General features: G+C 36.9%; 55 protein-coding genes (1 of these 55 running past the window's edge). 29 read left to right on the forward strand and 26 right to left on the reverse strand.

Going from position 1 to position 57,671, the window contains the following annotated elements; genetic code table 11:
• Positions 1-17: 17 nt before the first annotated feature.
• The 3 genes from HMPREF9075_RS00020 to HMPREF9075_RS00030 form a co-directional block, all read right to left on the reverse strand.
• Positions 18-197, reverse strand: a complete 180-nt coding sequence (locus HMPREF9075_RS00020; protein WP_009414523.1) for a hypothetical protein — start codon at positions 195-197, stop codon at positions 18-20.
• Between the two features lie 146 nt (positions 198-343).
• Positions 344-823: an Lrp/AsnC family transcriptional regulator gene (locus HMPREF9075_RS00025; protein ID WP_009414524.1), complete on the reverse strand. Its 480-nt coding sequence runs from the start codon at positions 821-823 to the stop codon at positions 344-346.
• A 98-nt stretch (positions 824-921) separates the two neighbouring features.
• A complete protein-coding gene (locus HMPREF9075_RS00030) occupies positions 922-1,989 on the reverse strand; it encodes a M14 family zinc carboxypeptidase (RefSeq protein WP_009414525.1) in 1,068 nt (355 codons plus the stop codon).
• Positions 1,990-2,535: 546 nt separating this feature from the next.
• Between HMPREF9075_RS00030 and HMPREF9075_RS00035 the strand changes: the two genes are divergently transcribed.
• From HMPREF9075_RS00035 to HMPREF9075_RS00110, 16 genes are all read left to right on the forward strand, one after another.
• Positions 2,536-3,027: a helix-turn-helix transcriptional regulator gene (locus tag HMPREF9075_RS00035; protein ID WP_009414526.1), complete on the forward strand. Its 492-nt coding sequence runs from the start codon at positions 2,536-2,538 to the stop codon at positions 3,025-3,027.
• Between the two features lie 86 nt (positions 3,028-3,113).
• Positions 3,114-5,456, forward strand: coding sequence for an ATP-dependent helicase (locus HMPREF9075_RS00040; RefSeq protein WP_009414527.1), 2,343 nt, complete (start codon positions 3,114-3,116; stop codon positions 5,454-5,456).
• A gap of 50 nt (positions 5,457-5,506) precedes the next feature.
• Complete coding sequence (locus tag HMPREF9075_RS00045; RefSeq protein ID WP_009414528.1) at positions 5,507-6,856, forward strand: lipopolysaccharide assembly protein LapB; 1,350 nt, start codon at positions 5,507-5,509, stop codon at positions 6,854-6,856.
• Between the two features lie 75 nt (positions 6,857-6,931).
• The gene (locus tag HMPREF9075_RS00050; protein ID WP_009414529.1) at positions 6,932-7,621 is read left to right on the forward strand and encodes an SMI1/KNR4 family protein; all 690 of its coding nucleotides are present in this window, start codon (positions 6,932-6,934) and stop codon (positions 7,619-7,621) included.
• Positions 7,622-7,657: 36 nt separating this feature from the next.
• Positions 7,658-8,146: a winged helix-turn-helix domain-containing protein gene (locus tag HMPREF9075_RS00055; protein WP_009414530.1), complete on the forward strand. Its 489-nt coding sequence runs from the start codon at positions 7,658-7,660 to the stop codon at positions 8,144-8,146.
• A 175-nt stretch (positions 8,147-8,321) separates the two neighbouring features.
• Positions 8,322-9,782 carry a lipopolysaccharide biosynthesis protein gene (locus HMPREF9075_RS00060; protein WP_009414531.1) on the forward strand — a complete coding sequence of 487 codons (1,461 nt, stop codon included), beginning with the start codon at positions 8,322-8,324 and terminating at the stop codon, positions 9,780-9,782.
• 139 nt (positions 9,783-9,921) lie between these two features.
• Complete coding sequence (locus HMPREF9075_RS00065; protein ID WP_009414532.1) at positions 9,922-10,443, forward strand: hypothetical protein; 522 nt, start codon at positions 9,922-9,924, stop codon at positions 10,441-10,443.
• Between the two features lie 70 nt (positions 10,444-10,513).
• The gene (locus HMPREF9075_RS00070) at positions 10,514-10,792 is read left to right on the forward strand and encodes a SemiSWEET family transporter (protein ID WP_009414533.1); all 279 of its coding nucleotides are present in this window, start codon (positions 10,514-10,516) and stop codon (positions 10,790-10,792) included.
• A 313-nt stretch (positions 10,793-11,105) separates the two neighbouring features.
• Entirely contained in the window at positions 11,106-11,786 is a 681-nt protein-coding gene (locus tag HMPREF9075_RS00075) for an SDR family oxidoreductase (RefSeq protein WP_009414535.1), read from the forward strand.
• 16 nt (positions 11,787-11,802) lie between these two features.
• Positions 11,803-12,090: a YciI family protein gene (locus HMPREF9075_RS00080; RefSeq protein WP_009414536.1), complete on the forward strand. Its 288-nt coding sequence runs from the start codon at positions 11,803-11,805 to the stop codon at positions 12,088-12,090.
• Positions 12,091-12,351: 261 nt separating this feature from the next.
• Complete coding sequence (gene corA / locus HMPREF9075_RS00085; protein WP_009414537.1) at positions 12,352-13,440, forward strand: magnesium/cobalt transporter CorA; 1,089 nt, start codon at positions 12,352-12,354, stop codon at positions 13,438-13,440.
• Positions 13,441-13,474: 34 nt separating this feature from the next.
• Positions 13,475-14,629 carry a class I SAM-dependent methyltransferase gene (locus tag HMPREF9075_RS00090; protein WP_009414538.1) on the forward strand — a complete coding sequence of 385 codons (1,155 nt, stop codon included), beginning with the start codon at positions 13,475-13,477 and terminating at the stop codon, positions 14,627-14,629.
• A gap of 16 nt (positions 14,630-14,645) precedes the next feature.
• Positions 14,646-15,266 (forward strand): 16S rRNA (guanine(527)-N(7))-methyltransferase RsmG, encoded by a 621-nt coding sequence (gene rsmG / locus HMPREF9075_RS00095; RefSeq protein ID WP_009414539.1) that lies wholly within the window; start codon positions 14,646-14,648, stop codon positions 15,264-15,266.
• A gap of 155 nt (positions 15,267-15,421) precedes the next feature.
• Positions 15,422-15,769, forward strand: coding sequence for a 50S ribosomal protein L19 (gene rplS, locus HMPREF9075_RS00100; RefSeq protein WP_034556431.1), 348 nt, complete (start codon positions 15,422-15,424; stop codon positions 15,767-15,769).
• Between the two features lie 76 nt (positions 15,770-15,845).
• Positions 15,846-16,967 carry an exonuclease domain-containing protein gene (locus HMPREF9075_RS00105; protein WP_009414541.1) on the forward strand — a complete coding sequence of 374 codons (1,122 nt, stop codon included), beginning with the start codon at positions 15,846-15,848 and terminating at the stop codon, positions 16,965-16,967.
• Positions 16,960-17,421 (forward strand): hypothetical protein, encoded by a 462-nt coding sequence (locus tag HMPREF9075_RS00110; protein ID WP_034556434.1) that lies wholly within the window; start codon positions 16,960-16,962, stop codon positions 17,419-17,421. Before HMPREF9075_RS00105 ends, HMPREF9075_RS00110 begins: the two co-directional genes overlap by 8 nt.
• On the opposite strand, the gene hemW is transcribed toward HMPREF9075_RS00110, so the two are convergent.
• From hemW to pdxA, 6 genes are all read right to left on the reverse strand, one after another.
• A complete protein-coding gene (hemW, locus tag HMPREF9075_RS00115; protein WP_232305023.1) occupies positions 17,395-18,546 on the reverse strand; it encodes a radical SAM family heme chaperone HemW in 1,152 nt (383 codons plus the stop codon). The two genes, HMPREF9075_RS00110 and hemW, sit on opposite strands and share 27 nt — an antisense overlap.
• Before the next feature lie 4 nt (positions 18,547-18,550).
• Positions 18,551-19,096 (reverse strand): crossover junction endodeoxyribonuclease RuvC, encoded by a 546-nt coding sequence (ruvC, locus tag HMPREF9075_RS00120; protein WP_009414544.1) that lies wholly within the window; start codon positions 19,094-19,096, stop codon positions 18,551-18,553.
• Positions 19,097-19,104: 8 nt separating this feature from the next.
• The gene (locus tag HMPREF9075_RS00125; protein ID WP_034556437.1) at positions 19,105-19,638 is read right to left on the reverse strand and encodes a hypothetical protein; all 534 of its coding nucleotides are present in this window, start codon (positions 19,636-19,638) and stop codon (positions 19,105-19,107) included.
• A gap of 181 nt (positions 19,639-19,819) precedes the next feature.
• Complete coding sequence (locus HMPREF9075_RS00130; protein ID WP_009414546.1) at positions 19,820-20,782, reverse strand: SIS domain-containing protein; 963 nt, start codon at positions 20,780-20,782, stop codon at positions 19,820-19,822.
• Between the two features lie 30 nt (positions 20,783-20,812).
• Positions 20,813-21,700: a Ppx/GppA phosphatase family protein gene (locus HMPREF9075_RS00135; RefSeq protein ID WP_009414547.1), complete on the reverse strand. Its 888-nt coding sequence runs from the start codon at positions 21,698-21,700 to the stop codon at positions 20,813-20,815.
• A 6-nt stretch (positions 21,701-21,706) separates the two neighbouring features.
• Positions 21,707-22,765, reverse strand: coding sequence for a 4-hydroxythreonine-4-phosphate dehydrogenase PdxA (pdxA, locus tag HMPREF9075_RS00140; RefSeq protein ID WP_009414548.1), 1,059 nt, complete (start codon positions 22,763-22,765; stop codon positions 21,707-21,709).
• A gap of 68 nt (positions 22,766-22,833) precedes the next feature.
• Between pdxA and HMPREF9075_RS00145 the strand changes: the two genes are divergently transcribed.
• A complete protein-coding gene (locus HMPREF9075_RS00145) occupies positions 22,834-23,748 on the forward strand; it encodes a GYDIA family GHMP kinase (protein WP_009414549.1) in 915 nt (304 codons plus the stop codon).
• A 6-nt stretch (positions 23,749-23,754) separates the two neighbouring features.
• Here the strand turns inward: HMPREF9075_RS00145 and HMPREF9075_RS00150 are convergent, their stop codons facing one another.
• Genes HMPREF9075_RS00150 through HMPREF9075_RS00205 form a run of 12 tightly spaced genes read right to left on the reverse strand, consistent with a single transcriptional unit; the run spans position 23,755 to position 33,520 of the window.
• Positions 23,755-24,606 (reverse strand): glycosyltransferase family 2 protein, encoded by an 852-nt coding sequence (locus tag HMPREF9075_RS00150; protein ID WP_009414550.1) that lies wholly within the window; start codon positions 24,604-24,606, stop codon positions 23,755-23,757.
• Positions 24,603-25,283 carry an ABC transporter ATP-binding protein gene (locus tag HMPREF9075_RS00155; RefSeq protein WP_009414551.1) on the reverse strand — a complete coding sequence of 227 codons (681 nt, stop codon included), beginning with the start codon at positions 25,281-25,283 and terminating at the stop codon, positions 24,603-24,605. Before HMPREF9075_RS00155 ends, HMPREF9075_RS00150 begins: the two co-directional genes overlap by 4 nt.
• An 8-nt stretch (positions 25,284-25,291) precedes the next feature.
• On the reverse strand, positions 25,292-25,867 hold the full coding sequence (locus tag HMPREF9075_RS00160; RefSeq protein ID WP_009414552.1) for a non-canonical purine NTP diphosphatase: 576 nt from the start codon (positions 25,865-25,867) through the stop codon (positions 25,292-25,294).
• Positions 25,864-26,418, reverse strand: coding sequence for a molybdenum cofactor guanylyltransferase (locus HMPREF9075_RS00165; protein WP_034556404.1), 555 nt, complete (start codon positions 26,416-26,418; stop codon positions 25,864-25,866). The genes HMPREF9075_RS00160 and HMPREF9075_RS00165 overlap by 4 nt, the downstream gene beginning before the upstream one ends.
• Entirely contained in the window at positions 26,384-26,731 is a 348-nt protein-coding gene (locus HMPREF9075_RS00170) for a winged helix-turn-helix domain-containing protein (protein ID WP_009414554.1), read from the reverse strand. Before HMPREF9075_RS00170 ends, HMPREF9075_RS00165 begins: the two co-directional genes overlap by 35 nt.
• The gene (gene glp / locus HMPREF9075_RS00175; protein ID WP_009414555.1) at positions 26,719-27,903 is read right to left on the reverse strand and encodes a gephyrin-like molybdotransferase Glp; all 1,185 of its coding nucleotides are present in this window, start codon (positions 27,901-27,903) and stop codon (positions 26,719-26,721) included. Before glp ends, HMPREF9075_RS00170 begins: the two co-directional genes overlap by 13 nt.
• A gap of 59 nt (positions 27,904-27,962) precedes the next feature.
• Positions 27,963-28,601, reverse strand: coding sequence for an SCO family protein (locus HMPREF9075_RS00180; protein WP_009414556.1), 639 nt, complete (start codon positions 28,599-28,601; stop codon positions 27,963-27,965).
• Positions 28,602-28,617: 16 nt separating this feature from the next.
• Positions 28,618-29,397 carry a diadenylate cyclase CdaA gene (gene cdaA, locus HMPREF9075_RS00185; RefSeq protein ID WP_009414557.1) on the reverse strand — a complete coding sequence of 260 codons (780 nt, stop codon included), beginning with the start codon at positions 29,395-29,397 and terminating at the stop codon, positions 28,618-28,620.
• A complete protein-coding gene (gene folP, locus HMPREF9075_RS00190) occupies positions 29,394-30,215 on the reverse strand; it encodes a dihydropteroate synthase (RefSeq protein ID WP_009414558.1) in 822 nt (273 codons plus the stop codon). Before folP ends, cdaA begins: the two co-directional genes overlap by 4 nt.
• A gap of 52 nt (positions 30,216-30,267) precedes the next feature.
• Positions 30,268-32,160 carry an ATP-dependent DNA helicase RecQ gene (locus HMPREF9075_RS00195; protein WP_009414559.1) on the reverse strand — a complete coding sequence of 631 codons (1,893 nt, stop codon included), beginning with the start codon at positions 32,158-32,160 and terminating at the stop codon, positions 30,268-30,270.
• Positions 32,161-32,166: 6 nt separating this feature from the next.
• Positions 32,167-32,901, reverse strand: a complete 735-nt coding sequence (locus HMPREF9075_RS00200; RefSeq protein WP_009414560.1) for an endonuclease I family protein — start codon at positions 32,899-32,901, stop codon at positions 32,167-32,169.
• A 7-nt stretch (positions 32,902-32,908) separates the two neighbouring features.
• Entirely contained in the window at positions 32,909-33,520 is a 612-nt protein-coding gene (locus tag HMPREF9075_RS00205; RefSeq protein WP_009414561.1) for a fumarylacetoacetate hydrolase family protein, read from the reverse strand.
• A 339-nt stretch (positions 33,521-33,859) separates the two neighbouring features.
• On the opposite strand from HMPREF9075_RS00205, the gene HMPREF9075_RS00210 reads away from it, so the two are divergent.
• Positions 33,860-36,232 carry a thiamine pyrophosphate-dependent enzyme gene (locus HMPREF9075_RS00210; RefSeq protein ID WP_009414563.1) on the forward strand — a complete coding sequence of 791 codons (2,373 nt, stop codon included), beginning with the start codon at positions 33,860-33,862 and terminating at the stop codon, positions 36,230-36,232.
• 15 nt (positions 36,233-36,247) lie between these two features.
• On the opposite strand, the gene HMPREF9075_RS00215 is transcribed toward HMPREF9075_RS00210, so the two are convergent.
• The gene (locus tag HMPREF9075_RS00215) at positions 36,248-36,649 is read right to left on the reverse strand and encodes an RNA-binding S4 domain-containing protein (RefSeq protein WP_009414564.1); all 402 of its coding nucleotides are present in this window, start codon (positions 36,647-36,649) and stop codon (positions 36,248-36,250) included.
• An 89-nt stretch (positions 36,650-36,738) separates the two neighbouring features.
• On the opposite strand from HMPREF9075_RS00215, the gene HMPREF9075_RS00220 reads away from it, so the two are divergent.
• Positions 36,739-37,584, forward strand: a complete 846-nt coding sequence (locus tag HMPREF9075_RS00220) for an FKBP-type peptidyl-prolyl cis-trans isomerase (protein WP_009414565.1) — start codon at positions 36,739-36,741, stop codon at positions 37,582-37,584.
• Entirely contained in the window at positions 37,584-38,288 is a 705-nt protein-coding gene (locus tag HMPREF9075_RS00225) for a phosphatidylcholine/phosphatidylserine synthase (RefSeq protein ID WP_009414566.1), read from the forward strand. Before HMPREF9075_RS00220 ends, HMPREF9075_RS00225 begins: the two co-directional genes overlap by 1 nt.
• Here the strand turns inward: HMPREF9075_RS00225 and HMPREF9075_RS00230 are convergent.
• The 4 genes from HMPREF9075_RS00230 to HMPREF9075_RS00245 form a co-directional block, all read right to left on the reverse strand.
• A complete protein-coding gene (locus HMPREF9075_RS00230) occupies positions 38,271-40,184 on the reverse strand; it encodes a ComEC/Rec2 family competence protein (RefSeq protein ID WP_009414567.1) in 1,914 nt (637 codons plus the stop codon). The two genes, HMPREF9075_RS00225 and HMPREF9075_RS00230, sit on opposite strands and share 18 nt — an antisense overlap.
• Positions 40,181-40,936, reverse strand: a complete 756-nt coding sequence (locus HMPREF9075_RS00235) for a C40 family peptidase (RefSeq protein WP_009414568.1) — start codon at positions 40,934-40,936, stop codon at positions 40,181-40,183. The genes HMPREF9075_RS00230 and HMPREF9075_RS00235 overlap by 4 nt, the downstream gene beginning before the upstream one ends.
• A gap of 12 nt (positions 40,937-40,948) precedes the next feature.
• Positions 40,949-43,498, reverse strand: a complete 2,550-nt coding sequence (locus HMPREF9075_RS00240) for an ATP-dependent Clp protease ATP-binding subunit (RefSeq protein ID WP_009414569.1) — start codon at positions 43,496-43,498, stop codon at positions 40,949-40,951.
• Positions 43,499-43,699: 201 nt separating this feature from the next.
• Complete coding sequence (locus tag HMPREF9075_RS00245) at positions 43,700-45,121, reverse strand: L-serine ammonia-lyase (protein WP_009414570.1); 1,422 nt, start codon at positions 45,119-45,121, stop codon at positions 43,700-43,702.
• Positions 45,122-45,629: 508 nt separating this feature from the next.
• Here HMPREF9075_RS00245 and HMPREF9075_RS00250 point away from each other — a divergent pair.
• The 9 genes in view from HMPREF9075_RS00250 to HMPREF9075_RS00290 are tightly spaced (at most 24 nt apart) and all read left to right on the forward strand, a layout consistent with a single transcriptional unit that may run on beyond the window.
• Positions 45,630-46,418, forward strand: a complete 789-nt coding sequence (locus HMPREF9075_RS00250) for a tetratricopeptide repeat protein (RefSeq protein ID WP_009414571.1) — start codon at positions 45,630-45,632, stop codon at positions 46,416-46,418.
• A gap of 15 nt (positions 46,419-46,433) precedes the next feature.
• Complete coding sequence (locus HMPREF9075_RS12480; protein ID WP_009414572.1) at positions 46,434-47,405, forward strand: DUF805 domain-containing protein; 972 nt, start codon at positions 46,434-46,436, stop codon at positions 47,403-47,405.
• A 22-nt stretch (positions 47,406-47,427) separates the two neighbouring features.
• Positions 47,428-50,460 (forward strand): virulence factor SrfB, encoded by a 3,033-nt coding sequence (locus tag HMPREF9075_RS00260; RefSeq protein WP_009414573.1) that lies wholly within the window; start codon positions 47,428-47,430, stop codon positions 50,458-50,460.
• Between the two features lie 2 nt (positions 50,461-50,462).
• Positions 50,463-53,234: a virulence factor SrfC family protein gene (locus HMPREF9075_RS00265; RefSeq protein ID WP_009414574.1), complete on the forward strand. Its 2,772-nt coding sequence runs from the start codon at positions 50,463-50,465 to the stop codon at positions 53,232-53,234.
• Between the two features lies 1 nt (position 53,235).
• Entirely contained in the window at positions 53,236-53,943 is a 708-nt protein-coding gene (locus HMPREF9075_RS00270) for a hypothetical protein (protein WP_009414575.1), read from the forward strand.
• 2 nt (positions 53,944-53,945) lie between these two features.
• The gene (locus tag HMPREF9075_RS00275; protein WP_009414576.1) at positions 53,946-54,437 is read left to right on the forward strand and encodes a hypothetical protein; all 492 of its coding nucleotides are present in this window, start codon (positions 53,946-53,948) and stop codon (positions 54,435-54,437) included.
• 12 nt (positions 54,438-54,449) lie between these two features.
• Positions 54,450-55,766: a S8/S53 family peptidase gene (locus HMPREF9075_RS00280; protein WP_009414577.1), complete on the forward strand. Its 1,317-nt coding sequence runs from the start codon at positions 54,450-54,452 to the stop codon at positions 55,764-55,766.
• 4 nt (positions 55,767-55,770) lie between these two features.
• Positions 55,771-56,757, forward strand: coding sequence for a hypothetical protein (locus HMPREF9075_RS00285; protein ID WP_009414578.1), 987 nt, complete (start codon positions 55,771-55,773; stop codon positions 56,755-56,757).
• Between the two features lie 24 nt (positions 56,758-56,781).
• Positions 56,782-57,671, forward strand: the 5' portion of a protein-coding gene (locus HMPREF9075_RS00290) for a hypothetical protein (protein ID WP_009414579.1). The gene runs 514 nt beyond the window's last position; the window shows 890 of its 1,404 coding nt (coding positions 1-890); the start codon lies at positions 56,782-56,784; the stop codon falls past the right edge of the window.

Here is a 57,671-nt window from a genome sequence, read left to right on the forward strand (position 1 = left end):
TTTAGTGTAAACCTATTTCAGGATATGACAAACGCTTCTACCACTGTTATTCTATCGTCATAATTCTCTAAATTACCTAATTTGTCCCATTTCAAAGCTATTATACCTTCTTTATAGAATTCCTCCCATTTGGAAGCTTGTTCGCCAGGAGAATATAGCCAATAGTGTTGGATAAGATTGCTTATTTTTTCGTTCATAGTATTTGGTTTGATACAGCAAAGGTAGTAATTTGTATTGAAATAAACAAATTAATGGCTAAATAATGCTTTGAAAAAATGCCAAAAGTCGTTGGACGATAGTCTTACAACTTTTGGCAAAGTATTGAATTGTTATGTATGAAAAATTATAGTTCGCGGAAGGCTTTATGTAATAAACGGCGCTTATCGTTGATAGCTTCTTCCATAGAGATCATTGTTTCGGAACGCGATACGCCTTGTATCTCATCTATCATATAAATAACCTCCTTGGCGTGTTTGGTGTCTTTAGCACGTATTTTACAAAATATATTGTATTTGCCTGAAGTGATATGTGCTACTGTTACAAAAGGTATTTCTTCTAATCGTTCCAACACAAATTGCGCCTGATGATTACGTTCTAAAAATATACCTACATAGGCTATAAATGTATAACCTAAGCGGTCATAATCTACGGTGAGGGTAGAGCCTTTAATGATACCTATTTCTTCCATTTTTCGTACACGTACGTGTACAGTTCCGGCTGAGATATCAAGCTGCTTAGCAATGTCGGTGAAAGGGGTACGGGTGTTATCAATCAGTAAATCTAAGATTTGGTGGTCGATTTCGTCTAACTTATATTTTGCCATAATGGTATTGTTTTTATTATTTGGGTGGCAAAGTAACTATTTTTTTTTGAATATTCCAAATAAAATGGATAAATCTTTAAAAATATTTTATCAATATTTTATATATGCTTCATTTTATTTAAATCTAAGGTACTTTCTATTAAGTCCTTGCTATAGGGTGGGGTAAGAAAATGAGACAATTTATCTTCTTGGTGTCCGAATTTGTGTGACAAATCACCTATTTCGGCTATATAGGGCTGGAAATTGATATGATTGTGTTGCAATACTTCTTGGTATAAAATACCTACATCGTTGCCGCTGTGCGTATCATCACGCAAGAGGATATCATAAAAGAGTTTGTCGTTTTCGGGAATATTGAAATAATCTTTATAATTTACACCTGTAACCTCTCCTAAAGCAATGTATTCTAAAGCTGTACTTATAGCTGTAGCAATACAATTTCGCGTCTGTTCACGATTGTAATCTTTAGGAAAATGCCCTGCTTCAAACAAAATTGTAGGTGTACCAGCTGCAGTATAATAGTCGCCTGTGCAATTGATATTAAAACTATCATCAAAACGAGCTATTTGGTTAGGTGTATACAATTGTAACTTCTGATACATTACAACGATAACTTCCATAGCACGCTTACGAACCTCATTGATAGTACGTTCTTCGTTATAAGAAGGAGCTAAAAATGATACAGTAGCTGGGTGAGGTGCTTTTCCTGCACTAAAAATAGAACGCTGATCGTGTAAATTGAAGCAATAATCAGGATTTACGAGTTCGTAGGCTTTACGCAAACAGAGGCTTTCGGGTTGTGTGAGTTGAAAAGCATCACGATTAAGGTCGGTTTGGTTGTGATTTACACGTGTAAACACATTGGCACCATCGGGGTTGAGCATAGGAATGCAATAAAGAGAGAGTTTGCTAAGTAAGGGGCTATCTTTTAATGAGTTTAGCACATCAAAGAGAGCCTTGGTAGTAGTAGATTCATTGCCGTGCATTTGCGACCATAGGAGTATTTTTTTTGTGCCTTTTCCTATTCTGTAAAGATTGATAGGTGTTTGTAATACAGAATGCCCTAATGGTATTATTTCATCAAAATAATAAGTAGTTAATAGGGGTGCTATCATATCGTAATTGATATAACGCCCGCTTAATGTAGGTTCTTTTATTATTGTCATATTTGTTATTATTTATCCTTCGGTACGAGCCGTACAGGCTTTTTATCCTTCGTCACATACTCGGCTGCGGCAACTCGCCGACTTTCCTTCGCTTATCCTTCGCTTATCCTTCGCTTATCCTTCGCCACATACTCGGCTGCGCCAGCTCGCCGACTTTCCTTCGCTCAAGGTATACAATAGACTGATGGTGCAAAGATAATAAAATATATGATAAACGACAAGGTATAAATGATAATAGTCATTAATATTTTACAAAAATAACGTCTAAATTTATTGAGGTTACAAAAGTAAATTAACACAAATAGGATTTTCGTGTTGTTACAAATGTTTTTGTATGTATTTACTATTTTCATTTGTAACAATACTGAATTTTTATTGGTATAATCAAAATTTATAATGAATTATATACAATTGATTTTCATATGATTGTAATTATAATATTCAATATAAACTTTATTACTTATAAAAATAGTTGTGTTTAGAGTTGTGTATATAAAAAATAATGATTACATTTGTGCTGTATTAACAATTTAATTAGGAGTTACAATGTTAAACACATCTGATTTTACACAACGCCTGCAACAGGTGATGGATTATTACGATATGAATGCTACGGCTTTTGCTGATGCTTTAGAAATTCAGCGTTCGGGGATTTCACATTTGTTATCGGAACGCAATAAACCAAGTTTGGATTTTATACTGAAACTGATTGAAAAATTTCCAGAAGTGGATATGTATTGGATTACGCAAGGCAAGGGTAGTTTTCCTAAAAAGGATGAAAAAACACCCAAAGCAAGAGTACAGCCTGATTTATTCAGTGAAGTGCCTGAAATTGATATTACGCCTGCTGTAGCACCACAAAAAACTGTGAACACAACAGCAACAGCGGCTGATATGGCTGTACTGACAGCTACAACCATTGCTGAAACGACAAAGGCTGCGGAAAGAACTGTAACAGGGAATACCGAACGAAAAATTAGGCGTATTATCTTTTTTTATGAAGATAATCATTTTGAGGTTTTTGACAATGACAAATAATGGTTTGGCTAAAGAATTTGTAGGAGTATGGTTGTTAATTATGGTGAGTTTTGTATCTTTGTACCCTTAAAAAAGATAGCTACATAATGGATATATTTTTACAAGATCTTGCCAAACTTAATGAACCACAGCGTGCTGCAGTGCTTCAGAAGGAGGGTCCTATCATCGTAATAGCTGGGGCTGGCTCGGGAAAAACGCGTGTGCTAACTTATCGTATTGCTAACCTTATGCGTGAGGGGGTAGATGCGTTTCATATTTTGGCACTTACCTTTACCAATAAGGCGGCTAATGAGATGAAAAAACGTATTACGGAACTTGTGGGCAATGAGGGTAAAAATTTGTGGATGGGTACTTTTCATTCGGTTTTTGCTAAATTGTTGCGTGTAGAAGCTGATAAATTAGGCTATCCGCAAAATTTTACGATTTACGATACACAGGATTCGCAACGGCTGGTGAGTGCTATTATCAAAGAAAAGGATTTGGACAAAGATGTGTATAAATACAAGCAAATACACCAACGCATTTCATCTCTAAAAAATAACCTTATAACAGTAAGGGCATACTTTAGCAATCCTGAATTGATAGAGATAGATGCTGTACGCCGACAGCCTCGTTTTGGAGAAATTTATCAGGAGTACGTAGACCGTTGTTTTAAAGCAGGAGCCATGGATTTTGACGATTTATTGCTTCGCACCAACGAGTTGCTAAATGTATACCCTGATGTACTGGCTAAATACCAAAATAGATTTCAGTATATATTGGTAGATGAGTATCAGGATACAAACCACTCTCAGTATCTGATAGTTAAGGCTTTGGCAGACCGCTTTCAGAATATATGCGTAGTGGGAGATGATGCACAAAGTATCTATGCTTTTAGAGGAGCTAATATCAATAATATACTAAATTTCAGGAGTGATTATCCTAATGCCAAAGAATATAAGCTGGAGCAAAATTACCGTTCTACCAAAAACATAGTAGAGGCAGCAAATAGTGTGATTGAACACAATAAGGTGCGCTTAGACAAGGTAGTTTTTACTGAAAATGAGTTGGGAGAACCTATAAAAGTGCATAGAAGTGCTACCGATGCTGATGAAGGGCGCTTTGTGGCAGGGTCTATTTTTGAAAATAAGATGCAACACCAATTGCCTAATGGAGATTTTGCGGTACTGTATCGTACTAACTCACAATCGCGTGCTATAGAAGATGCTTTGCGCAAGCGGGACATTACATATCGCATTTATGGAGGACTTTCGTTCTACCAACGTAAGGAGGTAAAAGATATGCTTGCTTATCTCAGGTTATTGGTAAACCCTAACGATGAAGAAGCTTTGATGCGCGTGATAAACTTTCCTGCACGCGGCATTGGTGATACTACAATCGAAAAACTTACTCTGGCAGCTAACCAATATAAAAAATCGGTATTTGAGGTGATGTATAACCTGAACAACTTACCCGATTTGCACATCAATAAGACTACCAAGCAAAAACTCTCAGATTTTGTATTGATGATTTTGAACTTACAGGTATTGAGCAAGGAACTTGATGCTTATGAAATAGCAGAAAGGGTGGTGAAACGCACTGGCTTACTACAAGAATACAAGAAAGATGCAACCCCTGAAGGAATTGCAAAAATAGAAAATATAGAAGAGTTGCTAAACGGTATGAAGGATTTTGTGAAGGGGCAAGAAGATGTAGCTGATAGCAAGGGTAGCCTAACAGAGTATTTGGAAGATGTATCGCTGGCTACAGATATGGATAAAGACATAGGCGATGATGATCGTGTAGCACTGATGACGATTCACCTATCAAAAGGATTGGAATTTCCTTATGTGTATATAGTGGGTATGGAGGAAGACCTTTTCCCTTCGGCAAAGAGTATACAAACACGAGAAGAACTTGAGGAAGAACGCCGCTTGTTTTACGTAGCACTTACCCGTGCTGAAAAACAGGCATACCTAACTTATGCTGAACAGCGTTATCGTTTTGGTAGTTCGCAAGATACTGAACCGAGTAGATTTATAGAAGAGATAAAAGAAGCACACTTAAAGTATCTTACCCCTATACAATCACAGCTTAACTATCGTTATAAGCCTTTGATAGATAGAGATATATTTGGTGAAGTGGACAAAAGCAAACTGCGATTACAAAAGCCTATTAGCGGTACGCCGCCAGCTAAGAATGCGCCTACGGCAGATGAGTTGCCAAAATTGCGCAAACTGAAGCCTATAAATACAATGCCTGCTGCTAATGATAAAAGTTTGTATAACGAACTGAGAGTGGGAGCGAGGGTGCAACACGAGCGTTTTGGGCAAGGAGTGGTAATAGCCTTAGAAGGCGCGGGGAATGACAAAAAGGCGCAGGTAAACTTTGATACAGGGGGCTTGAAGAATATATTATTGCGTTTTGCAAAGCTGACTTTAATAGATTGATATTCAATAGTTTATATTTTAGAAATTAAAGAACAAGATATAAAAATACGATGTTTTTAGAAGATAACGAAGAGAACTATGCTGTAAGCAAATTTGAACTGATGCTGCGGGAGAATAATACACTTTTTTTTGATGTAGATGAATTTGAAGATATAGTAGAATATTATATAGAGAACGGGCGTACGCATAAGGCAAAACGAGCTTTAGAGCTGGGACTATCACAGCACCCTACAGCAGTTTCGCTTAAATTACTTTATGCAGAACAGTTAGTTTTTGAAGACCAGCTGAATGAGGCTACTCAACTACTAGAGGAGCTCACTCATACAGAGCCTCTGAATGCAGAAGTATATGTACAAAAAGCAAACTTGTATTCAAAACTCAACAAACACCGCCGCGCTATTGAATTATTAGAATATGCCATAACACTCACAGATGATGTACCGAGTATTTTTGCACTTATAGGTATGGAGTACTTGCTCATAGATGAGTATGCCAACGCACGTACTTATTTTAGAAAAAGTGTGGAAAAAGACCCGCAAGACTATACTTCACTACAACAATTGTTGTATTGCTATGAGGTTTTGGACGAAACGCAAGAAGCTATGAGCTTTTTGAATGACTATTTAGACCAAAATCCTTATTGTGAGGTGGCTTGGTACTATCTTGGACGATTGTATTTATCAGAAAATGACAGTAAAAATGCGATTCGTTGTTTTGATTTTGCGATTGTAAGTGATGATACCTTTACAGGTGCTTACTTTGAAAAAGCAAGGGTACTTGAAACGATAGGCGATTATGAAAGAGCTATTGAAAATTATAAAATTACTCTTACCCTAGATGACCCTTCCGCATTGGTATATCTTCATATAGGACGTTGCTATGAGAAGATGCTAAACGATGAAAAAGCTGAGATTTACTACTTTAAAGCCACACACGAAGACCCACAATTAGACAAAGCGTGGATTACCTTAGCCGACTTTTACTATTTGCGGCGAAATCATACTAAAGCACTTAAATATATACAAAAAGTACTTACATTAGAGCCTAATGAGCCTTATTATTGGCGTAGATATGCTGAAATTAATTATTTTCAGTTGCATAATCTTGAAGAAGCTGAATATGGCTACCGAAAGGCAGTACAAAATGGTGATTATTCGTATACAGCTCTTATAGATTGGGTAGATTTGATGTTTTTGACACGACAATATGGAGATGCATTGCCTATTATTATTGATATAGTAGATATTTTTCCGTATGAGTTATGTAATTACTATAGGCTTGCCCTAGCATATCACGGTTTGGGAAAAGAAGAATTAGCCTATAAATATTATCAGCTGGGGGTACAACAAGTACCAGAATGGCAGTCTTTTTTTGAAAGCAAGTTTAATTTTAAGATGTAACAAATATCCTTATTGGGTAATTTGAAGAAAATGATTATTAGTAGATATAGAAAAATCAGAAAATAACTTCATATAATGATATCAACTTTCAATTTTGAGCTTTTAAAAAAGCGTTTAAACCTATTTTTAGAAAAGATAGAAGACCTTGGTGGCGAGGTAGAACCTCTTACAATAGAAAAACCCGCTACAGAGGAGGAAATCAAAGCTGTAGAGGCAAAATTAGGCTATACATTGCCTCCTCATTTCCGTGAAGTGCTTTTGGAAAACACCGCTTATTTGGAGTTTTGGTGGTATATCGATGATTTTACAGAAGAGGACGAAGATTTTTTACTTGATGAATTAGATAATATTTCTTCAGGAGAGTTACTTTTTGGATTAGATTTACTTTTAGATAATGAAAGATCCCGAAAAGGTTGGGTAAAAGATGTTTGCCCTTCCAAAAGTGAGGAGTATAGCCGTGTATGGAACAACAAAATGTGTTTTCAAGAAGTAGGTAACGGCGATTATATCGCTATTGAGTTAGAGCCAGAGAACTATGGTAAGGTTGTGTATCTCAGCCACGATGGTGCAAGCAATCTCGGCACTTATTTAGCTGATAATTTTAAGGAATTCCTGATGAACTACGCCTCTGTAGGCTGTGCTGGAGGTGAGGATTGGCAATGGGAACCCTTTTATACTGCAGGCAAAGGCATAGACCCCACCTGTGAGAATGCCCAAACGTGGTATAAGGTATTGGGAATAAACCCAAAGGAGTTGGAAGGGTAAAACAAAAACAAAAACAAACAATTTATAGCTGAGGCTATGAAGGTATTGGGTTATGTGAACCGCTTTAGTCGTGGCGTATATAGGGTACAGAAAGAATTGGAAGAGAATGGCAATGGGAAAGCTTCTTTTGATTTTTCACTTAATACCGCTTTTAGGGTTGTAGAACCTATTTCTACAACCTATTTTGAAGAAGGTTTTGGGGAAGAAGAATCTGACAATAAATCTACCAATAAAAAGGAGGAATCTACCAATAAATCTACCAATAAAATAGAAGAAACACCCAATAAAACACCTAATAAATCAGGGGAACTACCCAATAAATCGGGAGGGACTACCCAAGAAACTACCCAAGAAAGAATTTTAGTAGCTATTCAAGCAAAACCAAAAATCACACAAAAGGAATTAGCTCAATCTATTGGTCTTACTCTTAATGGTATTAAATATCATATTAAAAATATGACCAAATTGGGGATCATCAAGCACGAAGGTTCTACAAAGTCAGGTAAGTGGATTATAATCAAATAATTAAAAACATTACAATTATGTCCATAGAACAAAAGGACAAAGAACAAATGGAACAACTTATTGTACGAATACGCCAAACCCAAGGTCATTAAACAAGCTGATACATACAATAACCAAATTTGTAGAAAAGAAATTAGTAACTTATTTAAAATCATAGTAAAATCAAGGAAATATTATGGGTATCGTACTCCGACAATCGTTTAAGAATGTAGTGGCTACTTATTTTGGGTTTGCCATAGGGGCTCTGAATACCCTTTTCTTATTTACTTACTTTCTTTCTAAAGCACAATACGGCTTGGTAAGTTATGTTACTTCCACTGCTACTATTCTCTCTCCGTTTATTTCGTTTGGCGTACATAATACTTGGGTGCGTTATTATTCCGCTTATACCGATAGACAGGAACAAGGCAAACTCAACCTGATGCTTTGCCTCTTGCCACTGCTGGTGATTCTCCCTGCTACGCTTTTGGGGAGTATGGCATATGAACAAATCACACAATGGCTTTCGGCAAAGAATGCAGAAGTACGTCCGTATGTGTGGCTTATCTTCCTTACAGCGGTAGCAATGGCTTATTTTGAGATAGCTTATGCGTGGATGCGGGTACAACTCAAAACGGTCTTTGGCAATTTTCTAAAAGAAGTATTTCATAGGGTAGGGGTGATGCTTTTATTAGTAGCCATTTACTTTGATGTTATTGATTTTCATCAGCTAATGTGGGGGATGTTTTGGGTGTATACCTTTCGTATGCTCTTGATGATGGTTACTGCTTTCTGTGTGAGGCGACCCACCTTTGTATGGGGATTGCCACAAGGTAAAAAGGAAGTCTTCTTGTATAGTTTATTTATTATTTTATCAGGGTCGGTAGCTTCGTTGTTGATGGATATTGATAAGTTTATGCTGAACCAATATCTGCCTATTGGTGAGATTGCAGTGTATAATGTGGCTATTTTTACGGCTACTGTGATTGCCATACCTTACCGAAGTATGTACCAGATTGTAAGTCCGCTCACAGCACAATTTATGAATCAGGGTAAGGCAGAGGAGCTATCGGACTTATATAAACGCAGTACAATAAATACTTACTTTGTGAGTATGGTTATTTGTGTACTTATCATTGTGAATTCCCAGCAATGTTATGCCTTATTGCCAGATAAAGATTACAGCACAGGGCTTGGGGTGCTCATCATCATATCTGTAGTAAAACTCTCCGATGCTTTAGTGGGATTTAACAATGCTGTATTACTCAATTCGCCTTACTATCGCACTGTGTTATTTTTGGGCGTTTTTTTGGTCATAGGCACTGTTTTGATGAATATGTGGCTCATTCCCCTTTACGGGATTAATGGGGCGGGAATAGCGACTCTAATTGCTTTTAGTTCGTACAATCTACTCAAGTCGGGATTTGTGTATCGCAAATACAGCTTACAGCCTTTTTATAAGGAAACGTTACAGACTACTCTCTTTGGTATCGTAGCGATAGGAGTTTTTTTCTTTTGGGATTTCCCATTTCACCCTATTGTAAATATCAGCTTAAAATCATTACTAGTAGGAGGGCTGAGTGTTTTTTTTCTTCTTAAATTTAATCTTTCACAAGAACTTGTAAAGCTAATCAGACAATCGTTGATCTTACACTAATCCTACACTGATCTTACACTCATCCTACACTCATTGTTTGGTGGTGGCAAGGAATGGGTGGGGTAGAAATTATTGTTTTTTCCTTTTGGTAATTATTTATTATTTTGTAGTTTTGTGTAATGAAACTAACTATAACAAAATGACTTCAGAAGAAATAAAAGCCATTGTGTATTATATTCAAGGCTTACAAGTCCTTTGGAAAGAAGGTTATAATGCAGAAAAAGTAGGAGATTATACTTTCAATTTTATATGTAGAGACGTCAGGGACTATAATACCACAAATGAGCTGTGGGAGGTTATCAATGAGTTACAGTTTATGGGAGAAGGAGAAGAATGGGAAAAAACCAAAGAAGAAGTAGAGGCTCTCATTCAAGAGAAATTAGGGATTAGAATTTGCGACCCTATCAGCATACTTTCTTACTCAATTAACTTGTTTATAAAGCAACTTACCTGTGATTTCTCAACCAATTCACTAGTTTTATCATTTATTGAACAGACAAAAGAGCTTATTACTTATCAAGAATATACTTTGGCATTGGAAAACTTACTGAAAAGTCTTTTGGAAAAATATATTTCTATTCCAAGAGATACTTTGGCTATTATTGATGTAATAGATGATTCTTATATTAAGAGATTACAGGCTTCATTATGGGGAGTGTAAAACTAAAATTTTTCTAATTATTTTTGATACTTCTTTGTGAAATTATTATCTTTGCAGAAAAACATTTTTTATGAAAGAAAAAAGGAATATCAAACAAAAAATTAATTTATTTATAGGTTCGATTGGAGCCTTTATAGGGGTAGCAGTGTTTGTAGCTTATATTCCTCAAATTATGGCTAACTTAGAGGGACACAAAGCACAACCTTGGCAACCATTGTTTGCAGCAGGGTCTTGTCTTATCTGGGTAGTGTATGGATGGACAAAAGAACCTAAGCCCGATTATATTCTCATTATTCCTAATTTGGTAGGGGTTGTTTTAGGATTCTTAACTTTTATTACGTCACTTTAAATACGTTACTTTTAAACAAAAATTGCTTCCCATTTTTGTAACTAAGCTGTATGAAAAACATAGATTTTTTGATGCTGAATAATCATCAGAAATTCTTTTGTTTGTTTTCTTTGGTAGGTTATTCTTTTTTATTTATCTTTGTCTGTGTTATTTTGAAGAGTAATTATTAACTATTGCTTATTCTACGGGATTGGTGAAACAAAACGATATGCTGAAATTGGGGCTTATCATAGGGATAATAAGTATGATAATAGGATATCTTGTTTTGTTTTTCGTAGGAGAAATACATTTTTTGAATTAGCAAATTAATAGAATGAAAAATATTATTATTACAGGTACCAGCCGAGGCATAGGCTATGAGCTAGTACAACAGTTAGCTGCGGAAGGGCATAATATTTTAGCCCTTTCGCGGCATACTGCTACTATAAAGGCACTTAATCTGCCTAATGTGCATTGTATTCCTTTTGATATTACGTTAGCTTCTGATAGGGAAGCAGTAGGGCATTTTGTGAAAGAGCAATGGGAACAAGTGGATATACTAATTCACAATGCAGGAAGACTCATCAATAAACCTTTTGAGGAGCTTACTGAAGAGGACTTTTGGGAAGTGTACAAGGTGAATGTATTTGGGGTAGCACACCTCACACAACAACTATTGCCTTTTATGGAGAAGGGCGCACACGTGGTGAGCATCAGTAGTATGGGAGGTATACAAGGTAGTTTGAAGTTTGGCGGTTTGGCAGCTTATAGTTCCTCTAAAGGAGCTCTTATTACCTTATCGGAGCTTTTGGCAGAAGAATACAAAGAGCGAGGAATTATATTTAATACCTTAGCCTTAGGAGCAGTACAGACTGAAATGCTTGCAGAAGCTTTTCCAGATTATAAAGCAAATATTAGTCCGCAGCAAATGGCGCATTATATAGCTGATTTTGCTCTCAATGGTAGTAAAGTATTTAATGGAAAGGTATTACAAGTTGCTAATACCACTCCGTAATTATAAAAATAAATTTATGTATATCATTATTTTAACATATCAAAAAGACCTTTCAGAGGTTGAAAAACACTTAGAAGCCCATCGCACTTACTTAGACAAGCATTACGTTTCAGGGCATTTTATTGCATCAGGCGCACAAGTACCTCGCAAGGGTGGGGTGATTTTGTGTAAAGCTAATAGTAGGGGAGAGGTAGAGACTGTCATTGCTCAAGATCCTTTTCACGAGCATAGAATAGCTGCCTATCAGATTATAGAATTTGTTCCTACGAAATATTCTGAGGAGTTTAGCAAAGTACTTTTATAAATATATTATACTGAAATAAAGTATTTTACAATAAAAAATATAAAGTATTTATTTAATAATATATCTGTTTATAGCCTTTATTCTATAGTAAAATAGTTAAATTACGTTGATAGTCAGATATTTATATACTATTTTTAAGAAAACGAAAGCACTATAAATAAAGATTACTAAGTATTTCGTATGGGTTTCGTTATTTATATTATCACTTTAAAATATTTATATAAATGTTTTATAACCAGTATTTTAATAAAATAATAATATATGGGTAAAAATATTACTGCTGCTACTAAGAAAAAACGTAGAGCCAATCGTGCAAAGAAGGTGGGGTTACCTGCTGGAAGTTTGGTATATTTTGGCAATAAAGAAAAAGAAATTCATATAGATATTATCACTTATAACGAGGGGTTCTGTCAGGTGAAAAAAGTGGGTACGGCAGAAGAAGCGATTGCTTGTATAGGTGAAAATCATCTTACTTGGATAAATATCAACGGACTGAACAATATAGCTGAAATTAAAAAGATTGGAGCTTATACCCAACTGAACGACTTACTATTAGAAGATATATTAGACACGGAACATCGCCCAAAAGTAGAGCTTTTGGAAGATAGTTTATTAGTGATTATCAAGATGTTATACTATAGCAAAGAGGAATTAGTATTAGAACATTTAGCCTTATTACTCGGTAGAAATTACTTAATTTCTTTTCAAGAAAGTGAAGGTGATGATGTATTTGAGCCTGTACGCAAACGATTGCAGTTTGCTGATAGTAGTCTGCGAAAAAAGAAGGTAGACTATCTGTTATTCAGTTTGTTAGATAGTATAATAGACAATTATTTAGTAGTGTCGGACAATGTAAGTGATAAAATAGAAGCATTGGAAGACGAGATTATCACCCACCCACGTGAGGAGATGATATCAGAAATACAAGATTTGAAGAAAAAATCTATTGTATTTTTGCAACGGACTATCATTCCAGCAAGAGAGGTAGTAAATCGGATAGAGAAAACGCCTCATCATCTTATTGAGGCTGATACTAAGCATTATTTTAGAGATCTACACGACCATACTGTGCAAATAGTGGATACTCTCAGCACTTATCGCGATATACTTTGGGGGCTTACAGATACCTATATGGGGGCAATGAGTAATAAGATGAACAATATTATGCGTTTGCTAACCTTGATTTCTACTATTTTTATTCCGCTTACCTTTATTGTGGGTGTATATGGTATGAATTTTAAGTATATGCCCGAATTAGAATTATGGTGGGCATACCCTGTGGTATGGGTGGTGATGCTTGCTATCTCGGTAGCAATGATAATTTATTTCAGAAGAAAAAAATGGCTTTGATATATACAGAAAGTTTACTATTTTTGCACCCTGAATGGATTTACAATACAAAGAAATACAAGCATTTATAAAAGAGCATTTGGATATAGATACTACCCAATTGCTACTAAAGAAGCCCATTTTTGCTACAATAAGCAATAGTGTGCTGGCTCAACAAATTGAAGGATATAAGGTAGCCCAAAGGAAGTTTCCTTCATTATTAGCTGAGGGGATACAGTTTCCTAAAAAGCTAAATTTGGAACAGACATCATCGGAGGCTACAGCAACCTACAAAGCTAAATTGTTACAAGGGAAACACTTTTTAGACCTTACGGCAGGATTTGGTATTGATGCTTACTTTCTTTCGCAATCGTTTGAGGAGGTTACCTTGGTAGAACAAGATGCTGAATTACTACAATTGGTAGCCCAGAACTGGAAAGTATTAGGGCGAAAGGCTACTTTTGTAAATAGCGATGCAGAAAGCTTTTTGCAAGCGACCACCGCTCATTACGATGTAATTTACATAGACCCTGCGCGTAGGGATCATCAGCTGCAAAAGAAGTTCTTGTTGGAGGATTTATCGCCTAATATATTGGAATTGCAGGAGTTATTATTGAAGAAATCGGCTAAGGTGATTACAAAGCTCTCTCCTTTGATTGATATACATTATTTACTACATACTCTTAATAATATAACACATATTGAGATTATAGCTTTACGCAATGAGGTAAAAGAGGTTTTGGTGATACAAGAAGCAGCGAGTAGCCTTGAGGAAGTGGAAATACGTTGTGTAAACTTACAAAGTAAAGACCCTATTTTATCATTCAACGCTAAAGAAGTGCAAGGGACACAAGCTACTTATGGTACTCCGGAGCGATATTTATATATTCCTAATAATGCTTTGCTAAAATCGGGGGCATTTAACTATATAGCTACTTATTACGGGCTGAAAAAGTTGGAGGTGAATACGCATCTTTATACTTCGGACAAACTTATTGATAATTTTGCGGGACGAATATTGGAAGTAGCACAAATACATCCTAAGCAAATAAAGAAAAAGAAATATTATAATATTATCACGAAGAATTATCCGCTTTCGGTAGCAGAAATCAAAAAAAAATACCACCTTGAGGAAGGTGGTACTGAATATTTGATATTTACCCGTTCTGTTTCGGGAATGGAGCTACTTTTAGGGCAAATACAAAAATAATACAATTTTAGTAACTATGAAAATCATACATAAATACTTTACAGAATTGAGTGAGGAACAACAACAGCAATTTAGTGAGCTAAAGCCTCTTTATGAGGAATGGAATGCTAAAATAAACGTTATTTCGCGCAAGGATATGGGTGATTTTTATGAAAGACACGTTCTACACAGCTTGGCGATTGCTAAACGGATTACTTTTGCTAAAGGTACTGAAATATTGGATGTGGGTACAGGAGGAGGTTTCCCAGGTATTCCTTTGGCTGTATATTTTCCTGAATGTAGTTTTACTTTGGTAGATTCGATAGGAAAAAAGATAAAAGTAGTGCAAGAAGTAGTGAATGCCTTGGGACTAAAAAATGTAATTGCAAGGCAAATAAGAGCTGAGGAGCTGAAAGGTAATTACGATTTTGTAGTAAGTAGGGCAGTTACACAGATGAAGGATTTTGTACCTTGGGTGAGAGGCAAGTTTAAAAAACAATCACATAATGAATTGGCTAATGGGATACTTTACCTAAAAGGAGGAGATTTGACGGAAGAATTGGCATCTTTTGAGCGAGCAGTAGTAACAGATATTAGTAAATATTTTGAGGAGTCTTTTTTTGAAACGAAGAAAATAGTCTATTTATCAAACAGTTAGTAATTAGTAATTGGCAAAAAGTATATTTTTTGGAATATTTTTTATTTATTATTTTGTTAGTACAAGAAAAAGTATTAATTTTGCCACCGATTTGGAGTAACCTCTGACGAGAGTCGTGTATGTTGCCCATTGATAACATAATTATTTATTTTTTTATGGAACCATTATTAAAATACGTACAGGACAACTTTATTGAGAAGAAAGAATTTCCTGAGTTTTCGGCAGGTGATACTATCACCGTGTATTACGAAATTAAAGAGGGGGACAAAAAGCGTACTCAGTTTTTCAAGGGTGTTGTAATACAACGCAAAGGACACGGAGTGACTGCTACTTTTACAATTCGTAAAATGTCGGGGACAGTAGGAGTAGAGCGTATATTCCCTGTGAATATGCCAGCACTTCAAAAAATTGAAGTAAATAAGAAAGGTAAAGTAAGACGTGCGCGTATTTACTATTTTAGAGGACTTACAGGTAAGAAAGCTCGTATCAAAGAAGTTCGCTAATTCAGTTAAACAATTTCATAAAAGCAAAGAGTTGAGTTATCTTATCTCTTTGCTTTTTTAATTATCATTTACTAAATTGTACGCAATCATCGACATAGAAACTACAGGTGGAAAATACGATGAAGAGGGTATTACAGAAATTGCTATCTACCGTTTTGATGGGCACGAGGTAACAGACCAATTCATTTCGCTTATTAACCCTGAACGACCTATACAGGATTTTGTTGTTAAACTTACAGGTATTAATAACCGTATGTTGCGCAACGCACCTAAATTCTACGAAGTAGCCAAAAGAATTGTTGAAATTACTGAGGGCTGTATTATAGTTGCTCATAATGCAAGTTTTGACTACAGAATACTGCAAACAGAATTCAGACGCTTGGGGTATAACTTTGTAAAGACAACTTTATGTACGGTGGAGTTAGCAAAGCAATTACTACCAGAACGTGAAACTTATAGTTTGGGTAAATTGGTACATTCGTTAGGTATTCCTATGAGTGAGCGGCATAGAGCTTCGGGAGATGCCTTGGCTACGCTCCATTTGTTTAAATATTTACTTGAAAAAGATACTCAAAAGAATATTATTATTACTTCAGTAAAAAATGATACTCGTATAGAGACAGCCTCTCGCCATTTGAAAATACTTGATGAACTTCCTGAAAAATTAGGCGTTTTCTATATGCATAATGAAGAGGGGAAAATTATCTTTGTAGGAAAACACAAGAATATAAAACAACACGTAAATAAGATATTTACTACAAACGCAAAACAAGAACGTTATTTGCAAAGGCATACTCATAGGGTTACTTATGAAGAAACAGGAAATATGCTTATTGCTAACTTGAAATATTCGGAATTTATTTACTTACACCAGCCTAAGTGTAATAGTAGACCTTTAAAAGATAACGAAATAGGAGAACCAGCCACTTATCGCTGGCAGCAGCAGAGCATAGCACTTATTGGAAAGGGTAGGCGTGTGGGTGAAAAGAGTGTAGTTTTGATTATAGATGGAGATATTAAGGGGTATGGCTTTGTAAGTTTGAACTTTCAATTTACAAAATTGATGTTTTTAGAGAACTTGATTACTCCTATATGTAATACAGCTGCTAATAGACGTATTATATCGGACTATTGGTTGTTGCATCCTTACTTAAAAGTATTAAACTTGAATGAACAAAAACCTTTTAACAATGAATAAGTATATTTTTATTACCTTGCTTTGTAGTACCCTTGCGATAAGTTGCCAGCAGCATCAACAATCTGTAGAAATGGCTAATGATACTGCCAAAACTATCGCCAAACTTACTGACTCTATAACATCACTTACAACACAACGTGATGAAGCTTTGAGTTTTAGTCTTGAAAGTAATGAATTATCGCAGTTGTTTTTTGAAGAACTGAAAATTAACAATCCTGCACAAATAGTTACTAATGCCTTAATGGAAAGTAACCTACAAGAAAAAAATCCTTATATAAAAGCAGAGACAAACGAAAAGTTTTTGATTAATAAAATTAGGATACTAAATGAGAAATGGGTAATTTGTGAATTTACAGACGGGAAGGTTTGGGGCGACTTGCTTCTGCAATACCATATAGATGGCAACCAAAATCCTGTATTTATCCCTTTAGATGAAGTCATCCACCCTAAATAAATCGGAGGCTATACCATCTGAAAGAAACTTTCCTTTGCGAGTAACTTTCAGGTGGTTTTTTGTTATTTGTAATAGTCCCTCATCTAAGTATTTATGTGCTTGTTGTAATAGATACTTTTGATAATCAGTGCCAAAACGTATCGCTACTTCTTCTATATCAATCCCTACCATTGTCCTGATACGTGTAATTATCAACTCATTATACTGATTATTTACTGTAAGTACTTCTTCTTCATTAGGTAATACTCCTCGCTCTATTTCTTTGATATATTTAATATTATGCGCTATATTCCAGCTACGAATATTACCATTAAAACTATGTGCTGAAGGTCCTATTCCCATATAAGGTTTTCCAAACCAATAAGCTGTATTGTTCTTACTAAAATATCCTTCCTTACCAAAATTAGAAAACTCATATTGCACAAACCCCTCTCGTTCTAATCTATCAATAAGTAGCTGGAAATGGGTATGTGATAATTGGTCATCTATAGGAGGGATTTTACCAACACTAATAAACCTATGCAAAGCTGTTTTTTCTTCAACCGTTAAAGCATAAGCTGAAATATGAGGTATTCCAAAACTAAGTGCTTTCTCTATATTTTTTTGCCATCGCCTATTATCCATAGTAGGGATACCGTAAATCAAGTCGATAGTCATATTATCAAAATATGAAGAAGCAAGAGGCAACAATTGCTCTACTTGTAATGCTGTATGTATACGATTCATCAGTTGTAAATCTTCTTCAAAAAAAGACTGTACCCCTATACTCAATCTATTGATTCCTAAAGATTGTAATTGTGCTAAAAATATTTCAGGTTCTCTATCTTTAAAAAAATCATCAGGATTAGCTTCAATAGTAATTTCGGCAGTAGCACTCACATTATAATAACGATGAATTGTATTGAAGAGCTGTTGTAATTCATCAAACGAAAGCACTGTAGGAGTTCCACCTCCTAAGTAAATAGTTTGTAGTGTGCTACCCTTAGCCTCATTCTGGCGTAAAAAAAGCTCACTACATATTGCATTTATCATCTCACCTTTACGCCGTAACGTAGTTGAAAAATGAAAATCACAATAGTGGCAAGCTCGCCTACAAAAAGGAATATGAATATATAAACTATACAAAATATTAAGCCAATCGCTCCTGATTTTGAGTGATAAAAGCCTCCCAACCACTATAATGTTGTTGTTTTTGAGCTCTACCACCATTAAAATAATGACATACAGCCACTGCTAATCCATCAGTAGCATCAAAATGCTTGGGCAACTCTTTAATATCTAATAACTGTTGTAGCATCTTAGCTACTTGTTCTTTAGAAGCACTTCCATTACCTGTAATAGCCATTTTCACTTTCTTAGGTTCATACTCAGTAATAGGTATTTCACGTGAAAGTGCTGCAGCCATAGCAACTCCTTGTGCGCGCCCCAATTTAAGCATAGATTGTACATTTTTCCCAAAAAAAGGAGCTTCAATAGCCAACTCATCGGGTTTATAGGTTTCTATAAGCTCAATTGTGCGGTTAAATATAACCCCCAATTTCAGATAATGATTACTATATTTGCTTAATTGTAATTCATTTAGCTGTAATAGTTTCATCTGGTCTTTTTCTATACCTATCAGTCCAAAACCCATAATAGTAGTACCAGGATCTACTCCTAAAATAATACGCTCCACGAAGTGCTTTATTTTACGTTTATTTCTATAGGAAGCTCAAACTGTGTACTCACATTCTGTCCATTTTTCTTTGCAGGTTCTATACTATCATTATCTGATAATTCAGAAAGATTAGCACGCAAAGCATCTTCAAAACTTTCACTTTCAGTAGCCAATAACTCTTTTGTTTTATCATCAGCTTTCATATCCAAGAGTACTATTTTTCCCGTATTATCTACTTTAATATTTAAAAAAATACGATCTGTAACGGGTTCTGTAACCTCATAGTGCCCTTTTTTAAGACGCTCCTGAAACTGAGCAGCAAATGTCTTCTCAAAACATTCTCTCTGTCCTACTTTGGTAGTAGCAGTATCACACACCCCTTTAAATATAGGATACGAATCCACCTCTTCTTTCACTACCTCTAAAAACTTTATATTTGCAAGCGAATCTAATTGTTGTTGCAATTTAGCTTCTTTTTGCTCCGCTGTAAGCTCATTCGTGTTTTTTTTGCAGGCTACAAGTGCCAATGCTAACCCTAAAAAACAAAAATAAATTTTCATCATTATTGTTACTATTATGTTTTACGGCTCAAAAGTACTACAAAAAAATGATTTACAAAAATATAATTATCTTTTTTTTGTATTTCATTTTTATAATAACAATAAGCCTAAATTACTAATTATATCCTAAAGTAATGATTATTAATACTTAACGACTATTAATTTAATCCTCTACTTTTTTTTATAGCAAACCTTCTTGTATTAAATTATGTAGATGTATCACCCCTTCATAACGCCCATTATGAGTTACAAGCAGCTGCGTAATTTTATTTTTTTCCATCAAACTAAGTGCATCTATAGCCAAACAATCCCTATCAATAGTTTTAGGGTTTAAGCTCATAATATCTTTCGCAGTAAGTCCCCTGATATCATCTGTCTTGCTCAGCATTCGCCTAATATCTCCATCAGTTACAATTCCTACTATATTTCCATTGTCAATCACAGCTGTTGCCCCAAGCATCTTAGCTGATATTTCTACTATCACCTGTTTCACTTCGGTTTGGACACTCACTTCGGGCTTTTGATTATTACCTACAATATCCGAAACCTTCAAATAAAGTCGTTTACCAAGTGCCCCTCCTGGGTGGTATTTAGCAAAATCCTCACTCCCAAAGTGCTTCATTTCCAATAAACAAACTGCCAAAGCATCTCCTAAAACCAGCTGTGCTGTAGTACTTGTTGTAGGTGCTAAATTATTAGGGCAAGCCTCCTTTTCCACATAGGCATAAAGCACACTATCCGCAGCTTGTGCTAAAACCGAATTTTTATTGGAAGTAATTGCTATCAATTTATTATTACCGCGTTTTAACAAAGGTACCAATACCTTTATTTCGGGCGTATTTCCACTTTTTGAAATACAAATCACTACATCATCAGCCTGAATAATTCCTAAATCACCGTGAATAGCATCTGCAGCGTGCATAAAAATTGCAGGTGTACCTGTAGAGTTCATCGTAGCTACAATTTTATTGGCTATGATAGCACTCTTTCCTATACCTGTAATCACTACACGCCCCTTGCTATTAATAATGTAAGTAACTGCTGTTACAAACTCATCATCTATATATCCAGCAAGTTGAGCCACCGTTTCGGCTTCTTTAGTTATCGTTTGCCGTGCTGTGTTAATAATCTCTTCTCTGTTCATTATCTATATGATTATAGCCCTATAAAATAACTATAATCCTTTTTTATAAATACTCCTTACAATACCATCTGCTAAACCTATACGAGGCACGTGCACAATCTTTGCTCCCGACCATTTCATCGCATTGATGAAAACCGTAAGTGCATATAAAATTACATCGGCACGATCGGGATTAAAGCCAAGCAATTTAATTCGCTCATCATAGGTAAAGCCCGATACATAGTTGTAATAATCAGTTAAATATTCATACGTAAGAGGTGCATTTTCTAATACATTCGCATTCTTATGGATTTTATTGATGTTACCTCCAGAACCAATCGCTTCTATATGAGGACAATCTTTCGTATGTTTTTCAATCCATTGTTTTACCTCTTCCCACATTTCATCACTCACTTTATTATCAAGCAAGCGTACCGTACCTATTGGGAAAGAACGCGATTTTTTCTGTTTTCCATTAGAAAATACCGTAAATTCAGTACTACCTCCTCCTACATCTATATACAAATAATTTTTATCTGTCCCAATAAGTGTAGAAATATCAGTAGAAGCAATAATATTAGCTTCCTCACTACCATCAATAATTTCAATAGCCACTCCTGTACGTTTCAGCACTTCTGCAGCTACCTCATTACCATTAAGCGACTCTCGCATAGCCGAAGTAGCACAAGCCCGATAAGCCTCCACCTGATATACTTTCATTAGCAAACTAAAAGCTTGCATTGCCTCCGCCAGCCGATTTGTATTTTCTTCTGAAATACGCCCATTTAAGAACACATCAGCTCCCAAGCGTATAGGCACACGTACCAAACTTGCTTTTGTAAACTTAGCAGGTTCTCCTTCTGTCTCCAATACATTCGATATTAGTAACCGAACCCCGTTAGAGCCTATGTCAATAGCACCTAATTTTTTGATTTCCATAATAGTTTATTTTTCTTTATCCAATTCCAAAGTACGAATTTTCAGAGGATTCTTCGTCAATTCTACATACTCTTCTCGGTTTCTAAAAATATCTATAGCCATAAAAATAGCGTGTCTAAACGATTCAGGGTCTGCAATACCTTTACCAGCAATTTCGTAAGCCGTACCGTGATCGGGTGAGGTGCGTACCTTGTTAAGTCCTGCTGTATAATTAACCCCACTACCAAAAGCAAGTGTTTTGAAAGCTATCAGCCCCTGATCGTGATAAGGAGCCAGCACCGCATCGTAATTGCGATAAGCTTGTGAACCGAAGAAACTATCGGCAGCAAAAGGACCAAATACCAATATATTTTCATCAAAATACAGTTTTTTAAGTGCAGGTCGCAATACATCTTCATCTTCTTTGCCTATAACTCCTTTATCACCACAATGTGGGTTGATACCCAATACTGCTATTTTAGGACGTTGCAAGCGAAAATCTTTTATAAGCGACTCATTCATCAAGCGTGCCTTTTGCATCACAAGCTCTTCTGTAATAGTAGTTGCCACTTCTTTTAGCGGAATATGGTCGGTCATTAAGCCAACTTTTAAGTCTTCACTCACCATAAACATCAGGCTATTACCTTCCAGCTGCTGTGCTAAATAATCTGTATGACCAGGAAAATGAAATTCGTCCGATTGTATATTGTTTTTGTTAATAGGTGCTGTTACCAATACATCTATCTCATTGTTTTTGAGAGCCTCAACAGCTTTTTGCAGTGATAAGAAAGCATATCTTCCTCCTTCTTCAGTTTCTTGTCCAAAGGTAACGGTAGGTGTTTCTTTCCAACAGTTTAGCACATTTAGCTTCCCGTCAATAGCTGCACTTAATGTATCTATACCCTGAAAATTAGTGGTTATATTGAAGTGTTTTCTTTGGAAAGAAACCAATTTGTTTGAGGCAAATATAATAGGTGTACAAAGTTCTAATATCTGATGTTCCTCAAAGGTTTTCAAGATAATCTCAAGCCCCACACCATTGATGTCTCCCACCGAGATACCCACTTTTATCATTTTTTCTTTCATAAAATAGATTACTAAATAGTAAAAATTCTTACTTTTGTCCTTTCAAAACGCAAAGGTATAAAAAAAATATGAATTTCACACAATCTACAAACTATTATAGTAACGGAAAATTATTAATTACAGGTGAATACGCTGTGTTAAATGGGGCACTCAGCCTAGCACTCCCATCCTCATTAGGACAAAAATTAATTGTGCAACCCTCACAAAATGCCTTTTCTTGGGAAGCCTTTGATGCTGATGGAAAGTGCTGGTTTAATAGCTTATCTATCAATAGTAGAGAAGATGAAAAAGTACTACATACGTTACAAAATATACTCTCTACTGCAGCTACTCTCAACCCTCACTTTGCTAGTGTATATCCGCATTGTGCTGTGCAAACCTTGCTTACTTTTCCTCGCCACTGGGGATTAGGTACTTCTTCCACACTTATTAATAATATTGCCCAATGGGCTGAAGTAAATCCTTACGAACTACTTTTTAAAAGTTTTGGTGGTAGTGGCTATGATATAGCTTGTGCCAAAACTAATACGCCATTACTATATCGATTAAAAGATGGTAAGCCAGAAACCTTCCCTTTACGATTCCTTTTTCCACATACCGATAGCATTTATTTTGTGTACCTAAACAACAAGCAAAATAGTAAGGAAGGGATAACACACTACCGCAGTATACAAAAAAGCAAGCAGAAGTTAGCCGATAGTATTACACGTATCACCGAACGACTTGTATTAGTGTACACTATCAATGATTTTTGCTATCTTTTGGAGCAACACGAGCAACTCATCGGTGATTATTTGGGTATTTCTCCTATAAAAGAACGTTTATTCCCCGATTTTAATGGTACTATAAAAAGTTTAGGAGCTTGGGGAGGCGATTTTGTTTTAGCTATTTCAGAATATGAAGATATTCCTTCTTATTTTAACAAAAAAGGATACAATACTTGTATCCCCTATAAAGAATTAATAATCACTCCTAAAAAATAAATAGTACTACGCAAAAAACTTTTTACATATACCCTTCCAACGATAATTACGAGCATATTTACCTTCTTCTACTGATAAAAGATAAGGTTTATGTGCTCTTTTTGCTTGCCAATACCCCTTTAAATAACTTATCAGTAGCTTAAAATTTCGTTTTTTAAGAGCAAGTTTGCCCGCAGCAAGTAATGTAAGTATAAATCCATAACGCAGAGTATAAAACACCCCCCCTTGTAGATTATGTGCTTTGCTGTTATAACCTGCCCCTGTAGGGCGTAAATGTTTTACTTGTAATGTTTTATCTGTCAGTACTTTCCAACCATAATAGCGGCAGAGTAGTTCATCAGCTGTATCCCACCCCATAGCTTCTTTTAGTCCGCCGATAGCCTCAAAACAAGCCTTTCTATACGATTTTACAGCTCCGCGCAAATGATCTTTATTAGTAAGATTTTCCAGCACCCATTGTCCATTCTTCTCTATGTAACAAAATCCTCCAAACATTCCCAAAGTAGAATCGTTACTATACTGATGATTCATTACGTCTAAGTATTGGGGAGGAAAGATAAGATCGGCATCATATTTACAGATAACTTCTACTTCAGGTTTTAAATAGGGTAATCCTGCATTAAAAGTTTGCACAACTTTAGCACCAGGTAAGTGTACCCCTTTTTTATGTCGTTGCACCAAATGTACTATAGAATTTTTAGCAGCTATTTGTTGTACTTTCAACGCAGTATCATCTGTAGAACCATCATCTACTACTATTATTTGATAAGGAAGATAAGTTTGGTTAAGCAGAGATTCAAGAGTGAGGGTAATGCTATCAGCCTCGTTATAAGCAGGTATGATGATTCCAAAATTCATTGTTTGTTGTCAGTTTCTATAAGTCCATCTTTTAGTCTGATGATACGTTTAGCATAATTGGCGATATCCTCTTCGTGAGTCACTAAGATAACCGTGTTGCCTTTGCTGTAAATTTCATCAAAAAGATTCATTATTTCGTAGGAAGTTTTAGAGTCAAGATTTCCTGTAGGCTCATCAGCCAAGATAATAGAAGGATTATTTACCAAGGCGCGTGCTACTGCCACCCTTTGGCGTTGTCCTCCTGATAATTCATTAGGCTTGTGCAGCATACGATCTTCTAAGCCCACTAGGCTGAGTACTTCTTTTGCACGCTCGTGCCTTTTCTCTTTTTTTACCCCTGCATATACCATTGGTAGGGCTACATTATCTAAAGCTGTAGTTCGGGGCATTAGGTTAAAAGTTTGAAAAACAAACCCTATTTCTTTATTTCGAATATCGGCAAGCTCGCTATCACTCATTTTGCTCACATCTTTACCGTTGAGTATGTATTCGCCTGAAGTAGGCGTATCTAAACAACCTAAAATATTCATTAGGGTAGATTTTCCTGAACCTGACGGACCCATCAAGGCTACATATTCACCTTTTTCTATATTTAGATTGATCCCTTTTAGCACGTGTAGCACTTCTGCTCCTAATCTAAAATCGCGCTTTATATTCCTAACTTCTAATAAACTCATAGCTGTAACTAACTATTTGATAAAAATACCAATAACTTTTCAAAAGCCCTTCCTCTATGGCTTATGTTATTCTTCTCTTCTTGTGAAAGTTGCGCAAAGGTTTGAGTATAGCCTTCGGGTACAAAAATAGGGTCATAGCCAAAACCATTATTACCTATAGGTATTTGGCAAATACTACCTTTAGCAATTCCTTCAAAGGTATAAGTCTCTTTTCCTAAGCACAAAGCAATTACTGTCCTGAATTGGGCTTTGCGTTCAGGGTTGCGTTCCATTTGTTGTAAAAGTAGTGCTACATTATCTGCATCATTTTTCTGAGCTCCTGCATATCGTGCCGAATAAACCCCTGGTGCTCCATTTAGTGCTACCACTTCTAAGCCTGTATCATCAGCAAATACATCATAACCATATTTTTCTTTGATGTATTGTGCTTTCAATAAAGCATTTCCCTCAATAGTAGTAGCTGTTTCGGGTATATCCTCATTACAATTAATGTCCGTCAAGCTTAATAACTTGATGGTAGTGGGCAACAAGGCTTGTATTTCTTTTAGCTTGTGAGCATTGTGTGTAGCAAAAACTAAAGTCATTTTGTATTATTAATAAGAGCCCATTGCTGGGGTGTATTGATATTGGTAAAATCCAAAGTATCCTCATTAGGGTAAGCTATTACTTTGGCATTGAGTTCTTTGATAATCACTTGCATTTTCAGCATATCTTGATTTATATACATCTCTAAATTGGTTAAGAGTGCATAAGGGTAGTATCCCACCACAGGAAAGATTTTCTGTTGATAACTCAGTACTGTTATGTGCTGAGGGGTGACTTGCGAAAGCAGATATTGCAATACTTTAGGAGAAATAAAAGGCATATCGCAGCTGCATACTAAAATATCATCACGCAAGAATGCCAACGCCGAATAAATACCTCCTAAAGGACCTTTTTCGGTATAAATATCAGGAATTTGAGGGTAGGGGAGTACATTATAGGCAGTATCTTGTCCCGAAATATACACTTTGGGACATATAGTTGATAGTGTCTTGCCTATTTTGCTAATAAAAGTTTCACCTTGTAGCTGTAATAAAGCTTTATTTTCGCCCATACGGCTACTCTTTCCCCCCGCTAAGACGACTGCTTTCATCTGCTGAAAATTCTTTAAAGCAAGCAGCTACTTTTTTATAAAGAACTACCAACTTTTTACCCTCATCGGTAAGACGACTGCCTCCTCCATTTTTGCCTCCTGCTTCTTTTATTACCAATTCTACAGGTGAATTGTTATTCATATCACGTATGATACCCCAGGCACGGCGATAAGGTATTTTCAGCGTACGAGCTGCCTCTGAAAGAGAACCCAATAGGTCTATTTGTTCTAAAAGTTCAGCACGACCTGCGCCCACACGTAAGCCGTTATTGGTTTCAAACCATATATGTCCGTTAATTGTTAAATTCTCCATATTTTTACTTTTTGTCCGTTTGTTATTTTTGCTTCATTGGCAGGGAACTCTATAAAGCAGTTACACACAGGCAATGAATCTAATTTATAAGATTCTTGTGAAGGGAGTGCCATTACTTTCATTTTATCTACATAGCCTTTCATATAGAATGTTATTTCGGCTTTTTTCTTTTCTAAATCGTGAGTAATGAATGCATAATCCATTTCGCTTTGGAAGTTATTACGCCCATAGCAGCCCAAAATAAAAGGTTTTACATAGATATGGAATGAGGTAAATACAGATGCAGGATTCCCTGGTAAAGCAAATATACGTTTATCACCTAATGTACCAAAATAAAGTGGTTTTCCAGGTTTTTGTTGTATTTTATAAAAAACTTCTTTTACACCTATATTTTGCAATGCGCTGCGTACAAAATCATAATCACCTGTAGAGATTCCGCCTGAAAGGAGTAGTATATCTACTTCTTGCAAAGCTTTACGAATAGCCGTTTCTGTAGCTTCTTGGGTATCGGCTATGTGTTCTACTACTGCAAGTTCCTGATGTATTTCAGCCAAAGCAGCTTGCAAGGTATATGAGTTGGAATTATAAATTTTACCATCTTGAAGAGGGATACCAAGCTCTACAAGCTCATCACCTGTGTATAGTAAGCCTATACGAGGTTTAGAAAAAACAGTTACTTTATCAATACCCAAACTTGCCAAAAAGCTAATAGTACCAGCACTGATAGGTGTATTTTCGTGTATTGCTAAAGAACCCTTTTCGGTCTGCTCGCCCTTTTTACGGATATGAGCTCCGTATTTTACCTCAGCTTTATCAAAGGTAATTGTATCGCCATTGCGTGTTACTTTTTCTTGTATTACAATAGTATCAACCCCATTAGGAACGCGTGCCCCTGTAAAGATACGTATAGCCTCACCTGCTGCCAATGAAAAATCGGTAGTTTTACCAGCGGGTACTTCGCCTATTACTTGGAAAGAATCGTATTTCTCAAGGTCGGCAAAGCGGAAGCCATAACCGTCCATAGCTGAATTATCAAACGAAGGAATATCTATAGGCGCAAAAATATGCGATGCCAAATAAGCTCCTATAGCTTGTGTAATAGGCACTTCTACAGGTGTAGTTGTACGGATATGTGCCTCAATGAGGTTTTTTGCTGTACTTGCAGTAACCATTTCTTTGATGTTTAATATAATATTTTGCAAAAGTAGTGAAAATATGGCATATTACCAAACTACATAGCCAATTGTTTTTTTACTTCGGTAACTGTTTTCTCATAATCAATACCCAAGCCCTCTTGTTGAGATACTAATTCACCTTTTTTATTGAAAACACTAATGATATTGGAGTGAGAGAAATCTACAGGAGATATTTGCTTGTAATTAACAGCTAAAACTGCTGCAAACTCACGGGTTTGTTCTTCATTAGAACGCAAAAAGAGCCATTGGTCATCGTCCATATTGTTTTCTTTGGCAAAAGCTTTCAGGTGTTCTGGAGTATCGGTTTCGGGGTCTATGCTCACCAAGAGGTATTTTACTCCTTTGGCTGTTTTGGGTATTTGGGTATCAACCTGCTTGCGTATTTCACGCATATCCTTGATGAGTATAGGGCAAGCAGTTTTGCAAGAGGTATAAATCATTACTACTACCAGCACATTGCCTTTCAGTTCTTTAAGAGCTATATCGTCTCCGTTTTGGGTTGTCCATACTTCGGGGAGGTTATAGATAGAAAGGTCTGAAAAAGCGTTATTGTTTTCCTGAGTAGTTACTGTGGTGGTGGTAACTGTACTATTATTGGTAGTGCTAGGGCTGTTGCAACCTAAAGGTAATAGGCTACTTATCAATAAAAATAAAGGTATGTGCAATGCTTTCATAGATATTGAATTATGGTTATTTAAAATCTTTTTCTATAAGAGTAATAAGTTCTTCTTTCCCTTTAAAATTCACAAATGTTCCGTTCTTAAAATAAGATATATGCCCTGTTTCTTCTGAGACCACTATGGCGGTAGCATCTGTTTTTTCGGTAATAGAGACTGCAGCTCTGTGGCGTAGTCCGTAGCTTTTAGGCAAAGTATCTTCGGCAGCTATAGGAAGGATAACCCTTGTAGCGACAATTTTATTATCACGTATCACAATAGCACCATCGTGTAGCGGACTGTTTTTATAAAATATACTTTCTATAATAGGTTCTGAGAACTCCAAATTCATTTTATCTCCTGTTTCGGTTACAAAGTTTAGTGGCACGTTGCGTTCCAACACAATTAAAGCTCCTGTATGGCTACTGCCAAGTTTTTCGCATACATTCACTAAACTTTCTATATTTAGGAGTGTTTCTTTCTGTTTAAAAAATTTAAATATACTATGTAACTTATTACGTGCTGTAATATTGGTAGTACCTATAGTGAGCAAAAAGCGACGTATTTCCTGCTGAAATACAACTATTAAAGCAAATACGCCCACCCCAATAAACTGACCTAATATACTACTAAGCAGCTGCATTTGTAGGGCTTCGGTAATTTTCCACATTAGGTAAATCATTACAATTCCCATAAATATATTGATAGCTACAGTACCTTTTATAAGCCTATAAAGGTAGTATAACAATGATGCAAATAGCAGTATATCAATTACATCGGTAATGCTAAAGTTTAGAATATCAAATAATTTCATAGGCGTAGGGCATTGATGATAGCTACACACTCTTTAGCTTCTTTCACATCGTGGGCACGTAATATATGAGCTCCTTTCATAAGGGCAATTGTGTGTACTGAGGTAGTGGCATTGAGCGCTTCGGCAGGGGTAGTATCTAACAATTTATAAAGCATAGATTTACGGGAAACACCTACTAATAACGGGCATTCTAAACTGTGAAATGCTTCTAATTGTTTGAGCACTTGGTAATTTTGTTCTAAAGTTTTAGAAAAACCAAAGCCTACATCTACTATAAAATCGTTGATACCCCATTGCAAGGCTTTTGCTTTGCGTTCAGAGAAATAATAGAGCATATCGGTAATGATATTTTTGTATGAGGTGTGTTGCTGCTTAGTTTGAGGTGTACCTACCATATGCATTGCTATATAAGGCACTTGCCATTGAGCTACCAAAGGCAACATTTGTTCATCTAAAAGTCCTGCTGAAATATCATTTACAATAGCTGCCCCTTCTGACAGCGCTTGCTTGGCTACTTCGGCACGAAAGGTATCTACTGAGATACGTACTTGTGGGAAGTGCTGTACCAAACTGCGCACTAAAGGCACTACTCTTTTAAGCTCTTCTTCTTCAGATACCTCAGCTGCATTAGGACGTGTACTATAGCCACCTACATCTATAAAATCGGCACCTTGTAATAGCATTTCTTCAGCACGTGCTAAGGCATTATTTTCGGTAACGCGGCTACCTGCATAGAACGAATCGGGGGTATGATTGAGGATACCCATTACACGAGGGGTATGAAGAGAAAGCAATTCTCCTTTACAATTAATAGTCATTTTACTTTTATTTATAGGTACAAAGGTAGGTATTTATATTTATTTCCGCAATTTATTTTACAATTATTTCATTGCATTCATTGAAAATGATTTTATTCATTGTGAGCCATTCTCGTAAAATAGTATGAATGGCTTTTTGTGGATAGGGTAGTTGTTGCAAAACTTCATAAGGAGTAATGGGCTTTTGTAACAACAACTGCCAAAGGTCATTACGCAATTGTTGTTCGTCAATTTTAGGAGGGGCTTTTTTGGCTTCACAATTAGAACAAATACCACAAGGCTGAACATTAGTTTCGCCAAAATAGTGTAATAGTTGTACCGAGCGACAAGTGTTTTGGTCTGCTAAATACTTGTATACTTGCTCTTGCAGGGTAAGCTTAGTACGATTGTATTCTTTTACGTTTTTACTGATATAGTTAATAGTGCGATCGTCATCGCGAATTACACAAAAAGTAAGCTCTATATCGGCTTGTTCGTTTTTGAGTGTCCCCATACCATCGCGGTGTAGCTGTTGCAAATAATCTAAGAGCTGATAGTGTTCCAAATCGGTTCGTTCGGTAATTTTAGCGGTTTCAATCACTACAGGTTGGGTATAAATAAGGGGATAGGTACGCGCTAAATAAAACAAAAGAGCACTGAGATGCCTATGGGTGTGTATATAGTTCATCAGTAGCTTGGCATCGTTTAGCTGTAAGGTGACTTTATTGTGAAATTGTTGGTTTAGGTGTATTACTGAAAAACGGTCTAACACCAATAGAGCATTGTAGGCTTTGAGGGTAGGCAATTGGTAACGCTTACAAAATTCAGGAAAGAGGAAACTATAAGTTTGACCAGCACCTTGCCCAATAGCTATCTGAAAATAACTATTCAGTTTTTTATATAAATGCTTTAGAAAAGAAATATCTATAAGATAATCGTCTAATAGTTTTTTGGCAGTAGCGAGGTCGTTGGGGTTATAGATAAGAACGGCTTTGGCAGGCTTACCATCACGCCCAGCACGTCCTGCTTCTTGAAAATAGTCTTCTAAAGTAGAAGGGATATTCCAATGAACCACCAAACGTACATCGGGTTTATCAATTCCCATTCCGAAAGCATTAGTAGCTACCATTATACGGACTTTGTTTTGCAACCACAATTGTAGTCGTTTTTCTTTCTCTTCAGTAGTAAGTCCGCCGTGAAAGAAAGTAGCTGTAAAGCCTTCGGTATTGAGTATAGAAGAAAGATAACTTGTACCATTGCGGCTACGGAGATAAATAATCACACTTCCTTCATTTTTTCGCAAAAAAGAGAACAACAACGGCAATTTGTCATTACTTTGATATACATTATAGGCAATATTAGGGCGTTGTAGTGTAGTACTTATCACCTTGGCATTGGGGATATTGAGCAGTTGGCGTATATCTTGCTGTACTTTAGGCGTAGCCGAAGCAGTAAGAGCCAATAAAGGTACTTGAGGAAAATCAGTTTTGAGCGAGCCACATTGCAAATAAGCAGGGCGAAAGTCTTTCCCCCAATGAGACACACAATGAGCTTCGTCAATGACAATAAGGTTTAAAGGTAGGTTTTTAAGGAATTGTTGTACTGTGTGGTGTTGTAGCCTTTCGGGCGACATATATAGGAATTTGTACTGTCCATAAAGTGCATTGCCTAATAGGCGTTCTAAATCGGGAAGAGAGAGGTTACCTGCAAGCGAAAGTGCTTTGATATTGCGTTGGTTTAGCGCATTTACTTGGTCGGTCATAAGGGCTATGAGCGGAGAAATGACTAAGCAAATTCCTTCCAACAACATAGCAGGTACCTGAAAAGTGAGCGATTTACCTCCGCCTGTAGGCATCAGGGCGATGGTATCGTGCTTGTGGAGTACAGAGTTGATAATTTCTTCTTGTGGATAGCGAAAAGCCTCGTAGCCCCAATATTTTTTAAGTATCTGTAAAGGTGTTTGCATTAATCACTAATGTTGAAATACAGTGCGTGCTAACTGAGGAAAATCTATAAAAGGGTTGCGATTGCCTTGAGCCCCTTCTATCACGTTGTTGCGCTGGCGTTCAAAGTCGGATACGGGGTCTTCTTCGTTCCATTTCAGGAGCAAATCAAGTCCGCCAGTGCTAATATCTTCGTTTATTTCTTCGTTATAGCGCAAATTGAGGTAGAAAATCATACGGGCTACATCGCCTTTCCACTCATCACCAGGGTACCAAGCTTTGTGGTGTAACTTAGCAGCTCCTTTTCCTTCAGTAAAAGGGTGGTTGCTACGCCTTGTATTTACTTTTTTATCGCATACCCTCAAATGATGGAAGTCGGTAACTGCTTCGGTTACAATTTTAGAGCGCGGATAGATATGTTCTGTATTAAAAGTAGTGGGTTCATAGTTTTTGTTGCCTTCATATTCTTTCCAGAAGCGTTCTTCGCCCGTATATACCAACACTACGTTTTCGGGATGGGTAAGACTTGCATCGCACTTGTATAGGTACTTATGACGCTGTTTATAGGTGAGGAAGTGGGTATGCTTGCTAATGGTAAGCACTGCCAAATCGTCATAGAGTGGCTTGCCTGTTTTGGTAAAATCGATTTCTTTGTAATAAGATTTAAGCGTATCGGGCACTTTGATAGCCGTTTTAGCCGATTTTTGGGCTGACGAGCAAGCTACAAAAACGGTAAGAAAGAGTAAAAAGGTTAATTTTTTCATAATAAGGTTATTTTACGTTGATTTTAAAGCAAGATTCGTTGTTCAGGAAGCCTTCAAAAACATCGCCTTCGGTTACTTTGCCTACGCCTTTGGGTGTACCCGTAAAGATAAGGTCGCCTTTGCGAAGTGTAAAGTACTGAGAAGCTTCTGCTATAATTTGGTTGAAATTCCAAAGCATTTGGTTTGTATTTCCTATTTGGGCAAGTTGGTTATTTTTGTTCATACTAAAGCTGAGTGCATCGAGGTTGCCCAATGAATTTTTATCTATAAATTTTCCTATTACGGCAGAGCCGTCAAAAGCCTTGGCTCTTTCCCACGAGAGTCCGCTACTGGCTAATTGTTTTTGCAGGTCGCGTGCTGTAAAATCAATACCTACGGTAATTTCATCGTAGTATTTATGAGCGAATTTTTCGGCAATACACTTTCCGTTTTGGTTGATTTTGAGCACTATTTCGAGCTCATAATGAAGGTTTTGTGTAAAATCGGGGATATAGAAGGGTAGTTCGGGGTTGTGAACTGCTGTATCGGGTTTCATAAAGAGTACCATTGTTTTTGGTATTTCACCATCAAATTCTTTGATATGGTCGAGGTAATTTTTTCCTACACAAATGATTTTCATAGTATGATTATTATTTAGTTGTTAGTCTTTTTGGCTAGATAAGATAGTGATAGTTGCGCCAGCTCGGTGCGAGCCGCACAGGCTTCACATACTCGGCTGTGCCAGCTCGCCGACTTTCCTTCGTCACATACTCGGCTGCACCAGCTCGCCGACTTTCCTTCGCTTATCCTTCGCTTATCCTTCGCTCAACCTTCGCTCGAGGTTCGGTGGGAGAAGTGAGGTGCAAAGATAAAAATAAATTTTGTATTATGTTAGTCAATCTTAAAAAAAGTTGTATATTTGCACAAGTTTTATAAATATTAAAATAACATCAACTTAAAAACATTAGATCATATTATAATGAATAAAGAAGATATTTTGCAGGACTATAGTATTGCGGTAGTAAGTAGAGAATGTAGCTTGATGGGTAGGCGTGAGGTACTTACAGGCAAGGCTAAGTTCGGTATTTTTGGTGATGGTAAGGAGGTGCCGCAGGTGGCTATGGCTCGCGCTTTTAAAGATGGGGACTTCCGTAGTGGCTATTACCGCGACCAAACTTTTATGATGGCTATAGGGGTACATACCGTGACTCACTTTTTTGCGGGACTCTATGCTCACGCTGATATAGAAGCTGACCCCACTAGCGCAGGGCGACAAATGGGCGGGCACTTTACGACCCATAGCCTTGATGAGAATGGCAACTGGAAAGACCTACTAAAACAAAAAAACAGTGCTAGTGATATTTCTTGTACGGCAGGACAAATACCTCGTTTGTTAGGTTTGGCACAGGCTTCAAAAGTATATAGAGAATTGCCTATAGCACAAAGCGAGGGATTTTCTAACGAAGGTAACGAAGTAGCTTGGGGCACCATAGGCAATGCAAGTACCAGCGAAGGGCATTTTTTTGAAATGATAAATGCGGCAGGAGTGATGCAAGTACCGCTTGTAATGTCGGTATGGGACGATGAGTATGGTATTTCAGTTCCTAAAGAATACCACACTACCAAAGAAAGTATATCGGAAGTGCTAAAAGGCTTCCAGAGGGACAAAGACCACAAAGGAATAGAGATATTTGTAGCTAACGGCTGGGACTACCCTGCGCTATACGATATTTACCAAAAGGCTGCTAAAATAGCGCGCGAGCAACACACCCCCGTGCTTGTGCACGTAAAAGAGCTTACTCAGCCACAAGGGCACTCGACTTCGGGGTCGCACGAGCGTTACAAAAGTGCAGAGCGATTGCAATGGGAAAAAGATTTTGATTGTATTGCTAAGATGCGGGAGTGGATACTATCGGAAGATTATGCTACAGAAGAAGAACTAGACACTATAGAAGAAGAGGCTAAAAAACAAGTGCGTGCAGGAAGAAAAAAAGCGTGGGATGCTTATATCACTCCTATAGAAAACGAGCGCAAGGCACTTGTACAACTAATGAGTACTTTGCCTATAGCTGATGAGCATACTCAAGCTGCTGTAAAGAATGTTATAAACGAGCTGAACAGTGCTCCTACACTCTTGCGCAAAGTAGTGAGTAATGCTGCAAGAAAGGCACTGCGCTTAATAGTAAAAGAGAATGAAGCGGTTACAGCCCCACTACGCCAATGGATAACACAGTATTTGGAGAATAACGAACCTAAATACAGCAAATACCTTTACACTGAAAGCAACTATAGTGCTACTAAAGTGGATGAAGTGTTGCCTGAATATGACCCTACCGCAGAGCTGGTAGATGGACGTATCGTACTACGTGAAAACTTTGATGCTTTGCTTACAAAATATCCTAACTTACTAATATTTGGTGAAGATACAGGAAATATAGGCGATGTAAATCAAGGATTGGAAGGCTTACAAAAGAAACACGGAGCTATAAAAGTGGGCGATACGGGAATACGCGAAAGTACTATCATAGGGCAGGGGATAGGTATGGCAATGCGAGGATTGCGCCCTATAGCTGAAATACAATATTTGGACTATATACTTTATGGACTACAAACCCTTAGTGATGATTTGGCAACAATGCACTATCGCACCTTTGGGCGACAATCATCACCGCTGATTGTGCGCACTCGCGGACATCGCTTGGAAGGGATATGGCACGCCGGATCGCCTATGGGTGTATTACTACACGCCCTGAGAGGTATTTGTATCTTGACACCTCGCAATATGGTGAAAGCAGCTGGTTTTTACAATACATTATTGGAGTGCAACCAGCCTGCAGTGGTAATAGAATGCCTAAACGGCTACCGACTAAAAGAAGGCTTACCGCTGAACCTTACGGAGTTTAAAACACCAATAGGGGTAGTAGAAACCGTAAGAGAAGGGAAAGATATAACTGTAGTATCATACGGTTCTACCTTGCGTATTGTAAGTGAAGTAGCCGATGAGCTTTACGCTATGGGGATTGATATAGAGATTATAGATGTTCAATCATTAGCACCATTTGACCTTCGCCACGATATAGTGAAGAGTGTGCAAAAAACAAACCGATTATTGGTAGTAGATGAAGATATGCCAGGAGCGGCTTCTGCTTATATATTGCAAAAAATAGTAGAAGAACAGGGAGCTTATCAGTATTTGGATAGTGCTCCACAAACTTTGGCTGCGGGCAACCACCGTCCTGCTTATGCTACCGATGGGGATTATTTTTCTAAACCTAATGCTGATAGTATTATAGAGAAGATATACAGCATTATGCACGAGGCAAATCCTGCAAAATATCCGAGATTGCTATAAGCGTTTTTTCTACGCTTATAGCAAATCATCGTCATCATCGAGGTCTTCTTGGAAGTCGTTTAGAAGATTATCAATAGCACGGCGGTCTTTTTTGGTAGGGCGACCTTCGCCTTTTTCGCGGTAATAATCTTGAGCTAACTGCTGTAATTCGGCTTGCTCAAAGGCTTCTTTAGGGGTATTATCTTGCCTATAAAGGTCGACCAATTTAGCTCCTACACGGCTAAGAGGAATATCAAGGACTTCCAGCTGGTAATTGATATGGTTTTTACGGACGATAATCTTATCATTTTTATAAACCTCACGAGAGGGCTTCACCTGCTCACCATTGATTTTGATATGACCTTTTTTGCAAGCCTCAGTGGCTATATTGCGCGTTTTGTAATAACGCACACACCATAAATACTTATCTATTCGCATAACAAATTAAATTATTTAACAATCTGTGGGCACAAAAGTACAAATAATTTTGTAACTTTGGCGCACAATAAAAAAGACAATTATATAATATGCTCAACAAATTTTTATTCGGTATCAGCCTTATAAGTACGTTACTAATAGTTTCGTGCAAGAAAAACGATAACAACAGCCCTACAGCAACGCCCCCACGCGATGTAACTGAAGTGAGAAATGAAAACAATGCAGCTATAGAAAACTTTTTAAAAACACACTCACTTACTTACTCATCTACAGCTTCTTTTGACGCAAAGGTTACCTTTGCAACCACTACCAATACTACTAATGCTATATGGGGTAATAGCGACTTAAAAACGTTGGAATTGGATGTGTATGACGATAATAATAACAAAATACGCCATAAGTTGTATTATATGATACTACAACAAGGCGCAGGGACAACTACAACTATAGCTGATTTGGTGTATGTGAATTACAAAGGACAATTGCTAAACTTAAGCGTGTTTGACGAAACCGTATCACTATCTCAACGCAATTGGATTGACCTTATAGGTGATATTACTGATGACAAAAAGAATGGGACTATAAAAGGTTTTGCTGAAGGAGTTTCGTTATTGAAAGCCTCATCAGGAAATAGCTTAGAGAATGGAAGTGGAGGATTTTTAGTACCTCCTTCTGATTGTGGTATAGGAGTGTTCTTTATTCCTTCTGGGTTGGGTTATTTTAATGCCAATCAGGCTAAAATACCTGCTTATTCACCGCTTATTTATACAGTGCAGCTCATAGGTACTACACGTGCCGACCACGATAGTGACGGTATCCCTTCTATAAATGAAATAAGACGCGACAATTATGGTATTGTTACTTTTCCTAATTGTAATGCTGCAAAAGAAACTGTTTATAAGCCCGATTATTTAGACCCTAAAAACTGTGACTGATGAAAAAATACATTCCCAATAGTATTACCCTTGCTAATCTTTTCTGTGGTACTATTGCTGTAGTATTGGCAGTAGAAAACCGATTGGACTGGGCAGCCTTATTTGTAGGCTTAGGTATCTTTTTTGATTTCTTTGATGGTTTCTTTGCCAGACTATTAAATGTGAAGTCGGATTTGGGATTACAACTAGATTCCTTAGCAGATATGGTAACCGCAGGGGTGGTACCTGGTATTGCAATGTATCAGCTACTGAAGGGAAGTACTTGGGTAGTGGAAAATGAAACAGCAATAGCGGGCTTTGTGCCTTATATAGGCTTTGTAATTACTTTAGCCTCAGCCTATAGATTGGCAAACTTCAATATAGATACTCGCCAAACTACAGGTTTTATAGGGTTGCCTACACCTGCTAATACGCTACTAATCCTCTCATTACCCCTCATCTTACAATATGAACCTACTGAGTGGATGATATCTATGTTGCAGAATGTATGGGTACTGATAGGTATTACCTTGCTGAGTGCTTATCTGCTAAATGCTGAAATTGCTCTTTTTGCACTGAAATTTAAAGATTATTCACTGAAGAATAACGGAATAAAGTATTTGTTTTTGGCAGTGAGTGCTGTACTTTTAATACTACTAAAAATAAGTGCTATCCCTATTGTTATATTGTTATACATAGCCTTATCATTAGTAACGAAGCGATAAATCTTCTTTCATTCTATCTAAATTGATTTTAGGTATCTTTTGAGTGAAAATAACACTATCAATAACTACTTGCTTAGATTTGGGATATACGCCTAAAGTATCCATCAGCAAGTAGTTTTTATTTTTAAAACGCAAGGTATAAGGCATTTTCTGTAAGTGGATATTATCAGCACCGCTGTTTTTTAAATAGTTCATCACTATAGGATCTAACTGTAGGGTATCATTTTGGTACACAGTAAGATTGCTGCCTTGCCTAATGGTAATAACTTTATCGTTATATTTACTGAAAATGAGCATCTCTTCGGTAGTTTCTATATGGTATTTATTGTAAAAACGAACTCCTTGCCAAAGAAGAATACTAAATGAAATAGCCATTATAGCCTTATAACTTCGGTAATGACGAAAATACACCACACTTGCTACTATTAATAGGCAGGAAATAAGCAAAGGTATATTGAAATAGATATTCCTAACGATAAAAGGCTCTTGCTGGGCAATAATTTGCACAAGAGCATTCATTAACCATACCAACTTTTCGGTTATAAATATAAATGGATAAGGCAGCTGCAAACCTATAGCCATAATTACCAATGATAAGATACTAACTACAAGAAGTGGCGACAATAAAGGCACTACTACTAAATTTGACACAAAAAATAGTATAGAAAACTGATGAAAATAATACAAACTAATAGGTAATACTACTATTTGCGCTGTAAATCCTATGATAAATAACGACCATACTTTGTTTAGATACTTATTATTAGGATACCACCATCGCAATATAGGCGGATAAAAGGTAAGTATGGAAAAAACAGCTGCATAACTGAGCTGAAAACCTACATCATATAAATAATAAGGGTTATAGAGCAACAAGAAGAACATTGAGACGAGGAGGGCGTCAAATCGTCCTTGCCTATTGCGGAACAAGAATGATAGCCCTATAAAACTAAACATGACAGTAGCTCTCAGAACCGAAGCCGAAGCACCTGCTATAAGTGCAAAAGCCCACAAGCCAGCTAGTAACAATATATATCGCAACCACTGATAAGGAAGTGTAGCGTAGGGGAGCTTTTGTAACAAAAATAAGAGTATCATAGTAATAATCCCTACGTGCAAGCCCGAAATAGCTAATATATGCACAGCACCTGCATCTATATAGCTTTGATAAAGTTCTTCGCTTAATTCACTCCGCTTGCTTAATAAAAGTGTGTTTAGTAGGGGGGCTGTATCTTTATTGAAAGTATGATTGATGGTGGAACTCAAATAATTGCGAGCACGTTCTATATAATCACTCATTTGATGAGAATTTATAGGTTGTGCTTTGTACTTTATAACATTGGCTTTCCAATATACTCCCTTACGCTCCATATACTGCTTATAATTAAATTGGTAAGGATTTTTGGGTGGCGGTATAGGATTACATTTTGCAACGAACGTCAACGGAGTATTATAAAATAGGAGGCTATCGGTAAGTTTAGAAGGAAAAAAGCACAAAATATCACCTGTTACACTTTGCTTATTAGCTACTGATAGTTTAACACAATAAGTAGTACCATAGTCTTTTTGGGAGACTTGCTCTACAATATTACCCTGTAATACATAATAGTCATCGGGGGTGAGGAGGTGCGTGTAATGAGAGGGATAGGCTGTAGGAGTATGCACCACGGTTACCAAAGCCCCTACCGCTACTGAACAAGCAAGGGTGTGCCATACAAATCCGTATCTAAAAATGTATTTTTTGAGGTATAAGTATAGGTGTATAGCAAAGGATAAAAGCAAGGAGAGTGCAATAATGAAGGTAACATAAAAAGGAGGTAACAGTATACTTGCGATACTGATACCTCCTATGATACCTAATAATATAATTAATATGTTTAGATTTACATATCTCACATTACTCTCTTTGCCATTCTAAATGCCTTTTTGTAGTAGTTTTCACTAAGAGATGAGATAACCACTCCTCTTTTGGAGGAAGCGTGAATAAACTTAACTTCTCCATCTTGCACATCAACTACCATACCTACATGTGAAATTCGGTTATGTCTTAAAGTTTTAAAAAAGAGTAAATCGCCGACACGTACATTTTTAAGTTTTATTCTTTTACCTTGTGTAGCCATCTCTTGAGAGGAACGCGATAACGGCACATCAATAGCCTTAAAAGTAGTGCTTACAAAGCCTGAACAATCCATTCCTTTTCGAGTAACCCCTGCGTGTTTATAAGGTGTTCCCAAATAAGAAAAGGCAGTATCCAATAAAAGCTTCTGAACGTCCATATCTACAACATTTTCTGCAAGTACCTCTTCTTCTTCTAAATCTTCATCACTTTCTATTTCTGAGGCAGCAGGAGCTCTATTATCAGCGTATTGCACTCTTTTTTTAGTGTTTCTTTTGCGTTTAGAAGAGGTAGCTACTTTCCTTTTAGAAGAAGTAGTTGCCCTTTTTTTAGATGTTTTAGCTACTATTGCTTTAGCAGTATTCTTTTTCTTTTTTTGTGCTGTAGTAGCTACTTTCTTCTTGCTATTACTTTTGCCTTTTATAGCTGTAGTTGTTGTAGTCTTCTTGGTTTTTGACTGACTGGCGCAGTTTGAAAAAGATAACAAACAAAACACCAATAACAAAGAACCTAAAAGTTTAGATATATACATATTTTTATCATTTTAAATAAATACACTTTCTCTTGCCTTCACCATTAAGTTTTCTCCCTTATCATCTACATCGATTTCTATATTATCTCCCTCGTGTAATAGGTTTGATACAATTTCTTCTGCCAATATATCTTCTATATACTTCTGTATAGCACGTTTTAGTGGACGTGCTCCATATTGTTTATCATAACCTTTATCGGCTATGAAAGTCTTGGCTTTTTCAGTAAGTTGTATCGTATAGCCTAAATCATTTACTCGAGTGTAGAGTTTTGATAACTCTATATCTATAATCTTAAAGATATCTTCCTTGCTAAGAGCTTTGAAAGTAATGATATCATCTATACGGTTTAGAAACTCTGGGGCAAATACCTTTTTTAAAGCGTTTTCTACTATAGATTTTTCATTCTTTTCAGTTTGAGCTAAGCGTGCCGAAGTACCAAAGCCTACTCCTTGTCCGAACTCTTTTACTTGGCGAGCTCCTATATTGGAAGTCATTATGATGATAGTATTTCTAAAATCAATTTTTCTGCCTAAGCTATCTGTTAGGAAACCATCGTCTAACACTTGCAAGAGCATATTAAAAATATCGGGATGAGCTTTTTCAATTTCATCGAGTAATACTACTGAATAAGGCTTACGACGTACTTTTTCGGTAAGTTGTCCTCCTTCTTCATAGCCCACATAACCAGGAGGTGCCCCTATGAGGCGAGTTGTAGAGAATTTCTCCATATACTCACTCATATCAATACGTACCATAGCATTTTCGGAGTCGAACAATTCACGAGAAAGTACTTTTGCTAATTGGGTTTTTCCTACTCCCGTTTGTCCTAAGAAAATAAATGAGCCTATAGGTTTGTTAGGATCTTTAAGCCCTGTACGATTACGCTTAATTGCTTTTACGACCTTTTCTACAGCCTCATCTTGCCCGATGATTTTAGATTTCATCTGTTCGGAGAGGTTTGCCAATTTGCTCATTTCGGTTTGAGCAATACGGTTTACAGGGATACCACTCATCATAGAAACTACATCGGCTATATGGTCTTCAGTAACTACATCGCGGTGCAATTTAGCATCTTCAGTCCATTGGCGCGTAAGCTCCATTAATGACATTTCTATTTTCTTTTCCTCATTTTTTAGATTTGCAGCTTCCTCAAAATGATGCCGTGAAACAGCAACGTTCTTAGCACGAGTAGCTTTTTCTAATTTTTCTTCAACTTCAAGGATATAGTTTGGAACTTTAAACTCGGTAATATGAATACGAGATCCTGCTTCATCAAGGGCATCAATAGCTTTATCGGGTAAGTATCTATCTGTAAGATACCTATTTGTGAGTTTTACACAAGCTTCTATAGCCTCATCGCTGTAAATCACGTTGTGATATTCTTCGTATTTAGCCTTGATATTTCGCAATATCTGTATTGTTTCATCTACATTGGTAGGTTCTACGATTATCTTCTGAAAGCGGCGTTCTAAAGCACCGTCTTTTTCAATAGATTGTCTGTATTCATCAAGGGTAGTTGCCCCGATACATTGTATTTCGCCTCGTGCTAAAGCAGGTTTAAACATATTGGAAGCATCTAAGCTTCCTGTACCACCACCTGCACCCACAAGTGTATGAATTTCATCAATAAAAAGAATAATATCTCTATTCTTTTCAAGCTCATTCATTATAGCTTTAAGACGTTCTTCAAACTGACCTCGGTATTTAGTACCAGCTACTAAAGAAGCCAAATCAAGAGTTACTACGCGTTTGTTGTATAGCACACGTGCTACTTTGCGTTGTACGATGCGCAAAGCAAGACCTTCGGCAATGGCACTTTTACCCACACCAGGTTCTCCTATGAGTAAGGGGTTGTTTTTCTTTCGCCTACCTAATATTTGCGATACACGTTCTATTTCTTTTTCGCGTCCTACTACAGGGTCTAGCAAACCTTGTTCGGCAAGGGTGGTTAAATCTCTACCAAAATTATCTAATACTGTTAGTTTGCGAGGCTGGCCTCCCATTTGGTTGGGAGATTGTGGCACGCGGGGTATACGCCCTTCGTGTGGCAATCGGTAATTGCGGTCGTACTCATCAGGGGGGGCTACGCTATTTGTGGTGGTAGTAGCAGTATCGGCGAGCTGACTTTCAGCTTCTGTATGATACTTATCACGTGCCATTGCATATGTAATTCCTAATTTGTGGAATATTTTGGTAGTAGGATCGTTGTCATTACGCAATATACTAAGCAAAAGGTGTGCCGAATTAACATAAGGAGAGTGAGCACGCTTAGCCTCTAAATATGTAGATTGCATAGCGCGTTCTGCCTGTACTGTAAAGTGTATAGCATTAAAGTTTGGTGGATTAAGTCCTCGAGAAGAGGTAAGAGTATGAATTTGTTGGCGTAACCTTTCCATATCTATTCTTAAATCCTGCAATAGCTCGATAGCACTTCCTTGCCCTTCTTGTATGATAGCCAATACAAAGTGCTCGGTACCGACAGTAGATTGTCCTAACCGAATAGCTTCCTCTTTGCTATAATTAAAGATTCTTTTAACTCTCTCTGAAAAGTTATCACTCATAGTTCAGTAATTCGTCCTTTTTTATTTGTTTTTGTATTAAGTTTTTTAGTGTGTATGTAAGGGGAACCTAAGGGAAACCTAAGAGCAAAGTCTGTTGTAAGTATAGGTTCAATAGGTCGTTGGAATTTGTGCAAAGGTAGTAAAAAAAATAATACAATAGAAATGTTTAAAACAAAATATTTTTCAACAATCAGAAAATGACTAACAATCAGCGATGTTTACAGCTACAGCTAATCCACCTTCAGAAGTTTCTTTGTACTTGGAGTTCATATCTTTTGCGGTTTGCCACATAGTGTCGATGACCTTATCTAAGGGCACTTTAACATTTTTAGGGTCGGTTTCAAGGGCGAGTTCGGCTGCGTTGATAGCTTTGATAGCACCCATTGCATTGCGTTCTATACAAGGGATTTGTACGAGACCTCCGATAGGATCGCAGGTAAGCCCAAGATGATGTTCCATAGCTATTTCGGCAGCGATAAGCGCTTGCTCGGCTGTACCTCCTAAAAGCTCACAAAGAGCCCCTGCTGCCATAGCTGAAGAAACTCCAATTTCGGCTTGGCACCCTCCCATAGCAGCGGAGATGGTAGCTCCTTTTTTAAACAAGCTGCCAATCTCGCCAGCTACTAATAAAAACTGTATAATTTCGGCATCGCCAGCCTCTTGATTTTCTATGGTGAGGTAATAAAGCAGTACGGCAGGTATTACCCCTGCGCTACCATTGGTAGGAGCGGTTACTACACGCCCAAGAGAAGCATTTACTTCATTGATTGCCAATGAAAAACAACTTACCCATTTAAGTATTTCTCTAAATTTTATACCTGTTTTTTTGATGGCATTAAGCCAGTTTTTAGGGCTGTCATAGGTTACTACCCCTATCAAATTTTTGTGAATATTATAAGCCCTTCGGCGCACGTGTAGCCCCCCTGGTAGTACCCCTTCGGTATGGCAGCCTATGTAAGTACATTCCAGCATTGTATTCCAAATGCGCATCAGTTGGTGGTGTATTTCTTCCTCACTACGCAATACTTTTTCATTTTCATAGACAATTTGTGATATTTTTTTATTTTGGTTGTTGCAATGTTCTAATAATTCTTTGGCATTATCGGTAGGGAAGGGGAAAAGAACATCTTTTACATTATCGGTAGTAATTTTTTCTTGTTCTTCTTTTACAATAAAACCACCTCCTACCGAATAGAAGGTAGAGGTATAACTAAAGTCATCGCCTTGGGCTGTAAAAGAAAGACCATTGGCGTGGAAAGGCAAGAAGTTACGATTAAAGACGATATCTTCTTTGGGATTAAATTTAATCATATGTTCATTGCCTAAATAAAGTTCTTGGTTATTGGTAATAGCCGTAATGATAACATCTAAACTTTCAATAGGTACATATTCGGGGTCGGCACCGCTAAGTCCGAGCATTGTAGCAAGGTCGGTAGCATGTCCTTTACCTGTGAGAGAAAGAGAGCCGTAGAGGTCTACACGCAAGTGATTGGTTTTGAGCAAGTAGTTATGAGTTCTTAATTCTTTAAGGAAAGCTTCGGCAGCCCGCCAAGGACCAAGAGTATGTGAACTTGAAGGACCTACGCCTATTTTTAGCATATCGAAAACACTTATTTGTTCCATATAATTTTTATAGTTTTATCTTTTTCGGGGTGCAAAGATACAAAATAATGATTAAACTGAAAAATACTGATTATCAATATATTTAATTTTGAATTTTGAATTTTGAATTTTGTACGAAAAAGGGTAACAGAAAAGTTTTATGAATAAAAAGGATTGATTATCAGTATATAAACTTTGACAAACTTTGAAAGTTTGTCAAAGTGTGTGGCGCAAGAGGTTGTTCTAAAAATTTTGTTTTGTAGGGCGATTTGCCAATCGCCCCTATAATTTTGTTCCTAAACAAAAGAGGAAAAATTCTAAATTATATATTTTCTACGAATGTGTAAAAGGGCGTAAAATATAGAAAAAATCAGGTTACAAATAAAAAAAAATTATTATCTATTGTATGTTTCGTCAAAATGTTTTATTTTTGCCGCATTAAAAATAGATTATAAGACTTTTATAGCAACATATTATATTGTTTTTAATGCTACTATCTCATTAATAATACTAATTAGAAAACAATACTATGAAAAAAATTACATTGCTATTTTGCTTTTTGTTATGTATCAGAAGTTATACGCAAAATGCTGATATAAAAACACTTATAGCAAAGGCAAGCAAAGGGGATATCGAAGCTCAAGCTTATTTAGCACTGTGCTATGAGAAGGGGACGGGGGTAGCTCAATCATATCAAAAAGCGGCTATGTGGTACGAAAGTGCTGCTAACAAAGGACACGCTAAAGCTCAAACTAAATTAGGACTACTGATTTACAAAGGGCAAGGGGTACCTCAATCATACAAAAAAGCTGCTGAATGGTTTGAACGGGCTGCTAACCAAGGATATGCTGAAGGACAGACGAAAATAGGGATTTGCTATTACAAGGGGCAAGGCGTAGCGCAATCGGATGTAGTAGCGGTGGAATGGTGGCAAAAAGCTGCTGAGCAAAATTATGGTGAAGCGCAAAGCTTGTTGGGCTATGCTTTCTTGAAGGGACAAGGTGTAGGACAGTCTGACGAGGAAGCGGTTGCTTGGTTTGAACTTGCCGCACAGCAAGGAGACATTGATGCCCAACGCGACTTGGGTAATTGTTATTTTCAAGGGAAAGGCGTAGACCAATCGTACGAAAAGGCGATAGGGTGGTATGAGCGTGCGGCACAGCAAGGAGACAAAGAAGCGCAAATGCTCTTGGGATTGTGCTACGAACAAGGTAAAGGTACCGATAGATCACAAGCTAAGGCTATTTTTTGGATAGAAAAGTCGTGTAAGAATTATAATACACGTGCTTGTGAGTACTTAAAGAAGTTTAATAAATAATCTTGATGTTAAATTATGAATTTATTTTCTACTAAAGGTCGTTTAAGGAGGTCTCATTATTTGTTGTGCTGGGTATTGACTTATATTTGTTATCAAATAGGTAATTATATCTTAGATTTTTTTATTACAGATTTTGTTGGATTATTTTCGCAAGGAATATGGAGGACTGGTGCTGTTTTTGTATTCTTGCAAGGAATATGGAGTGCTGCTGTTTTTGTATTCTTTATGATACAATCGGTGCGCCGTGCCCATGATATAGGTATAACAGGCTGGGTAACTATTATTCCTATCTTTAATCCTTTTATACTTACGCTTATTGACGGTACTAAAGGGGATAACAAATACGGCAAAGACCCTAAAAGTAGAGCAAACTTATTTGAAACTTTCAACACTACTATAGAAGCTACAACGATAGAAACTACTCCCGATGAAACAACCACTGAAAAAACTACAAAAAGTACAAATTATACTACCAATCCTGAACAACAATCACAATATGTGAAAGATGAAGATGCACCACCTGCTGCAACTACAACTACCGCTAAGGCTATTCCTGCTAACTATTACATACTGAGTGGTGATGGAAAAACGCTAATGAAATGGTTTGATAACCAATCTAAAATGATAAAGATGAACAATGATCCTGTGCTTAAAAACGTTACTACAATAGGCAAGGATGTGTTTTACGATTGTGATAATATTGTGCAAATTACACTTCCTGAGGGGCTCACTACTATTCAGAAATACGCTTTTGATGGTTGCAGCAGCTTGCAAACAATATTTTTCCCGAGTAAAGTAGCATTTGTAGGTGAAAACTTATTTGGCCAGAATTGTCCTGCAACGCTTACTTTTGAGGGAAGTGTTCCGCCTGTATTGGAGGGTGATTTTGCTTATAATGAGCAAGCACTTCAGGCTATTTACGTACCTTCTGGAGCTGCCAATACTTACCGACAACAATGGCCAAAATATGCAAAACTAATAATATAAACAAAACTATAACTAATGCACAATGAAAAGGATTTCTTTGATAGCCAATTCGGGCATACAATATATAAAGTTTAAAACTGAGATAGACAAGGATTTCGGGAAGAAGCCAGAAAATAAAATTTATTACCACGAGCCTTTTGATAACAATACAAATGAGTTTGTGCTTGACCCTTTGTTTAAGTATACTAAACAAGGGGATACTGTTTTTTATAGGTGGCAGCAACTTTATGAAGGAGACTACTTTGTAAATGGGCGAATAAAAGAAGATATGGACTTATCAAATCTTCAGCCTATATTGGTAGCTGAAGAGGAGGGCAATTTATTAAAAGCCTTAAAAACTTTCCAACGCAAATGGATACCACTACCTTATTTTAAAGATAATTCTATCAATAAAGATGTGCTTTACCCCACTGATTGGGTACGGGTGTTTATAGATTGTGATGATGAACTTACAAATGCTAAAGTAATTATTGCTGTAGACACTTTATTAGCACAGAATGAATACGATAAAACAGGTCCGCAACTGAGTTTAAACATTGAGGAAAACGTGTTTAAATTGGAACAATCTACACTGAATATAGCTAATGTACTCTGCGACCCTCAATTTGCTTCGGCTTGGATAAACGACTATCTATCGGATGTATATTACGGCAAAAATGAAGACCTTCGTTACGAAAAGCCTTACAAACAATATATTGCTAAATACCTGCTCTTTGTGAAATGGTTGGGCAGCCTAATGAATATGCCTGAAATACAACTATTTACTGATAGAACAAAGAAGAAAGAGGTAGATTTGGTAATAGATGTGGGTAACTCGGCTACTTGTGCGTTGCTTTTTGAGAATAAAGACGATAACACATTTGATTTTGAAAGTGTAAAAAAGCTTATTATTCAAGATTATACAGAGCCCGACAAGCAGTATGACGAGCCTTTCCCTATGAATATTATTTTTTCGGAATCTAAATTTGGGGACATTAACGATACTTCTGATAATAAAAAGTTTACAGTGCCCAGCTTGGTACGAATAGGCTGGGAGGCGGAACATCTAATAAATGCCACCGTAACTGATTTAAGCTTAGGATATGAATTAAAAACGCATAATTCGAGCCCTAAACGCTATTTGTGGGACGATAGCCCTTCGGAAAGGGAATGGGAATTTAACCCTAAAGATTATAAAAACATCAAAAAGGTATATCTGAATGGGATTACCAATCAGCTAAAAACAGACGGAGAGCTGGTAAGGGCAAATGATATGTTTATGTCTAAACCATTATTCTCACGTAAATCACTAATGAAATTTGTGTTTTTAGAGATATTGGTACACGCCTATGCGCAGATAAACTCATTTGAATTTAGAGAAGAACACGGACAAATGATGCGTCCGCGCTCGTTAAAACGTATTACTATATCGTGCCCTACGGCAATGATACAAGCTGAACAGGTGGCATTGCGCCAAGCTGCTGAGGAGGCTTGCGAATTGCTAAAAAATTACGCCAACTATTATTTTGACGAAGATTATAGAGAATATTGGTTTGAAAAGCCTGAAATTATTCCTTCTACCAACGATATTAAGAAAACGTTATCGCAATTGGAAGATCGTGTGGATTGGAGTTATGACGAGGCAAGTTGCAGCCAATTTGTTTTCTTATACAGCCTGATAGTAAAGAAACTGAAAGGCAATAACTATGTGATAGACAACTATCTATTTAAAGGGAAAAATACGCTAAAAATAGCATCGGTGGATATTGGTGCAGGTACTACTGATATACTTATCAACCAATATCAACTAAAAGAAAATGGTAAAGACAGTGACTTGCTAACACCTACGCCTCTGTTTTGGGATAGCTTTAAATTTGCAGGTGATGATTTGCTAAAGGATTTAATACAAAAGATTATTATTGAGGGCGAAGTGAAAACGGAAGCCGATGCAGGCTGTACTGGGGTGATACAAAACCACGGAATAGGGCAGGGTATAAACAATATGTCGGAATTGCTCAATAATTTTTTTGGGGAAGATGCTAACAACATCAGTTACAAAGGCAGGGTAATACGACAAGCTTTTGTACAACAAGTGGCAATCCCTATAGCATTAGCTTACTTAAAGAATGCTAATAATACAGATACACCTATAGAAACTAAAACTTTTGAAGAGATTATAGGTAGAAAATTTCAAAATACCGAGTTATTAAAGTATTTTGAGCGTCATTTTGGTTTTAGTTTGCTTGATTTGCAATGGAAAATAAGTGCAGATAGGGTAAATACGATAGTAAGTTCGGTATTTGATACACTTATAAGGCAAATATGTGTCGTTTTCAATCAATACCAATGTGATTTTGTAGTACTTTCGGGCAAGCCAGCCTCATTAAAGAGTTTTGAAGCACTCTTTAGGAAATACCTTACTATATCGCCAAGCTGCCTAATCAACTTAAATACCTATTGGATAGGGCGTTGGTATCCCTTTGCTGATGGCAATGGTTTTATAAACGACCCTAAAACGGTGGTGAGTGTAGGGGCTATCGTGGCATTAATGGCTGGCAAGCTGTTTAAAATAAGAGATCTAAAAATAGAAACCAAAGAGATTACACAAAAGCTGATTTCTACAGCTGATTATATTGTACGTACTAACAACAGTGAGAAAGAGGTAATATTATCGCCGAAAAAGAACGCCAATGAATTGGAAGTAAGTACTTTGCCTTTTCATTTTGGGTATTCTAAGTTTTTATCTAAAAACTACCCTTATGCCGATTTGTACAGTATCCGCATCAATGAAGAGGAAGTAGCTGCACAAGTACGCCGCAAATATCCTTCACAAACCGAAGATTATATACAGCGACAGATAGAGGTGGAGAAGAATGCTATAAGGCAAAATTTACCGCTAAAAATGCAAATAGAACGGGATTATGACGAGAGCAAAGAGGTGATAAGAATAGAGAGTGTGGAAGATGCTGAAGGGAATGAGAAATTAAACAAATACTTTAGTATGCACTATCAAACCCTTGAAGATGAGAAAGGTTATTGGTTGGATAAGTGTGAGTTTATCTTAAATGTAAAATAGTTATGAGAACCAATTATTCACAAGAAGATATAGCCCTTATAAAGAAGTTTATCGGCGAAAAAGAAACGTTGGTAAGGCAGAGTGTGCAGTGGGTAGAAAAGAATTTGAAATATGAAGAACGCAATGAGGTATTACTGCAACTAAAGTATGCCAGCAATACTTTTCACAAAATACTGCAAAATATAGATTCTAAGCCCGTAATGGCATTGTTTGGGGCAAGCCAGGTAGGGAAATCATACCTTATAAAGAACTTATTAAGCACTGAAAAACGAGCTTTTGAGATACAAAACGGTAATGAAGCCTATGATTTTTTGCAACGCATTAATCCTGCTGGTGGTAAGGAAAGTACAGGCTTGGTAACGCGTTTTACAGTGCAACAAGAGGTAAAATACCCTAATTTTCCACTAAAAGTAAGGCTGCTTAGTGCTAAAGACATACTAATAGTGATATTAGATGCTTTCTTTTTAGACCTTAAGAAAATTACTTCGTTTATCTCTAAGCGCGATTTGGAAGCACATATCAAGCGATATGAATTGCAAGAGGGGAGTCCTAAACAAGAAGTGCTTACAGAGTTTGATATATTAGAAATTAAAGATTACTTTGACAATCATCTTTCAAAGCATACTATACTCTTTGAGGGACTTGTAGAAACGCGCTTTTTTCAGCGTATCAGTAAGCTAATAGCTCAATTTGACTATACCCAATGGAGTGCTATTTTTGAGGTGTTATGGAACAAAAACGAGCATCTAACTCGTATATTTAATAGTATTATAGAAAAACTGCATTGCTTGGATTACGCTACAGAGGCTTATTTGCAGTTTAATACGGTATTGCGCGATGAAGGAGCTATTCTTGATGTAGAGCGCATCAAACTGCTTGATAAGGTGCACAAAGATACTATTGTAAAAACCAATACAGGCAAGGAAGTGAGTATAGACCTTAACTACTTATCGGTATTGATAATGGAGCTCATTTTTTCAATTCCTGAAGCGCTGATACAAACGAAACCTTTCTTGGAAAACTCGGATTTATTAGACTTCCCAGGAGCTCGTACTCGCTTAGCGATTGAAGAAGATGGTATTGCCAATGAAGACAACCAAAAACAGATGCTCATACGAGGAAAGGTATCGTATTTATTCAACAAATATTCTGATGATTACAGTATTAATAACCTATTGTTCTGTAATAACGACAAGCAGTTGGAAATAAACGAACTATCCTACTTATTATTCAACTGGATTGCAAAAAATATAGGCGATACACAAGAAAAACGAACATTGGCATTGGCAAATGCTCCTGTGCCTCCGCTATTTGTTATTTATACTTTTTTCAATGAACAATTGTATTACAAAGACGGTGCCGACAATAACTATTTGCAGGACTATACTAACTTAAATCACAAATGGATAGCTCGTTTTAATGCTATCTTTGAAGGGGAGATTGTAACTAAATCACGCAATTGGCATACCCACTGGAGCAACCAGTCGCCTTATTTTAAGAATATGTACTTACTACGTGATTTTAACTACTCTAAGCATACCTTTGATGGTTTTGAGACAAACAAAGAGGAAACTAATTTGCGTGCTGAGCGGGTGGATTTTATGAATGCTTTGAGAAAATCATTCATAGAGTTTGATTTTGTACAAAAACACTTTGAGAGCCCTGAACGCTCGTGGGATGCGGCAGCGAAAGTGAACGCAGATGGTTCTGGCTTAATAGTAGAAAATCTTGCGAAGGTATCTAACAACCTAATAAAGATAAACCATTATATAGCTATACTGAACCAAACGATAGAGAGCTTAAAAAATACGCTTGTAAAATACGTGCATACTGATGATATAACGCTAATGAGGGCAAAGAATATGCAGTTGGTAAATCAGTTTCAAATGCAGTTTAATAGGGCTATCAATAGTGATTATTCGTTGTTTATCAAGTTTATAGAGCAACTAAGTGTGAGCCCCATAGATTTGTACAATTTGCTAAATGAACACCTCATCATAGATGTGGAAGAACAAACCAATGAGAGCCTAAGTGAAGCTTCCTTGTTATACAATCAGTTTCCAGAGCTAAAACAAGCTACTACGGAGGAAGAAGCTGTAGATATACTAAAACGAAATATGTGGCTAAACAGCAAGGAAGAGGTGGAAATGGCTTTGGGCAATGTGAAGCTAAGCGACTTGTTTACGCCTACTAAAACAAAGTCTAAAACGGAGTATTACACACAGCTATTGCTGGATAATTGGTATGAAAGAGTAAGCCAAAATAGCTATGATGATTTCACACAGTATAACATTAGCAAAAGCCATATAGATGAGATATTGTCGCACTACCAGACTATCATCAAAAAGCGAAATGTAGTAGAAAAATTAGTAAAGGTATTTGACAATATGGTATCGGAGATTAAGGGGATACAAGGTGAAGAGGTGTTTATGGCAGAGACTTTTGCTTTATTGCTAAATGATATTATTTACAATTTTGATATGCAGTTTGTAAGTAGTGAAGAGGCACGTGAAATAAAAGAGATGTACAAAGATAAGACTTTGCAATACTTTGGCAAAGAACCGATGACTGATGAAGCTACTATAGCAAGTTTATTTGACAATAGCAAAATGGATGTAAATACCATAGCTTTTGAAAAATATGGTAGATGGTTAGAGCTATTGCGTATTTCATTGCTTATCAATAGTGGTTTTGTGAGTTATGATGAGGCTGAAAACAACGCATTGAAAGCACTTATAGAAAAATATACTGAATATCCAATTCAAAAATCTTGATATGAACAAGTTTTATACCCTTACGACTGATACCTTCGTGCCTATATCACACGACAATAAGCACCTTTTCAATACCTATGAATTGGTGAATAATTTTATAAGGACACGGATTTCTAATAAATACCGAAATATACTGGCAAAGCCTATTTTACAAAACTATGTAGTAAATTGGTTTTCGCCCTATCAGGGATTGCAGGAGACGGTAGATATACAAGCTCAAAGGCAATATTTTGCTTTTAGAGACGAATTGGAACAGCATATAGGGCAATTATTACAGAGCAATGACCCTAATAACAAGAACTGGGCAGGGTTGCTACAAAAGGTTTTCAGTCAGGAAGACAATAAGCTTTTCAGCAATGGGAAAGATATATGCATCGTATGGGGGTGGCAGTTTAACAACGACAAGATACAACGCCCTACAATACAAGAGGAAAGCGAGCCACTATTGGAGCCCGAACCAGAACCTGAAGCACTACCAGAGCCTGAAGTAACCCCTGAACCAAGCCCTAAATTAGAGCCTGAACCAGAGCCCGAACCACTACCAGAACCTGAACCTGTAATAGCTTTTGAGCCCGAAGCTGTAGTGCCTGAGAAAAAAAGAGGTTTTTTGGAGTTTCTAAAGGAGTTTGCAGCTACTTATTGGTGGTTGTTAATTGTGCTATTAGTGCTTATCTGTATTGTTTTCTTTTATAAATCACTCATCTTTTAGTTATGGAAAATAAATTCTTTTATCGTTATTGGTGGTTATACTACTTGTTGTTCTTCCTATTGCTGGGATTACTCATTTATGCGATATTATGGAAGCCAAAATGCAATAATAACTATTACCAGCCCCCTGTAACTACTACCCCGTCACCACCTATGGATAACGAAACCCCTACAATGCCACCTGCACAAGGAGCTACTGTGAATTGTGATACCGAAGTAAATTCGGGAGGACAGGGGCTTACACGTACCCCGCATTTATTGGGTAGCCAATCGGGTAGGGTAGTGGTGCAGTATGATATGTATGATGTACCCGACCAGCTTACGGTATATTACGATGGCAAAGTAGTAGCTACTACTTCAGACCTTGTGAGTGGTTATGGTACTGTAGAATTTGCTTATAAAGCCGAACAAGGAAAACCCCAAGAATGTATTGTAGAAATGAAAGCCCCCGAAGACGGTACTGCGTGGACTTATCGTGTGAATTGCCCTGAATAATTTTTTTGAGTTATGAAACATAAATATCCATTTCATTATTATCTTTTTTTGTTTATAGCTTTAGTAATAAGTATACTCTTTTGGATATTTGTACTAAAAGAGCGTATGGGACAGGGAGGATATGCTGCATCGTTGCCCACAACTGCCTTACCTTCATTGCCCAATAACTATTACACTATAAAGCCTATAGACCGTGATAAGATTATTATAGACACTATCGGCAAGCGGCAAATAGTTGCCGACTTGCTGAATGTGGCTATTAAAGACACTACCTACCAAACCAAACACTTCTTACAGGATTTTATACAAAAATTTGATACAATTCAATATAAAATAAACTATGTGGATAGTACTATTAACTATATACAACTGAAAGTAGCTAATGAGATAGACCGCGAGGGCTTTAAACAAGAAGTAAAGCAGAAACTGCCTAATTACTCGCTTTTGGTATGGGACGAAGCACTTTTTGATATGCAGACTACCAACCGCTATATGAATAGAGAAAATCTCTATCCGCTACAAAAAATAACCGCTAATAATATAAAAGTAGCTGTTGTAGATAACGGTTTTGACTTGCAACACCCTTCACTGAAAGGCAAATGGATAAACCCTTATAACGCAACCGACAATAGTAGTGATGTGCACCCCTCGGCTATCAATCACGGTACCGCAGTAGCCTCTATAATTGTAGGGAACAGGTTTAACGATATAGAGGGCATAGTACCTACGGCACAGCTAATTCCTATAAAAGTATCGGACGCCAATGGTTATATGAGTTCTACTTACATTATAAAAGGGGTGCTTTACGCTATTAAGCAGCAAGCCGATGTGGTGAACCTATCATTAGGAGCTAAATTGGACGCCGCAGCTGTTATTCCTGAAACTTATCAAAAGGATTATATAAAAAATGGAGCTAAAGATGAAGAAAGTTTTTGGAAAGAGCTATTTTCATATGCCGAAAACAATAAGACAATTATTGTGTTAGCCGCAGGAAATGACGGCATACTCACAGGCTTTGACCCAATGGCACGTGCCGAAAATACAATAAAAGTGGGTGCAGTGAATGAATACGACCAAAAATCAGACTTTTCTAACTATGGTACACTAACAACTATTTATGCCCAAGGAGAAAACGTAAAGGTAGCAAGCCCTAATCAACAGACTGAAATACTACAAGGCACGAGCTTTTCAGCCCCTATAGTAAGTGCTTTTATTGCGGCTTTAAAAAGTAAATATCCGCAATATACTAGTACACAAATTATTGAAGAACTGAAAAGAAATACAGTACAACAAAATCAATTAACAATACTATATAACAAAACATTCTAACATTATGACCGAGTTTAAACAAGATAACTTTACATTTGTAGATATCATATCACTAATATTTATATTTTTCTTATCTACAGCTAATTTTTTTGCATTACTTTACTTAACAGACGGTAAAATGCCTATAAGTTTAGCTATTACTGTCTTAGTATTAGTGATTTATTATGCTATTATGCAGGTACTGAAGAACAAAAAGCAAGCTATGGCGAGCAAAAATTATAAAAGTGCAGCTACACTTTGGTTTTTACCTTTTATAGGGTTGTCATTATTCAGCCTTGTACTATTGGTTCATTTTCTAAATATAGAAAATAACGTAAAGCCCAAGGTGCAAGCAGAAGTAAATGAGAAAATCAACAAAGTAATAGGCATATCAACTATTTATGAAGAGGAAGCTTCTAAGGACTTACAAAACTACAAAAGTGCACTCACTAATAAGCTAAGGGCTTATGTAAAAAACCGCAAGAGTGGCAAAAAATACAAAGGAAATACTCAGGATTCTTTACAAATAGGGAAATACGTTATAGATAACCAAACATTGGCTATAGCTACATTGGCTAACCTATCTTCAATTGTAGAATCTAACCTAAGCCCTATACGCAATAAGGTAAGTGAGAATACAAAAATACTGAAGGAGGTAGAGGCTGAAGCTGAAAGGCGCAGACAGGACTTCCAGAATTGGAATTTCTTGGGAGTTGCCAAAAACTATAACACTACTAATGATTTTGTAACAGATAGTTACAAGCTACTGAATGAAAAATTAGAGGAACTCCCTATGTATCAAGATATGGTACTTTTCCAAATGGATAGTCATCAGTTGCCTTTGAATAGCTTTAGTGAGCTGAATAAGGTATATCCTCCCAATTGGTTTTTGCCTATACTTATAGTGGTTGTGATACACTTGGTTATTCTAATACCTTTTATTACTTATAAAGTAAGAAGATACGACAATGAATCTACCCCTTCAAGCATAGGTGGGGCTACCGAATATTAATCAGAAATATAAATAGAATACACAATGGATAAGGTAAGGAAGAGACAAATTTTAAACAGTTGTAATGAAGTTTTTTTCTCAATAGATAAGCTTGATGAGTTTGTCATAAATAATGACATTACAATTGAAGAATTTAAACAATACAATTTAGAGATTGCTAAGGTAAAGGAGCTAGAAAGGCGCAAACGCCAGCGTGAAGGGTTGCCTGCTGAAAATGAACCCCAAGCAACAACAACATCAGCTTCGACATCGCCTTTTGCAACAAACACTACTAATAGTTTTGATCCTTTTGGAAGTTCATCGGGGAGCTCTATATTTGATACCTCGTTGAACTCTATTTTCCAAAACACAACCGTTACCCCACCACTCCCTACCACAGCTACTACTATTATCACCCCTCCTCCTGCTAATAAAACTACTGAAATCCAGAAAGTGATAAATGAGGAAGTAGGGATTGAAGACATACGCGACTGCCTAAACCGCAACCTTTATAGCTATGACGATTTAGAGACTGCAGGAGTAGATAAAAAGCTGATTAACTCATTCAAACATTGGCAAAAACAACGACCTATAAAGGCTTTTACAGTAGATGAGTTGCCCCCAATGGATAAAGGGCGTACCGATGTATTTTTTGTAGGTATTCCTGCCTCTGGAAAATCGGTAATGTTATCGGGCTTGTTGTTCTACGCTAAAAAAGCAGGTATCAGTATCCCCGACTCTTATAACACTGAAGGTGAAAAATACGATGCTCAAATTACATCGGACTTAGAAAAAGGTATTTTGGCAAAAGGTACGGTATCAGGTTCATACAACTATATTGCTACCTCACTAAAAGACGAAAAAAACAAGACACACCCACTGAATATAGTGGAAGTGCCCGGTGAAAACTATGCCAAGATATTTGAAAATGGTTT

This window comes from Capnocytophaga sp. oral taxon 332 str. F0381, from assembly GCF_000318275.2.
GTDB lineage: Bacteria > Bacteroidota > Bacteroidia > Flavobacteriales > Flavobacteriaceae > Capnocytophaga > Capnocytophaga bilenii.

Excerpts from the sequence above, each read along its gene's own strand:
- HMPREF9075_RS00235 (WP_009414568.1), bottom strand. The coding sequence starts at position 40,936 with ATGTATATATCTAAACTTTTAGGTTCTTTGTTATTGGTGTTTTGTTTG.
- HMPREF9075_RS00155 (WP_009414551.1), bottom strand. The coding sequence starts at position 25,283 with ATGAGTTTATTAGAAGTTAGGAATATAAAGCGCGATTTTAGATTAGGA.
- HMPREF9075_RS00040 (WP_009414527.1), top strand. The coding sequence starts at position 3,114 with ATGGATATATTTTTACAAGATCTTGCCAAACTTAATGAACCACAGCGT.
- HMPREF9075_RS00080 (WP_009414536.1), top strand. The coding sequence starts at position 11,803 with ATGTATATCATTATTTTAACATATCAAAAAGACCTTTCAGAGGTTGAA.
- HMPREF9075_RS00195 (WP_009414559.1), bottom strand. The coding sequence starts at position 32,160 with ATGCAAACACCTTTACAGATACTTAAAAAATATTGGGGCTACGAGGCT.
- HMPREF9075_RS00050 (WP_009414529.1), top strand. The coding sequence starts at position 6,932 with ATGATATCAACTTTCAATTTTGAGCTTTTAAAAAAGCGTTTAAACCTA.
- HMPREF9075_RS00170 (WP_009414554.1), bottom strand. The coding sequence starts at position 26,731 with ATGGAGAATTTAACAATTAACGGACATATATGGTTTGAAACCAATAAC.
- HMPREF9075_RS00205 (WP_009414561.1), bottom strand. The coding sequence starts at position 33,520 with ATGAAAATCATTTGTGTAGGAAAAAATTACCTCGACCATATCAAAGAA.
- HMPREF9075_RS00275 (WP_009414576.1), top strand. The coding sequence starts at position 53,946 with ATGGAAAATAAATTCTTTTATCGTTATTGGTGGTTATACTACTTGTTG.
- HMPREF9075_RS12480 (WP_009414572.1), top strand. The coding sequence starts at position 46,434 with ATGAATTTATTTTCTACTAAAGGTCGTTTAAGGAGGTCTCATTATTTG.
- HMPREF9075_RS00265 (WP_009414574.1), top strand. The coding sequence starts at position 50,463 with ATGAGAACCAATTATTCACAAGAAGATATAGCCCTTATAAAGAAGTTT.
- cdaA (WP_009414557.1), bottom strand. The coding sequence starts at position 29,397 with ATGAAATTATTTGATATTCTAAACTTTAGCATTACCGATGTAATTGAT.
- HMPREF9075_RS00280 (WP_009414577.1), top strand. The coding sequence starts at position 54,450 with ATGAAACATAAATATCCATTTCATTATTATCTTTTTTTGTTTATAGCT.
- HMPREF9075_RS00060 (WP_009414531.1), top strand. The coding sequence starts at position 8,322 with ATGGGTATCGTACTCCGACAATCGTTTAAGAATGTAGTGGCTACTTAT.
- HMPREF9075_RS00165 (WP_034556404.1), bottom strand. The coding sequence starts at position 26,418 with ATGAAAGCAGTCGTCTTAGCGGGGGGAAAGAGTAGCCGTATGGGCGAA.
- HMPREF9075_RS00125 (WP_034556437.1), bottom strand. The coding sequence starts at position 19,638 with ATGAAAATTTATTTTTGTTTTTTAGGGTTAGCATTGGCACTTGTAGCC.
- HMPREF9075_RS00030 (WP_009414525.1), bottom strand. The coding sequence starts at position 1,989 with ATGACAATAATAAAAGAACCTACATTAAGCGGGCGTTATATCAATTAC.
- HMPREF9075_RS00210 (WP_009414563.1), top strand. The coding sequence starts at position 33,860 with ATGAATAAAGAAGATATTTTGCAGGACTATAGTATTGCGGTAGTAAGT.
- HMPREF9075_RS00145 (WP_009414549.1), top strand. The coding sequence starts at position 22,834 with ATGAATTTCACACAATCTACAAACTATTATAGTAACGGAAAATTATTA.
- HMPREF9075_RS00260 (WP_009414573.1), top strand. The coding sequence starts at position 47,428 with ATGAAAAGGATTTCTTTGATAGCCAATTCGGGCATACAATATATAAAG.
- HMPREF9075_RS00250 (WP_009414571.1), top strand. The coding sequence starts at position 45,630 with ATGAAAAAAATTACATTGCTATTTTGCTTTTTGTTATGTATCAGAAGT.
- glp (WP_009414555.1), bottom strand. The coding sequence starts at position 27,903 with ATGGTTACTGCAAGTACAGCAAAAAACCTCATTGAGGCACATATCCGT.
- HMPREF9075_RS00020 (WP_009414523.1), bottom strand. The coding sequence starts at position 197 with ATGAACGAAAAAATAAGCAATCTTATCCAACACTATTGGCTATATTCT.
- HMPREF9075_RS00150 (WP_009414550.1), bottom strand. The coding sequence starts at position 24,606 with ATGAATTTTGGAATCATCATACCTGCTTATAACGAGGCTGATAGCATT.
- HMPREF9075_RS00110 (WP_034556434.1), top strand. The coding sequence starts at position 16,960 with ATGAATAAGTATATTTTTATTACCTTGCTTTGTAGTACCCTTGCGATA.
- HMPREF9075_RS00240 (WP_009414569.1), bottom strand. The coding sequence starts at position 43,498 with ATGAGTGATAACTTTTCAGAGAGAGTTAAAAGAATCTTTAATTATAGC.
- pdxA (WP_009414548.1), bottom strand. The coding sequence starts at position 22,765 with ATGAAAGAAAAAATGATAAAAGTGGGTATCTCGGTGGGAGACATCAAT.
- HMPREF9075_RS00220 (WP_009414565.1), top strand. The coding sequence starts at position 36,739 with ATGCTCAACAAATTTTTATTCGGTATCAGCCTTATAAGTACGTTACTA.
- HMPREF9075_RS00270 (WP_009414575.1), top strand. The coding sequence starts at position 53,236 with ATGAACAAGTTTTATACCCTTACGACTGATACCTTCGTGCCTATATCA.
- HMPREF9075_RS00215 (WP_009414564.1), bottom strand. The coding sequence starts at position 36,649 with ATGCGAATAGATAAGTATTTATGGTGTGTGCGTTATTACAAAACGCGC.
- HMPREF9075_RS00090 (WP_009414538.1), top strand. The coding sequence starts at position 13,475 with ATGGATTTACAATACAAAGAAATACAAGCATTTATAAAAGAGCATTTG.
- HMPREF9075_RS00245 (WP_009414570.1), bottom strand. The coding sequence starts at position 45,121 with ATGGAACAAATAAGTGTTTTCGATATGCTAAAAATAGGCGTAGGTCCT.
- HMPREF9075_RS00225 (WP_009414566.1), top strand. The coding sequence starts at position 37,584 with ATGAAAAAATACATTCCCAATAGTATTACCCTTGCTAATCTTTTCTGT.
- HMPREF9075_RS00135 (WP_009414547.1), bottom strand. The coding sequence starts at position 21,700 with ATGGAAATCAAAAAATTAGGTGCTATTGACATAGGCTCTAACGGGGTT.
- HMPREF9075_RS00180 (WP_009414556.1), bottom strand. The coding sequence starts at position 28,601 with ATGAAAGCATTGCACATACCTTTATTTTTATTGATAAGTAGCCTATTA.
- HMPREF9075_RS00285 (WP_009414578.1), top strand. The coding sequence starts at position 55,771 with ATGACCGAGTTTAAACAAGATAACTTTACATTTGTAGATATCATATCA.
- HMPREF9075_RS00055 (WP_009414530.1), top strand. The coding sequence starts at position 7,658 with ATGAAGGTATTGGGTTATGTGAACCGCTTTAGTCGTGGCGTATATAGG.
- HMPREF9075_RS00200 (WP_009414560.1), bottom strand. The coding sequence starts at position 32,901 with ATGAAAAAATTAACCTTTTTACTCTTTCTTACCGTTTTTGTAGCTTGC.
- corA (WP_009414537.1), top strand. The coding sequence starts at position 12,352 with ATGGGTAAAAATATTACTGCTGCTACTAAGAAAAAACGTAGAGCCAAT.
- HMPREF9075_RS00075 (WP_009414535.1), top strand. The coding sequence starts at position 11,106 with ATGAAAAATATTATTATTACAGGTACCAGCCGAGGCATAGGCTATGAG.
- HMPREF9075_RS00025 (WP_009414524.1), bottom strand. The coding sequence starts at position 823 with ATGGCAAAATATAAGTTAGACGAAATCGACCACCAAATCTTAGATTTA.
- HMPREF9075_RS00045 (WP_009414528.1), top strand. The coding sequence starts at position 5,507 with ATGTTTTTAGAAGATAACGAAGAGAACTATGCTGTAAGCAAATTTGAA.
- HMPREF9075_RS00070 (WP_009414533.1), top strand. The coding sequence starts at position 10,514 with ATGAAAGAAAAAAGGAATATCAAACAAAAAATTAATTTATTTATAGGT.
- rplS (WP_034556431.1), top strand. The coding sequence starts at position 15,422 with ATGGAACCATTATTAAAATACGTACAGGACAACTTTATTGAGAAGAAA.
- rsmG (WP_009414539.1), top strand. The coding sequence starts at position 14,646 with ATGAAAATCATACATAAATACTTTACAGAATTGAGTGAGGAACAACAA.
- HMPREF9075_RS00035 (WP_009414526.1), top strand. The coding sequence starts at position 2,536 with ATGTTAAACACATCTGATTTTACACAACGCCTGCAACAGGTGATGGAT.
- folP (WP_009414558.1), bottom strand. The coding sequence starts at position 30,215 with ATGACTATTAATTGTAAAGGAGAATTGCTTTCTCTTCATACCCCTCGT.
- HMPREF9075_RS00160 (WP_009414552.1), bottom strand. The coding sequence starts at position 25,867 with ATGACTTTAGTTTTTGCTACACACAATGCTCACAAGCTAAAAGAAATA.
- HMPREF9075_RS00130 (WP_009414546.1), bottom strand. The coding sequence starts at position 20,782 with ATGAACAGAGAAGAGATTATTAACACAGCACGGCAAACGATAACTAAA.
- HMPREF9075_RS00065 (WP_009414532.1), top strand. The coding sequence starts at position 9,922 with ATGACTTCAGAAGAAATAAAAGCCATTGTGTATTATATTCAAGGCTTA.